We start from the raw sequence: 57,538 nt of genomic DNA, 5'->3' as shown, positions 1-57,538 counted from the left end.
GGCACCGCGGCAGCGCGTTCCTGTCCTGCCGGTTCGACCGCGCCCGGCTGATCGACGCCGTCTGGGAGGGCTGCAAGCTCACCGGCTCGCAGTTCCCCGGCGCCGTCCTGCGGCCGCTGACCAGCACCGACTCCGACTGGAGTTGGACGTCACTGCGCGGCGTCGACCTGTCCGGCAGCGACCTGTCCGGTCAGCGGTTCCGCGAGGCCGACCTCACCGACGCCGACCTGCGCGAGTGCGACCTCACCGGCGCCGACCTCGACCGCGCCCGCCTGCAGGGCGCGAAGCTGCGCGGCACCGACCTGCGCGGCGCGGCCACCGAGGCCTGGCCCTGGCGGGGCCTGGAGCTCACCGGCGTCCGGATCGACCTCGTGCAGGCGGTGCAGGTCGCCCGCGCCCACGGCGCCCTCGTCGAGGGCTGAGCCGGGCACTCCGCGGGCGGCGGGAGGAGCGGGGGCCGGAGGCTCCCACGACCGAGCGCCGGGAGCGGCCCGACACGGACCGGGGACGGCTCCTGGCCGCGGTGCCGTCCGGTGGGACGGCAGTGTCACGGGACCGTCAGCGGTAGCGGGGGCCGGTGAGCATGGCCTTGAGCGCGCCGAGCAGGCCGAGGACGCCGACGGCGCAGGCGGACCAGAAGCCGACGCCGAACGCCGCCGGGTCCCAGTCCTCCACGGCGAACGGCACGAGCACCGCGGCGATCGCCAGCGCGCTGACGAACAGCGCGAGGACGCCGAGGAGGCGGTGCGTCCGGGCGGGCAGCCACAGCAGGACGCCGAGCAGGAACAGCACGCCCCCGCCCAGCACGACGGCGAGCGGCTGCCAGAAGCCGGAGTCCACCAGGGCGCCGAAGCCGGCGTCCGCCTCGTCGAAGCCGCGGCCGACGAGACCCCAACCGGTGTCGCCGGCCCGCGCCAGCCAGCGCAGCGGCAGGCTCACGGCGGCGGCGATGCCGGCGAGGATGAGCAGCAGCCCGCCGAGCGAGTCCGGCCCGCGCACCGGCACCGGCCGGTCGGAGTAGCTGGGCGTCGTGTACGGGTTCGGGCCCGCCTGGCCGTACGCGCCGGGGCCCCCCGCGGACGCGCCGGCCACGGGCGCCAGACCCGGCGTGGTCTGCTCCCGCCAGTCGGCCCCGAGCTGCCGGGTGGACGGGTCGCGCTCGGTCATCAGCTCTCCTCGAGGGATCCGGCCGTGCGGGGGCTCACCTCGAAGCGTAGGGCCGCGGCGGTCGGCGGGGAGGCGCCTCCGGCACACTGTCGGGGTGCCCGCGACGATCCTCGACGGCAAGGCGACCGCAGCCACCATCCGGCAGGAGCTCACCGCGCGGGTCGCGGCCCTGACGGCGGCCGGGCACCGGCCCGGCCTGGGCACGCTGCTGGTCGGCGACGACCCGGGCAGCCGCTGGTACGTCAACGCCAAGCACTCCGACTGCGCGCAGGTCGGCATCGCCAGCATCCAGCGCGAGCTGCCGGCCACCGCCACGCTCGCCGACGTCCTCGCCGTCGTCGAGGAGCTCAACGCCGATCCCGCGTGCACCGGCTACATCGTCCAGCTGCCGCTGCCCCGCCAGGTCGACGAGTACGCCGTCCTCGAGGCGATGGACCCGGCCAAGGACGCCGACGGCCTGCACCCGGTCAACCTCGGCCGGCTGGTGCTCGGCGTCGACGGGCCGCTGCCGTGCACGCCGGTCGGCATCGTCGAGCTGCTGCGCCGGTACGACGTCCCGGTGGCCGGCGCGGAGGTGGTCGTCGTCGGGCGCGGCATCACCGTCGGCCGCCCGCTCGGGCTGCTGCTCACCCGGCGCACCGAGAACGCCACGGTGACCCTCTGCCACACCGGCACCCGGGACCTGGCCGAGCACCTGCGCACCGCCGACGTCGTGGTCGCCGCCGCGGGCGTGCCGGGCCTGGTCACGGCCGACGTCGTCAAGCCCGGCGCCGCGGTCCTCGACGTCGGCGTCAGCCGGGTCGACGGGAAGATCGCCGGTGACGTCGCGAAGGACGTCGCCGAGGTGGCCGGGCACGTGGCGCCCAACCCCGGCGGGGTCGGGCCGATGACCCGGGCGATGCTCCTGCAGAACGTGGTGCTGGCCGCCGAGCGCGCCGCCGCGGACGAGGTGCTCAGCGCCTGATGACGCGCCCGCCGCTGTACCTGCGCCGGCCGTTCCTGGCCGGGCTGCTGCGCCAGCTGCCGCTGTTCGCGGTGCTGGTCGTGGTCGCGGTGGGGCTCGGGATGGTGGCGCTGGAGCACTGGCGGCGCGGCCTGCTGGTGGTCGGGCTGGCGCTCGTCGGCGCGGGCGTGCTGCGGCTGGTGCTCCCCGTCCGCCGGGTCGGTTTCCTCGCCGTCCGCAGCCGGCCGGTCGACGTCGTCCTGATGGCCGGGACGGGGGTCGCGCTGTCGGCGCTGGCCCTCGCGGTCCCGGGCAGTTGAGCGTCGGCCCGCGGGCGCGGCGACCGGGGTCCCGGGTCTAGGTTGACGCCCATGGCAGAGCAGCCCAGGAACGGCAAGGTCACCGTCGTCGGTGCCGGCTTCTACGGCTCCACCACCGCCCTCCGGCTCGCGGAGTACGACGTCTTCGAGACCGTCGTCCTCACCGACATCGTCGAGGGCAAGCCCGAGGGCCTGGCCCTCGACATCAACCAGTCACGGCCGATCGAGGGCTTCGAGACGAGGGTCGTCGGCGTCGGCGGCGGCTCGTACGAGGGCACCGAGGGGTCCGACGTCGTCGTCGTCACCGCCGGCCTGCCGCGCAAGCCCGGCATGAGTCGGATGGACCTCATCGAGACCAACGCGAAGATCGTCCGGGACGTCTCCGAGAACGTCGCGCGGACCTCGCCGGACGCCGTCGTCATCGTCGTGTCCAACCCGCTGGACGAGATGACCGCCCTGGCGCAGCTGGCCACCGGCTTCCCGAAGGAGCGGGTGATGGGCCAGGCCGGGATGCTCGACACCGCCCGGTTCACCAACAACGTCGCCGAGGAGCTCGGCGTCCCGGTGTCCTCGGTGCGCACCCTGACCCTCGGCTCGCACGGCGACACGATGGTGCCCGTGCCCTCGCGCTGCACCGTCGACGGCAAGCCGCTGGCCGACGTCCTGGCCCCCGACCGCGTCGAGCACCTCGTGCAGCGCACCCGCAACGGCGGCGCGGAGGTCGTCGCGCTGCTCAAGACCGGGTCGGCGTACTACGCGCCGTCCGCGGCCGCGGCCCGGATGGCCCGCGCCGTCATGGAGGACTCCGGCGCCGTCATGCCCGTGTGCGCCTGGGTCGACGGCGAGTACGGCATCTCCGGTGTCTACCTCGGCGTCGAGGCCGAGATCGGGCGCGCGGGTGTGCGCCGGGTGGTCGAGGGGGACCTCACCGAGAGCGAGCTGGCCGGACTGCGCGAGGCGGCCGAGGCCGTGCGCGCCAAGCAGGCCGACGTCGCGGAGCTGTAGAGCGACTGCACCGCGACCTGACCGACTCCCGGCCCGACGGGCCGGGGCTGCAGAGAGGGAATGTCTGACGTGAGCAAGATCAAGGTCGAGGGCACCGTCGTCGAACTCGACGGCGACGAGATGACCCGGATCATCTGGCAGTTCATCAAGGACCAGCTGATCCTGCCGTACCTCGACGTCAACCTGGAGTACTACGACCTGGGCATCGAGCACCGCGACGCCACCGACGACCAGGTCACCGTCGACTCCGCCAACGCGATCAAGAAGCACGGCGTGGGCGTCAAGTGCGCCACCATCACCCCGGACGAGGCGCGGGTCGAGGAGTTCGGCCTCAAGAAGATGTGGCGCTCCCCGAACGGGACGATCCGCAACATCCTCGGCGGCGTCATCTTCCGCGAGCCGATCATCATGCAGAACGTGCCGCGGCTGGTGCCGGGCTGGACCAAGCCGATCATCGTCGGCCGTCACGCCTTCGGTGACCAGTACCGCGCCACCGACTTCCGCTTCCCCGGCGAGGGCACCCTGACGGTGACCTTCACGCCGAAGGACGGCTCCGCGCCGATCGAGCACGAGGTCTTCCAGGCGCCCGGGGCCGGCGTCGCGCTGGCGATGTACAACCTCGACGAGTCCATCCGCGACTTCGCCCGGGCCTCGATGAACTACGGCCTGCAGCGCGGTTACCCGGTGTACCTGTCGACGAAGAACACGATCCTCAAGGCCTACGACGGCCGGTTCAAGGACATCTTCGCCGAGGTCTTCGAGACCGAGTTCAAGGACCAGTTCGAGCAGGCCGGCATCACCTACGAGCACCGGCTCATCGACGACATGGTCGCCGCGTCCCTCAAGTGGGAGGGCGGCTACGTCTGGGCGTGCAAGAACTACGACGGCGACGTCCAGTCCGACACCGTCGCGCAGGGCTTCGGCTCGCTGGGCCTGATGACCTCGGTGCTCATGACGCCCGACGGCCGCACCGTCGAGGCCGAGGCCGCCCACGGCACGGTGACCCGGCACTACCGCCAGCACCAGCAGGGCAAGGAGACCTCGACCAACCCGATCGCGTCGATCTTCGCGTGGACGCGGGGCCTGGCCCACCGCGGCAAGCTGGACGGCACCCCCGAGGTCACCCGGTTCGCCGAGACCCTCGAGAAGGTCTGCATCGACACCGTCGAGGGCGGTCAGATGACCAAGGACCTGGCGCTGCTGATCAGCAAGGAGCAGCCGTGGCTGACCACCCAGGACTTCCTGGCGGCCATCGACAGCAACCTGCAGAAGGCCATGGCCTGACGTAGTCGCTGACGCCGGCGGCCCCCTCACCCTGCGGTGAGGGGGCCGCTCGCGTTCGGGGCCGCGTGATCACCTCGGGTCCGGCGGGCACTCGCGGGCGTCGAGCGCCCTCCCGACCCGAGGTGGTCGAGGCTGTGGACAGCGGGCACGCCGAACGACCGGCGCCGGGCAGGCTCCACCGGTGCCCGTCGCGCCCCGCCGCCCACCACTGCTCCACGGACGGGTGTTCCGGGGTACGTGGGCGGTGGCGGCCGGTGTGCTGACGAAGGACGAGCTGCGGAGCGGGGCCTGGCGCCGGTTGCGCCAGGACGTCTACGCCGATGCCGGGCTGCCCGTCGACCACCGGCTGATGGCCCGCGGGGTCAGCCTGGTGATGCCCCGGTCCGCCGCGCTGGGTGGGCGGACCGCGGCGGTGCTCTGGGGCGCCGCTGACCTCGCGCGAGCCGAGGACCCGGTGGAGGTCGTCGTGCCGCCAGGGCGACGCTGGAGCCCGGGACCCGGAGTCGCGGTGCGGAGCGCTCCGCTGCGCGGGGACGTCGTCCACGACGGATCCTGGCTGCGCTGGACCGCGCGTGTGCGGACGGCGGTGGACCTCGTCCGGCGGGACGGGACGGACGAGGCCGTCGTCCTGCTCGACGGACTGGTCCGCGCCCGCGTCGCGGACCTCGCTGCCGTGCGGGCCGCGGTCGCGGCGCTGCCCCGGTGCCGTGGCAGCGCGTACGCCCGCCGGGCGGTGGCACTCGCCGACGGGCTCGCCGAGTCGCCCCAGGAGACGCGCCTGCGACTCCTCCTGCACCGGTCCGGCCTGCCCCTCCCCGTGGCGCAGTACGAGGTCCGGTGCGGAGGGCGCTTCGTCGCCCGCGTCGACTTCGCCTGGCCCGAGCACCGGCTCGCGCTCGAGTACGACGGCGCCTGGCACGGGGCGCCCGACCAGCTGCCGCGGGACCGGCGCCGTCTCAACGGGCTGACGTCCGCCGGCTGGCGCGTCCACTTCGTGACGAAGGGCGACCTCCGGGGGCCCGACGACCTGCTCCGCGACCTGGCGCGCGCCCTCGACCGGTGATCACCCCGGACCCAGCAGTGCCAGCGGAACGCTGACAGCCCTCCTGACCCGGCGTGATCACCCGGCGCCGGCGCTCAGGCGCCGAAGAGCTGGGTCCACCAGGGGCCGCCGGAGCCCTCGGCCACGCCCACGCCGAGCTCGGTCAGCGAGCAGTTCAGGATGTTCGCCCGGTGGCCGGGGCTGTTCATCCACGCCGCCATCACCGCGGCCGGGTCGGGCTGGCCCTGGGCGATGTTCTCCGCCCGCGCGTTGCCGACGCCCGCGGCCCGGGCCCGGTCGAACGGGTCGAGCCCCTCGGGGGTGTCGTGCGAGAAGTAGCCGCGGTCGCGCATGTCCGCGCTGTGCGCCCGGGCGACGGCGGCCAGCGCCGCGTCCGCGACCACCGGCGCACACCCGGCGGCGGCGCGCTCCTGGTTGACCAGGGTCAGCACCGCGGCCTCAGCGGAGGGGTCGGCCGGGGCGGCGGCGGTCCGGGCCACCGGCGCCGGTGCGGGCTCCGACGAGGGGGGCGGCGTCTGCGTCCCCGACCCCGCCGCCGACGCGGAGGACCCGGCCGACGACGAGGACCCGGCCGACGACGAGGACCCGGCCGACGAGGAGGACCCGCCCTGCTCCGGGGCCGGGGACCCGGGCAGCACGGACGACGAGGACGAGGACGACGAGGACGAGGACGCGGACGACGAGGACGCGGACGACGAGGACGCGGACGACGAGGTCCCGGCCGAGGACGACGAGGGCGCCGACGACGACCCGCCTGACGCGGTGGAGCGGCCCGCCGACGAGGAGGTCCCCGGCGCGGGGGTGTCCGGCGCGGACGAGCCCGGCGCGGGGGAGTCCGCCGCCGACGAGCCCGGCGCGCCGGGTGCCGTCCCCGGAGCGGTGGTCGGGGCGCCGTCCACGCCCATCGTCACCACGCCGGTGCGCTCGGCGCCGTCCTCCACGCCGTCCTCCACCGCGTCCGCCGCGGAGGTCGCCGCGGACTCCGCCGTCGACAGCCCGCCCCGGCCGGCGGCCATGAGCGGCACGAGCAGCGCGATGCCGCCCACGACGAGGACGACCAGCAGGACCGGCAGCAGGCGGCGGGCGCGGCCCCGGCGCCGCGGCGGGCGCTGGGGTGCCACCCGAGCGGCGTGGCGGGCGGACGGCGGGGAAGACCGGTGGCGCACGGAGCGATTACCTCACGAAGTCGACAAGTCGCTTTCTGTGACTTCGTGCAGAGTAGCCGTAGCCGGAGGTCACCCGGGAGGGTGACGTGACCGAGGTCACACGGAGGTCGCGCCGGGGGTCGTGGGGGACGTCTCCCGGGGCGCGCGGTGGGTTTCGGGTCCCCGTCCGGGCAGCATGGACGGACCACCACCCCGAGACACGAGGAGCGCGCCGCCGGTGAGCGACGTCTGGCTCGACATCGTCATGGTCGTCGTCTTCGTGCTGATCGGCGGCGTGTTCGCCGGTGCGGAGATCGCGCTCGTGTCCCTGCGCGAGGCCCAGGTCCGGGTGTTGTCGGAGCGGGGCCGCCGCGGCCGCGCGCTGGCCCGGCTGCTCGGCGACCCCAACCGCTTCCTCGCCGCGGTCCAGGTCGGCGTCACCCTCGCCGGCTTCCTGTCCGCCGCCTTCGGTGCCAGCACCCTGGCCGAGCCGTTCAGCGACTGGCTGGTGCGCCGCGGCCTCCGCGAGGGCGTCGCCGACCCGCTGGCCCTGGTGCTGGTCACCGTCGCGATCAGCTACGTGTCCCTGGTCGTGGGGGAACTGACCCCCAAGCGGCTCGCACTGCAGCGCGCCGAGGGCTTCTCGCTGCTCGTCGCCCGGCCGCTGAACACCATCGCCCGGCTGTCCCGCCCGGTCATCTGGCTGCTGTCGGCGTCGACGAACGTGCTGGTCCGGTTGCTCGGCGGGGACCCGAAGGCCAGCGGTGAGGCGATCAGCCAGGAGGAGCTGCGCGACCTCGTCGCCGCGCACGAGTCGCTGTCCAGCGACGAGCGGAGGCTCATCGACGAGGTCTTCCGCGCCGGCGACCGCGAGGTGCGCGAGGTCATGACCCCGCGCACCGAGGTCGAGTTCCTCGACGCCTCGACGACGGTCAGCCGCGCCGCGCGGCAGGTCGCGGAGTCCGGCTGGTCGCGCTACCCGGTCGCCGGCCGCGACCAGGACGACGTCGTCGGGTTCGTGCACGTGCGCGACCTGCTGTTCCCCACGCACCCGGCCGGGCGCGCGGCGACCGTGGGCGACCTCGCCCGCGAGGTGAAGCGGCTGCCCGGCACCGCGGGCGTGCTGACGGCGCTGTCGGAGATGCGCCGGGAGAACCAGCACCTGGCGATCGTCGTCGACGAGTACGGCGGCACCGACGGGATCGTCACGCTCGAGGACCTCATCGAGGAGGTCATCGGGGAGATCTACGACGAGTACGACGAGGAGGTCGCCCCCGAGGACGGCGAGGAGCCCGGCGGTCCGCACGACGTCGACGGGCTGCTCAACCTGGACGACTTCGCGCAGGTCACCGGCCTGCGGCTGCCCGAGGGCCCGTACGAGACGGTCGCCGGCTACGTCCTCGCCGAGCTCGGCCGGCTGCCGGACGTCGGCGACGCCGTCGAGGTCGAGGGCCGCACGCTCACCGTCCTCGAGCTCGACGGACGGCGGATCGCCCGCCTGTCGGTCACCCGGGCGCCCGACGTCGAGCCGGCCGGGGAGGACACCCCGGCCGGCTGAGGCCGGTCAGCCCCGCTTCTGCGCGACCTCCCACGCGTCGCGCACGATGCCGGCCAGGTCGGGGTGCCGCGGCGTCCAGCCCAGGTCCGCCCGGATGCGGTCGCTGGAGGCCACCAGCTGCGCCGGGTCACCGGCCCGCCGGTCACCCACCTCCACCGGCACCGGGTGCCCGGTGACCTCGCGGACGGCGTCCACCACCTGCTGCACGGAGAACCCGGTGCCGTTGCCCAGGTTGTAGATCCGGTGCTCGCCCGGCTCCGGGGCGGTCAGCGCGAGCAGGTGCGCGTCGGCGAGGTCGGAGACGTGGATGTAGTCGCGGATGCAGGTGCCGTCCGGCGTCGGGTAGTCCTCGCCGTAGATCGTCATCGCCTCGCGCTTCCCGGCCGCCACCTGCAGCGCGATCGGGATGAGGTGGGTCTCGGTGGTGTGCCGCTCGCCCAGGCCGTACGCGGCGCCGGCCACGTTGAAGTACCGCAGGCTCACCGCGGCGAAGTCGTAGGCGGTCGCGTACGAGGTCAGCATCGCGTCGACGGCGAGCTTCGTGGCGCCGTAGGTGTTGGTCGGCCGCGTCTGCGCGTCCTCGCGGATCGGCACCTGCTCGGGCTCGCCGTAGGTGGCGGCGGTGGAGGAGAAGACGATCCGCCGGCAGTCGACCGCCCGCATCGCCTCGAGCAGCGCCAGCGACCCGCCGACGTTGTGCTCCCAGTAGATCTCCGGCCTGACCTGCGACTCGCCGACCAGGCTCTTCGCCGCGAAGTGCAGCACCGCCTCCGGCCGCACCTCGGCCAGCACCGGCGCCGAGTCCTGCAGCGTGGCCCGCACGAACCGGGCGCCCTCGGGCACCGCGTCGGCGTGCCCGGTCGACAGGTCGTCGAGCACGGTGACCTCGTGGCCGCCCTCGAGGAGGGCGGCGGTGACTACGCTGCCGATGTAGCCGGCCCCACCGGCGACGAGAACGCGCATGGGGCCACCCTAGGAGCCGTCGCCCGGGAGGACCTGTCCGTGGTGAGCGCACGTCCGGCGGTGCAGGCGCTGCCGGCCTACAAGCCCGGCCGCAACCCGGCCGACCTGGCGCGCGAGCTCGGCGTCGACCGCGCCGTGAAGCTGGCCAGCAACGAGGTGCCCTTCCCGCCGCTGCCGGCGGTCGTGCGGGCACTGGCGGAGACGGCGGGGGAGACCCACCGGTACCCCGACAACGGGGCCGCCGTCCTCACCGCCGCGCTGGCGGAGCACTACGGCGTCGACCCGGCGCAGGTGGTCCCCGGCTGCGGTGCGGTCATGCTCTGCCAGCAGCTCGCCCAGGCCTTCAACGACCCCGGGACGGCGATCGCCTTCGCCTGGCGCTCGTTCGAGATGTACCCGCTGCTGGCACAGGTCGCCGGCGCGCGCGGCGTCCAGGTGCCGCTGGTGCCCTCGGTCCCCGGCGGTGCCCCCGACACCCACGACCTCGACGCGCTGGCCGCCGCGGTGGACGACGACACCCGACTGCTGTTCGTGTGCAACCCCAACAACCCGACCGGCACCGCGGTCCGGCGGGCGGAGCTCGAGCGGTTCCTCGACCGGGTGCCCGGCACGGTGCTGGTCGTGCTCGACGAGGCCTACCGCGAGTTCGTCACCGACCCCGACGTGCCCGACGGCCTGGAGCTGATGCGCGGGCGCCCGAACGTCGCGGTGCTGCGCACGTTCTCCAAGGCCTGGGGCCTGGCCGGCCTGCGGGTCGGCTACCTGGTCGCGGAGGACCCCGCCGTCGCCGACGCCGTCCGCCGCACGCACGTGCCGTTCAGCGTCTCGGTGCTCGCCCAGGCCGCCGCCGTCGCCGCGCTCGGCAGCCAGGACGAGGTCCGCCGCCGCGTGGCCGCCGTCGTCGCCGAGCGCGACCGGCTCACCGCGGCCCTGCGCGGGCGCGGCCTGGCGGTGCCCGACAGCCAGGCCAACTTCGTGTGGCTGCCGCTGGGAGAGCCGTCCGCCGCGACCGCCGCGGCGCTGGAGGCCCGCGGCGTCATCACCCGGCCGTTCGCCGGCGAGGGGATCCGGGTGACCGTCGGCACGCCCGAGGAGGACGCCCTGTTCCTCGCCGCGCTCGACGACGTGCTCGCCGTCACGACCCCCGACACGGTGCGCCCCGGCGCGCCGGTCGCCTAGCGCCCGGCTGGTTTGATGGCCGTCGTGCCTCTTCCCCGTGTCCTGTCCGGCATCCAGCCGACGGCGGGCTCCTTCCACCTCGGCAACCACCTCGGTGCGCTCCGCCAGTGGGTCGCGCTGCAGGAGACGACCGAGGCCTTCTACTGCGTCGTCGACCTGCACGCGATCACGCTGCCGCAGGACCCCGAGGAGCTGCGCCGGAACACCCTGGTCTCGGCCGCCCAGCTGCTGGCCCTCGGCGTCGACCCGCAGCGCAGCACGCTGTTCGTGCAGAGCCACGTGCCCCAGCACCTGCAGCTGTCGTGGGTGCTCGAGTGCCTCACCGGCTTCGGCGAGGCCGGCCGGATGACGCAGTTCAAGGACAAGAGCCAGCGCGAGGGCACCGCCTCGGCCTCGGTCGGGCTGTTCACCTACCCGGTCCTCCAGGCCGCCGACATCCTCGTCTACCAGGCCGACCAGGTGCCGGTGGGTGAGGACCAGCGCCAGCACCTGGAGCTGACCCGGGACCTCGCCACCCGCTTCAACAGCCGCTTCGGCGAGACCTTCACCCTGCCGGAGACCCTCGTCCCGGCCGGCGGCGCGCGGATCATGGACCTGCAGTCGCCGGACAAGAAGATGAGCAAGAGCCTGCCGCCGGCCGGCTGCGTGTTCCTGCTCGACGACCCGAAGGTGACGGCGAAGAAGATCCGCTCGGCGGTCACCGACACCGGCCGGGAGATCGTGGCCGACCCGGTCAACAAGCCCGGGGTCACCAACCTGCTGGCCATCCACAGCGCGCTGTCGGGCACGCCGGTCGCGGAGCTCGAGGAGCGCTTCGCCGGGCGCGGCTACGGCGACCTGAAGAAGGAGCTCGCCGAGGTCGTCGCCGAGTTCGTGACGCCGGTCCGCGAGCGCACCAACGAGCTGCTCGACGACCGCGCCGAGCTCGAGCGGCTGCTGGCCGCCGGTGCCGCCCGGGCGCGCGAGGTGGCCGCGGGGACCGTCCGCGCGGTCTACGAGCGGGTCGGCTTCCTGGCACCGGTGGTGGAGTCGTGAACGACGACACCTTCGTCCCGCGCAGCCGTGTGGCGCCGCCGGAGACCGCCGTCGTCGGGGTCCTGGTGCCGATCCCCGAGCCGTGGGCGCAGCTGCTGACCGACTGGCGCGCCAAGGTGGGCGACCCGCAGGCGGGCTTCGTGCCGCCGCACGTCACGCTGCTGCCGCCCACCGAGGTGCCCTGCGTCGAGCGGGCGGCCATCACCGAGCACCTGGGGCGCGTCGCCGCGGCGCACCCGCCCTTCGACATGCACCTGTCGGGCACCGGCACGTTCACGCCGGTCTCGGACGTCGTGTTCGTCGCCGTCGCGCGCGGCATCGGCAACTGCGAGCTGCTGGCCACCGACGTCCGGTCCGGCCCGCTGGCCCGCTCGCTGACCTACCCGTACCACCCGCACGTGACCGTGGCCCACGACGTGCCGGGCGACATGCTCGAGCTGGCCTACACCGGCCTCGGCGACCTCTCCGCGGAGTTCCGCGTCACCTCGTTCACCGAGTTCGAGCAGACCCCGGAGGGCACCTGGGCGGTCGCCCGCGAGTACCCGCTCACCGGCCCGCCGCACTAGGCCCCCGCGCGGCACCCCCTGCCAGGGACCAGACTCGGACCGGTGGGTGGACCCCGGGACGGACGGCCGCGCGCCGCCGACGTCGTCCGCGCGCCCTGGTCCCGCATCGCCGGCCTCGGCTCCCGGATCACCGCCGTCGTCGACGCCCAGCGCCGCCGCCGGCCCTGGTTCGACCACCTGGCCCGCGCCGGCGGGCGCTACACCCGGACCCAGGGCGACCTCATGGCCGCCGGCGTCACCTACTTCGTGTTCCTCGGGCTGTTCCCGGTGCTGCTGCTGGTCGCGTCGGTCATCGCGCTGGTGCTCTCCGGGGACGCGCTGCTGCAGAAGGAGCTCTACGGCGCCATCCGCGACGCGTTCCCCGACGAGACCGGGGAGCAGATCGTCCGGGAGCTGCGCTCGGCCGTCAGCGCGGCCGGCCTCACCGGCCTGATCGGCGTCGCGGGCTTCCTCTACGCCGGGCTGCGTGCGATGGACAAGCTGCGGATCGGCATGGAGCGCATCTGGAAGGGGACGGTCGACGAGCCGGAGTTCTGGCGGGACAACCTCGCCGACCTCGTCGCGCTGGTCGCCCTCGGCGCGGCCGGGCTGGCCAGCATCGGCCTGACCGGGTTCGCCACCCAGGCCGCCGACGGCGTCCTGACGGTCTTCGGCGTCGAGGACGCGCCCGGCTGGGGCGCCGTCAGCAGCGTGCTCGGCATCGTGCTCGCCTTCACCGGCGACGTCCTGGTGTTCCTGTGGCTGCTGCGGGTGGTGCCCTCGACGTCGCACCCGCTGCGGCTGCTGCTGCCCGGTGCGCTCTTCGGCGCGGCCGGCTTCGAGCTGATGAAGCTGGCCGGCAGCCTCTACCTGTCCCTGATCTCCGGCAGCGTCACCTCGTCGGCGTTCGGCGGCGCGGTCGGCATCCTCGTCTGGATCAACCTCGTGGCCCGCTTCGCGTTCTTCACCGCAGCGTGGACGGCGACCCTCCCGGCCCTGGAGCGGACGGTCCCGACCGCCCCGGAGGTCCCCGCCGGTCCCGAGCGCCCCGCCGGGCCTGTGGACCCGCCGGTCCCCGCGGAGCCCGGCGCACCGCCCGCCGCCGGCCGATGAGCGTCGCGGCCACCACCGCGACCGCCGCCGCGCCGAGCGCCACCGCGCCCAGGGCCGGCGGGCCGTCGTCGGCCGGGGGAGCCGGGTCCGCCGGGCCGGCGGCGACCTCCGCCGGCCCGGCGGGGGAGGGGGCGGCGGTCGTCGTCGGCTCGGGAGGGACGACGTCGGCGGCGGAGTCGACCAGGGTGCCGACGCTGCCCAGCGACGGCGGCACCGTGAAGCCCCAGTCGAGCAGCAGCGCGGCCTGGTCGGAGGCCCGGCGCGGCACGTTCTCGGTGCCCATGACGCTGACCACCAGCCGCCGCCCGTCGCGCTCGGCGGCGGTGACGAAGGTGTGCCGGGCGGCGTCGGTGAAGCCGGTCTTGCCGCCCAGGGTCCCCGGGTAGCCGGCCAGCGGGTTCTCGTTCTGGATCTGGAAGCCGGGCGAGCGGCCCTCGACGCCGGGCATCTGCGCCGTCGGCGTCAGCAGGATCCCGGCGGTGAACGGGTCGGCGACCAGCGCCCGGAAGAACAGCGCGAGGTCGTAGGGCGAGGAGGACTGGCCGGCGACGTCGAGGCCCGACGGCGAGCCCGCGACCGTGTCGAAGGCGCCCATCTCCAGGGCGGTGGCGTTCATCGCGTCCACGGTGGCCGCCGTCCCGCCGAACGCCCGGGCCAGCGCGTTGGCCGCGTCGTTGCCCGACTGCATCACCAGCGCCTGGAACAGCAGCCCGACCGGGTAGTGGCCGCCGACGACGATCCCGACCTTGCTGCCCTCCATCGCCTCGTCCTCGACGGTGCCGGCGACCACCGCCGCCGGGTCCAGCCGGTGGGCCAGGGTGAGCAGCGTCAGCGTCTTGAGCGTGCTCGCCGGGTAGTAGCGGCCGTGCGGGTCGCGGGCGGCCAGGACGTCGCCGGTGCCGGCGTCGGCCACGAGCCACCCGGCCGCGACGACGTCGGCCGGCAGCGGTGGCGCGCCGTCGACGACGACCGTGCCGCGGGTGTCCAGGCCCTCCCCGCCCACGGTGACCCCACCGGGGCCCTCGCCCTGCGGCGGGCCGCCGGGCAGCGGCGCGGTCGGGGTCGGGGCGGCGGGGTCGGCGGTGGGCCGCGCGGGGTCCGGGGCGGCCACCGCCGGGCCGCCCCCGAGGAGGACGGCCAGCACGGCCAGGACGGCCGCGAGCGCACCCCGTCGTCGCCGCACGAGGGGACGCTAGCCCCGGCGGGGGCACCTGCGGGGACCGGGCGCAGTGGCGGGGGCCACGGATCCGGGCCGCTTCACAACGATCCCGTCTCGGTCCGCCGCAGGCATGGCGGCCTGCCCGGAGACCGCGGTTAGCGTGCCGGGGTCGTCCACGTCCGGGCGGCCGCCCGCGGGCGGCCGCGACCAGGACCCACGGGAGCGCCCTCCGCGTCCTGCGCGGGCAGCTCCCTCCAGAGAGGAGATCGTCTTGCGCCGAGCGCGGAAGATGAAGGCCGCAGCGCTGCTGCTGGCCGGCAGCATGGCCCTGGCGGCCTGTGCCAGCGACGAGCCCGCCGCCGGTGGCGGCGGCGAGGGTGGCGGCACCGCCACCGAGGAGCTGCGCGTCGGCCTCGCCTACGACACCGGCGGCCGCGGTGACCGGTCGTTCAACGACTCCGCCTACGCCGGTGCGTCGGCGGCCGTCGAGGCCCTCGGCGGCGAGCTGCAGGAGCTCAGCCCCAACGACGACGCCTCCAACCGCGCCGAGCTGCTCACCCAGCTGGCCGAGCAGGGCTTCAACCCGGTCATCGCCGTCGGCTTCAACTACGACGACGTCATCGCCGAGGTCGCGCCGCAGTTCCCCGACACCACGTTCGCGCAGGTCGACGGGTCCAACGAGGACGGCGCCAAGGGCGACAACGTCACCGGGCTGGTCTTCGCCGAGGAGCAGGGGTCGTTCCTGGCCGGCGTCGCCGCCGCGCTGAAGAGCGAGAGCGCCCACATCGGCTTCGTCGGCGGCGTGGAGAGCCCGCTGATCGAGAAGTTCGAGGCCGGCTACGTGGCCGGTGCCCAGGCGGTCAACCCGCAGATCGTCATCGACCGGCAGTACATCTCGCCGGCCGGTGACTTCAGCGGCTTCAACGACCCGGCCCGCGGCCAGATCGTCGCCCAGGGCATGTACGACGCCGGGGCCGACATCGTCTACCACGCGGCCGGTGGCTCGGGTGTCGGCGTCTTCCAGGCCGCCGCGAGCGCCGGCAAGCGCGCCATCGGCGTCGACTCCGACCAGTACCAGACGGTCGACGACCCGGCGCTGCAGGCCGTGATCATGACCTCGATGCTCAAGCGGGTCGACAACGCGGTGGAGGCGTTCATCAACGAGTTCTCCGAGGGCACCGTGGAGGGCGCTGCCGACGTCCGCTACGACCTGGAGGGCGAGGGCGTGGGCCTGTCCACGTCGGGCGGCTACATCGACGACATCCAGCAGGACATCGACGGGTACGCGCAGCAGATCATCGACGGCACCATCACGGTCCCGACGACGATCGAGTGACCCTCGTGCGGGTCTGCCCGCACGACTGATCCACCCTGCGACGCGGGCCCGGGCGGGAACGCCCGGGCCCGCGGTGCGCCGGGGCCGCCCCGGGCTCGGACGGAGCCCGGTGGGTAGGGCACCATACGCACGGCCCCAGGGCCCCGAAGCCCGGCGCAGCGGCTGATCCCGCGCGCCGGAGCCGTCCGAAGTGACCTCCCGCCCACCGGCGGGCCACAGCGAGGAGATGCCGGCATGGCACCAGCGGACTCGCCAGCAGACAGTCCGGCGGCGGGTGACGTCCCCCTCGCCGTCGAGCTGCGCGGGATCACCAAGCGCTTCCCCGGCGTGGTGGCGAACCGGGACATCGAGCTGCGGGTCCGTCGCGGCGAGGTGCACGCCATCGTGGGCGAGAACGGCGCCGGCAAGTCGACGCTGATGAAGACCCTCTACGGCGAGCACCGCCCCGACGAGGGGCAGGTCCTCGTCGACGGCCGCGAGGTGACCTTCCGCAGCCCGGCCGACGCCATCGCGGCGGGCATCGGCATGGTCCACCAGCACTTCATGCTGGCCGACAACTTCACCGTCCTGGAGAACGTCGTCCTCGGCAGCGAGCCCACCCGGCGCGGCCGGCTGGACCTCGCCGAGGCGCGCCGCCGGATCACCGACATCTCCGACCGCTACTCCCTCGGACTGCGGCCCGACGCGCTGGTCGAGGACCTCGGCGTCGGCGACCGGCAGCGGGTCGAGATCGCCAAGGTCCTCTACCGCAACGCGCGGACCCTGATCCTCGACGAGCCGACCGCCGTGCTCGTGCCGCAGGAGGTCGACGAGCTGTTCGCCAACCTCGCCGAGCTCAAGCGCGAGGGCCTGACGGTCATCTTCATCTCGCACAAGCTCGACGAGGTGCGCCGCGTCGCCGACTCGATCACGGTCATCCGGCGCGGCACCACGGTCGGCACGGCCGACCCGAGGACGACGACGGCCAGGCAGCTGGCCGAGCTGATGGTCGGCGCCGAGCTGCCCACCCCGGAGACCCGCGAGTCCACCGTCCGCGAGACCCCCGTGCTGCAGCTGACCGGCGTCACCGTCACCGACGTGGGGCACCGCCCCGTGGTGGACGACGTCACGCTCACCGTGCGGGAGGGCGAGGTCGTCGGCATCGCCGGGGTCGAGGGCAACGGCCAGGCCGAGCTCGTCGACGCGATCATGGGGCTGCGCCCGCTGGCTGCCGGGTCGGTCGTCCTCGGGACGGAGGACGTCACCGGCTGGAGCACCCGCGCCCGCCGGGAGGCCGGCGTCGGCTTCATCCCCGAGGACCGGCACCGCCAGGGCATGCTGCTGGACGCGCCGCTCTGGGAGAACCGCATCCTCGGCCACCAGACCCGCCCGCCGGCCGTGAAGGGGCCCTTCATCGACCGGCGCGGCGCCCGCGCCGACACCGCGCGGATCATGCGGGAGTACGACGTGCGCGCGCCCGGTCCGGACACGCTGGCCGTCGCCCTCTCCGGCGGCAACCAGCAGAAGCTGATCGTCGGGCGCGAGATGAGCGCCGCGCCGCGGCTGCTGATCGCCGCCCACCCGACCCGCGGCGTCGACGTCGGCGCCCAGTCGGTGATCTGGGAGCTGCTCAAGGACGCCCGCGCGGAGGGACTCGGGATCGTGCTCGTCTCCGCCGACCTCGACGAGCTCATCGGCCTGTCGGACACGCTGCACGTGATGCTCCGCGGCCGGCTGGTGGCCACCCTCGACCCGCGGCGGGTGACCCCCGAGGAGCTCGGCGGGCACATGACCGGCGCGCGGACGACGGCGGGTGCGGCGTGAACGGCGTCCTCCGCCGGGTGGGGCTCTCCCTGCTGGGCCCGGTGCTCGCGGTCCTGGTCGCCCTGGTCATCTCCGCGGTGGTCATCGCCCTCATCGGCCAGAACCCGTTCGAGGCGTTCGGGGTGATGGTCGACCTCGGCACCACCCCCTCGCAGCAGGTGCAGTCGATCGTCGTGATCCTCAACCGGGCGGTGCCGCTGTTCCTCGCCGGGCTGGCCGTCGCGGTCGCGTTCCGGATGGGCCTGTTCAACATCGGCGTCGAGGGTCAGTACCGGCTGGCCACCATCCTGGCCGCCGCGGTCGGCGCGGCCGTCGTGCTGCCGGGCCCGCTGCACGTGCTGCTCGTCGTGGTCGTCGCGATGGTGGTCGGGGCGCTGTGGGCCGGCATCGTCGGCGTGCTCAAGGTGACCCGCGGCGTCAGCGAGGTCATCAGCTCGATCATGCTCAACTTCATCGCGCTGGGCCTGGCGTCGTTCCTGCTGACCGGCCCGCTGCGGGGCAGCCCGCCGGGCGCCTCGATCATCACGACCGCGGAGATCCCCGAGTCCGGCCGCTTCCCGAGCCTCAACGGGCTGCTCACCGGGCTGGGCCTGGCCGCGCCGCGCAGCGGTCTCTACGGCTTCCTGCTGGTCGCGATCGTGGTGGGGGTCGTCGTCGCGGTGCTGATCAAGCGCACCCGCTTCGGGTTCGACCTGCGCGCCACCGGCCTGTCGCCCTCCGCGGCCACCGCCAGCGGCGTCGACGCCCGGCGCATGGTCGTGAAGACCATGCTCATCTCCGGCGCGATCGCCGGCCTGATCGGCCTGCCCGACCTGCTCGGCTCGCAGTACGACTACGGCACCGAGTTCACCGCCGGCCTCGGCTTCCTCGGCATCGCCGTCGCCCTGCTGGGCCGCAGCACCCCGGTGGGCATCGCGCTGGCCGCGCTGCTGTTCGCCTTCCTCGACCGGGCGGCACTGCCCCTGCAGTTCGCCGACATCCCGTCCTCGGTCGTCACGATCATCCAGGGCACGATCGTGCTCGCCGTCGTGATCGCCAACGAGATCGCCCGGCGGCTGGCGCTGCGCTCGGCCGAGCGGGCCGGCGCGTCGGCCGGTCCGGGACCGGACGGCGGCGGGGACGGAGCGGTGCCGCCGCCTCCCGCCCCGGACGGCGGGCAGCAGGTCCGCGCCGGTGCGCCCGGGGACCAGCAGGGAGCACGAGCATGAGCACGACGGCGACGACCCGTACCGGTCAGCCCAGCCGCGGCCCGCTGACCGACCTGCTGACCGGCGGCGGCCCGGCGCGGCGGGTGCTGTGGGTGCTCGTCGGCCTGTGGCTGCTGTTCTCGCTGGTCCGCGTCGTCTCGGGCGAGCAGGAGCTCACCTCGTCCTCGACGCTTCGGGCCGCGCTGCTGCTCGCCGTCCCCATCGGCCTGGCGGCGCTCGGCGGGCTGTGGTCCGAGCGCGCGGGCGTGGTGAACATCGGCCTCGAGGGGATGATGGTCCTCGGCACCTGGGGCGCGGGCTGGGCCGGCTACCAGTGGGGCTGGGCCGGCGCGGTCATCGGCGGCGTGGTCTTCGGCGCGGCCGGCGGTCTGCTGCACGCGGTCGCCACGGTGACGTTCGGCGTCGACCACGTGGTCTCCGGCGTCGCGATCAACATCCTCGCCGAGGGCGTCGTCCGCTTCCTGTCCGAGCTGCTGTTCAACGAGGAGACCGGTGGCGGCCCGACGCAGTCGCCGTCCCTGGCCAGCGACCCGCCGTCGTTCTCGCTGCCGGTGCTGTCCTCGGGACCGGACCTGCTCGGCGACCTGGAACGGCAGCACTGGTTCCTGGTCAGCGACCTGGCCGGCCTGCTGCGCGGGCTGACCAGCGGCGTGGGGCTGCTGACCCTGCTCGCCGTGCTCCTGGTCCCGGTGTCCTACCTGCTGCTGTGGCGGACGGCCTTCGGCCTGCGGCTGCGCTCGTGCGGCGAGAACCCGGCCGCCGCGGACTCCCTGGGCGTGCCGGTCTACCGGCTGAAGTACCTCGCCGTGGTCGTCTCCGGCGCGCTGGCCGGCCTCGGCGGCGTCTTCCTCGTGTTCGTCGCGGGCATCTACCGCGAGGGTCAGACCGGTGGCCGAGGCTTCATCGGCCTGGCCGCCCTGATCTTCGGCAACTGGCGTCCCGGCGGGCTGGCGGCCGGGGCGGGCCTGTTCGGGTTCGCCGACGCGCTGCAACTGCGCAGCCAGACCGCGGTGGTGGCCCTGCTGCTGCTCATCGCCGTCCTCCTCGCCGTCCTGGCGGTCGTGCAGGCGCGGCGCGGCAGGTGGCTGGTCGCCGGGATCGCCGGGGTCTTCGCCGCCGCCTCGCTGGTCGGGTTCCTCACCATCGACCGGCTGCCCGAGGGGATCGTCTTCTTCACCCCGCACCTGACCACGCTGCTGGTGCTGTCGCTGGCGTCCCAACGGCTGCGGATGCCCAAGGCCGACGGGCTGGTCTACCGAAGAGGAGAGCACTAGATGGCGGACGTCGACTGGGACGCGCTGCGCGGCGCGGCCCGGGAGGCCATGACGCACGCCTACGCGCCGTACTCGCGGTTCCCCGTGGGCGTGGCCGGGCTGGTCGACGACGGCCGGGTGGTCACCGGCTGCAACGTCGAGAACGCCAGCTACGGCCTGGGCCTGTGCGCCGAGTGCGGGATGGTCAGCGACCTCGCCCGCACCGGCGGCGGCCGGCTGGTCGCGGTGGCCTGCGTCGGCGGGGACGGGCAGCCGCTCATGCCGTGCGGCCGGTGCCGGCAGCTGCTGTGGGAGCACGGCGGCGCCGACATGCTCATCGAGACGGTGTCGCTGGGCATCGTGCCGATGCGCGAGGTGCTGCCCGACGCCTTCGGCCCCGACGACCTGGTCGCCGCGGCGGAGCGGGGGCAGGGCTGATGGCCGCGTTCGACGCCATCGACGTGCTGCGCGCCAAGCGCGACGGCGACCGGCTCACCGACGAGCAGATCCGCTGGGTGATCGGCGCCTACACCGACGGCACGATCCCCGACGAGCAGATGAGCGCCCTGCTCATGGCGGTGTTCTTCCGGGGCATGTCCGCCGGCGAGCTCTCGGTGTGGACGCAGGCGATGATCGACTCCGGCGAGCGGAAGGACCTGTCCCCGCTGGGCCGGCCGACCGCCGACAAGCACTCCACCGGCGGCGTCGGCGACAAGACCACCCTGCCGCTCGCGCCGCTGGTCGCCGCCTGCGGCGTCGCGGTGCCGCAGCTGTCGGGCCGGGGCCTGGGCCACACCGGCGGCACGCTGGACAAGCTCGAGTCGATCCCCGGCTGGCGGGCCGACGTGCACGAGGATGCCTACCTGCGGCAGCTCGCCGAGGTGGGCGCGGTGATCTGCGCCGCCGGGCACGACCTCGCGCCGGCGGACAAGAAGCTCTACGCGCTGCGCGACGTGACCGCGACGGTCGAGTCGATCCCGCTGATCGCCAGCTCGATCATGAGCAAGAAGATCGCCGAGGGCGCGGACGCGCTGGTGCTCGACGTCAAGACCGGCTCGGGGGCGTTCATGAAGGACCCCGAGTCCTCCCGCGAGCTGGCCCGCACCATGGTCGGCCTCGGCGAGGCGGCCGGGGTGAGCACCGTGGCGCTGGTGACCGCGATGGACCGGCCGCTGGGCCGCGCCGCCGGCAACGCCGTCGAGGTCGCCGAGTCGGTGGAGGTCCTCGCCGGCGGCGGCCCCGCCGACGTCGTCGAGCTGACCCTGGCCCTGGCGCGGGAGATGCTCACCGGCGCCGGGCGCCCCGACGTCGACCCCGCCGACGCGCTGCGCGACGGCCGGGCGATGGACGTGTGGCGGCGGATGGTCGCCGCGCAGGGCGGCGACCCCGACGCGCCGCTGCCGCAGCCGGCGGAGACGCACGTGGTGACCGCCCCGGCCACCGGCACGCTCACCCGCCTGGACGCCTACGCCCTGGGCGTCGCCGCCTGGCGGCTGGGCGCCGGCCGCGCACGCAAGGAGGACCCGGTCTCCGCAGCCGCCGGCGTCACCTGGACGGCGACGGTGGGGGAGCGGGTGACCGAGGGCCAGCCGCTGCTCGAGCTTCACACCGACGACGCCGCGCGCATCCCGCGGGCGCTGGAGGCGCTGGAGGGTGCGCTCGGCGTCGACACCGGCGACGAGCCGCTGCCCCTGCTGATCGACCGCATCTCCGCCTGAGGGGCCCTCCTGCCCCACCCCGGAAGGACCCCGTCCTCCTCACCCCTCGCAGGCTCGGGGTGAGCCTCGGGACGGGGCCGGCGGCGGGCCCCCGCAGGAGGGCCGGACCAGGGCGGTCGGCGCGGGGCCGCGATCGGAGAGGACACTGGGTCCTCGTGACCAGCACGTCCGCGGTACCGACCTCCACCGCCGCCCCGCGCGCCGGGGAGCCCCTCGATCCGGACGCGGCGATCTCCGTCCGCGGGCTGGTGAAGCGCTACGGCACCGCGACCGCCGTCGACGGCCTGGACCTCGACATCCGGCGCGGCGAGATCTTCGCGCTGCTCGGCCCCAACGGCGCCGGCAAGACGACGACGGTCGAGATCTGCGAGGGCTTCCGCGACCGCGACGGCGGCGAGGTGCGGGTGCTCGGCACCGACCCGGCCTCGGGCGGGCGCCGGTGGAAGGCGCAGCTGGGCATCGTGCTGCAGTCCGGCGCCGGGGACAGCCAGCTGACCTGCCGCGAGCTGCTGCGCGCGCAGGCGTCCTACTACCCCGACCCGCGCGACCCCGACGAGGTGCTCGAGCTGGTCGGGCTGACCGGGAAGGCCCGCGCCCGCGGCCGCTCGCTGTCGGGCGGCCAGCGCCGCCGGCTCGACGTCGCGCTCGGCATCGTCGGCCGCCCCTCGCTGCTGTTCCTCGACGAGCCGACCACCGGCTTCGACCCCGAGGCGCGGCGGCAGTTCTGGTCGCTGATCCGCTCGCTGCGCGACCTCGGCACCACGATGCTGCTCACCACCCACTACCTGGACGAGGCCGAGGCGCTGGCCGACCGGGTCGGCGTCATCGCGCACGGGCGGCTGGCCGAGGTCGCCGTCCCCTCGGAGCTGGGCGGCCGCGGGCGTGCGCCGGCGGTGGTCAGCTGGACCGAGGACGGCGTCCGGCACAGCGAGGCCACCGCGACCCCGACGGCGTTCGTCTCCGCGCTGTCCGCCCGCTTCCCCGGCGAGGTGCCCGACCTGGCGGTGGCCCGCCCGACCCTCGAGGACGTGTACCTGCAGATGATCGGGGAGGCCCGCGCGTGAGCGCCGGAACCGTCACCCGGGGGCGGACGGCGCTGCCGTCGCTGCCCGCCGTCTACCGCTCCCGCGCCGGGGTGGAGCTCAAGGAGTTCTTCCGGCAGCGCGAGTCGGTGGTGTTCACCCTCGTCTTCCCCGTGCTGCTGCTCGTGGTGTTCGGCGCGGTGCTCGACTACGACCTCGGCAGCGGGGTCAGCTTCGTCCAGTACTTCCTGGCCGGTGTGATCGCCGCCGGCATCCTCGGGGCCAGCCTGCAGAACATGGCGATCTCGATCGCCACCGAACGCGCCGACGGCACGCTCAAGGGCCTCTACGGCACCCCGATGCCGCGCAGCGCCTACTTCGTCGGCAAGGTCGTGCAGGTCCTCGCCGTCACGGTGCTGATCATCGTGGTCCTGCTGGCGGTCGGGGCGGTCTTCTACGACGTCGACCTGCCCTCGGGCCGCGACTGGCTGACCTTCGCCTGGGTGACCGCGCTCGGCGCCGCGGCGTGCACGCTGCTCGGCATCGCCGTGTCCAGCCTCGCGCGCAACGGCCGGTCGGCGTCGGCCACGGTCACGCCGATCGCCCTGGTGCTGCAGTTCATCTCCGGCGTCTTCTTCCAGTTCAGCCAGGTGCCGGGCTGGATGCAGACGGTCGCGTCGCTGTTCCCGCTCAAGTGGATGGCGCAGGGCCTGCGCTCGGTCTTCCTCCCCGACGCGCTCGCCGCGCAGGAGCCGGCCGGGTCCTGGGAGCTCGGGCGGGTGGCGCTGGTGCTGGCCGTGTGGTGCGCCGCCGGTCTGGTGCTCTGCGTCCTGACCTTCCGCTGGCAGGAGCGCGGCACGAGATAGCGTCGGGTGGTGCCCGCACCACTCGACGCCGACTCGGTCCGCCGCGCGCCCAAGGTCCTCCTGCACGACCACCTCGACGGCGGGCTGCGTCCGCAGACGGTGCTCGAGCTCGCCGACGAGGCGGGCTACCGCGCCCTCCCCGCCCACGACGCGGAGGCGCTGGGGACCTGGTTCCGCGAGGCCGCCGACTCCGGCTCGCTGGTGCGGTACCTGGAGACGTTCGCGCACACCGTCGGGGTGATGCAGCGGCCCGAGGCGGTGCGGCGGGTGGCCCGCGAGTGCGCCCTCGACCTCGCCGCCGACGGCGTCGTGTACGCCGAGGTCCGCATGGCGCCGGAGCTGGTGACGGCGGGCGGCACCCCGATCGAGGAGGCCGTGGAGGCGATCCTCGACGGGTTCGCCGCGGGCAGCACCGAGGCGGCCGCGGCGGGGACGCCGATCACGGTCGGCACGCTGCTGTGCGCGATGCGGCAGGAGGACCGCTGGGAGGAGGTCGCCGGCCTCGTCGTCCGGTACCGGGACGCCGGCGTCGTCGGCTTCGACCTGGCCGGGCCGGAGATCGGCTTCCCGCCGGACCGGATCCCCGGGGCGATCGCGCTGCTCGACCGCGCCGGCGCGCACCGCACCGTCCACGCCGGCGAGGCGGCCGGCGTCGACAGCATCCGGGCCGCGCTGGACGGCGCCCGCGCCGAGCGGCTCGGCCACGGCGTGCGGATCGCCGACGAGGTGCCGATGGAGGGCCCGCTCGGCCCGCTGGCGCGGCGGGTCCTCGACGAGCAGGTGCCGCTGGAGGTCGCGCCGTCGTCGAACGTGCAGACCGGCGCCTACCCCTCGATCGCGCGGCACCCGGTGGGCCGGCTGCACCGGCTGGGCTTCGCCGTCACGGTGAACACCGACAACCGGCTCATGAGCGGCGTCTCGGTGACCAGCGAGCTGACCGACGTCGCCGCCGCCCACGGCTGGGGCTGGGACGACCTCCAGACGGTCACCGAGCGGGCGCTGGCCGCGGCGTTCACCGACGACGCCGAGCGGGCCCGGCTGCTCGACGACGTCGTCCGCCCGGGGTACGCCGCCCTCCGCGGGTGATCACGGCCACCGCCCGCTGCGGAAGGGCGGACCGGCCGCCGCTGTTACCGTGGGTGTGCCGGCACTCGCCGGACATCCTCCCGGACGGTCCGTCCGGGCATGAGCGCATCCGTGCAGATCCGCCGCGTCCCACGACGCCCGCGATCGCCAGTGAGGACGCCGACTGACGGCGCCCGCGCACCACCACGGGACGCGCCCGAGCTGTATCGGAGTCCCCACCCCCGCATGACCACGTCCGACACCGTCGACGTCCAGAGCACCCTCGACACCCCCGCCCCGGCGGGCCCCACGTTCGCCCAGCTGGGCCTGCCCCAGCAGCTGGTGACCGCCCTCGAGCGGCGCGGCATCCGCGCGCCCTTCGCCATCCAGGCCTCCGTCCTGCCCGACGCCCTCACCGGGCGCGACGTGCTGGGCAAGGCGGCGACCGGGTCCGGCAAGACCCTGGCCTTCGGCCTGCCGATGCTCGCCCGCATGGGCCTCACCGCCCGCCGCGGCCCCCGCGCCCCGCGCGCGCTGGTGCTCGTGCCCACGCGCGAGCTCGCCCAGCAGGTCTCCGACAACCTGGCCCCGCTCGGCCAGGCCGTCGGTGCCCAGTTCGCCACCGTCTACGGCGGCGCCTCGATGGGGCGCCAGATCTCCCAGCTGCGCCGCGGCGTCGACGTCGTCGTCGCCACCCCCGGCCGGCTGCAGGACCTGATCGGCCAGCGCGAGGTCACCCTCGCCGACGTCGAGGTCAGCGTCGTCGACGAGGCCGACTTCATGTCCGACCTCGGCTTCCTGCCCGTCGTGCAGGAGCTGCTCGACCAGACCCGTCCCGACGCCCAGCGGCTGCTGTTCTCGGCCACGCTGGACGGCGAGGTGGACACGCTGGTCCGCCGCTACCTGACCGACCCCGCGCGGCACGAGGTCAAGCGCGCCGGCGACGACGCCCCGCCGGCCGAGCACCTGGCCTACAGCGTCGCCTTCCGCGACAAGGTGCCGGTGACCCAGGAGCTGGCCGCGCGGCCGGGCCGCACGATCGTGTTCGCCCGCACCCAGCTCGGCGTCGACCGGCTCACCGAGAACCTGCAGGCCGTCGGCATCAAGGCCGAGGCGATTCACGGCGGGCTGCCGCAGTCGGCCCGCCGGCGGGCGCTCGAGGCGTTCACCGACGCCCGCAGCCCCGTGCTGGTGGCCACCGACGTCGCCGCCCGCGGCATCCACGTCGACGACGTCTCGCTGGTCCTGCACTACGACCCGCCGGCCGACCACAAGACCTACCTGCACCGCTCGGGCCGCACCGCCCGCGCCGGCGCCGGCGGCGTCGTGGTCTCGCTGCTGCTGCCCGACCAGGTCGGTCAGGCCAAGCGGCGGTTCCGGCAGGCGAAGGTGGACCCGCAGGTCGACCGCATCCGGCCGGGCGACGCCCCGATCGCCGAGCTCGTCGCCAGCGGCGTGCCGGTGGAGCCGGTCGAGCGGCCGGCCCGCGAGTCGCGCCGCCCGCACGGCGGCCCCGGCGGCCGGCGTCCGCGCCGCGACGGCGACCGGCGCCGCCGCTCCTACGGCGAAGGCGACCGCGGCCGCCGTGACGACCGGCCGCGCCGGCCCTCCGGCGACCGCGACCGCTACCGCGGCCCCGGCGAGGGCCACCGCGGCGGGCGGTCCGACCGCCCCGCGCCCGCGCGCGACTGACGGAGGACCCCGCGTCCCCCCACCGCTGGCACGCCCGCGGCGGGTCCCTGACGCGGGGCGTTCCAGCACCTCACCACGGCCGGTCCCGGGACTCCCGGGGCCGGCCGCTGTGCTGTTCCGTGGTCGCTCGTGCTCTGCCCCCACCCGTGGGCAGAGCACGAAGGGGAGAGGCGGAGTGCTCCGCTGGACGCTCGTGCTCTGCCCCCACCCGTGGGCAGAGCACGAGCTCACGGCAGGGAGGTCCCGGCGCCCGGCCGTGCCCGGGTGCGGAGCCCGGGGCACGTCCGTCAGTGGCGGAAGACCAGCGCCCCGCCGACCTGGGCGACGACCTCGTCCCAGGCCTCCCGCAGCAGAGCGGCGTCCTCGGCGCGCAGGGTGGCGCCGGGCTCCCGCTCGCCGCGCGCCACCGCCCGGCCCAGCGGCGCGGTGGGGGCGAGCAGCTCGTCGACCCGGGTGAGGCCCGCGTACTCGGCGACGTCGCGCACGCCCTCGACCGGCTGGGCGAACACCCGGTGGTCGACCAGGCCCGCCGCGCCCCCGGCCACCTCGGCGAGCACCTCGGACAGCTCGGTGAGGTCATAGCGGTCCTGCTCGGCCGGCAGCGGCATGACGTCGGTGTCGGCCACCTCGGGCCAGGACGCGATCTCGGTGAGGTCGTGCTGCTCGTCGCCGGCGCAGAACCGGGCGAGGTCGGCCGGGGTGTCGAACAGGTAGACCTCGCCGTCGCGGCCGAGGAACCGGGCGACGTCCTCCACGTAGCAGCGCAGCGTCACGCCGGCGCCCTCGGGGACGACGAGCTCGACCGGGAGGATGCCGACGGCCTCCCAGAACTCCGCCGCCGCGGCGACCGCAGCGGGGGTGGCGGTGATCCGGCTGCCGCCGCGGATGGTGCTCACCCCGGCGGTGGCCGCCTCCGCCGGTGCGGCGGCCACCGCGCCCGCGGCCGGGCGGTCGCCCGAGCCGTCCGGGCCCCGCGCGACGGTGGCCCCCGCGCCGCGGCCGGCGCGCGCGGCCTCGGACGGGTCCTCGTCGGTCAGGTCCTCGTCGGTCAGCTCCTCGTCGGTCAGGTCCTCGTCGTCGGTCAGGTCCTCGTCGGCGGCCGAGGGGTAGGCCTCCAGGGTGGTGGTGCCGGCGCCGGTCCAGTCGAGGTGCGCCGAGAGCTCCTCGAGGACGTCCTCCCACAGCTCGTCGAGCGCGCCGCCGACGCCGATCCAGGCGTCCTCGCCCGAGCGGCCGACGAACGCGTCGACCCCGAGGCCGAGCGACCCGATCTCCGGCCGGGCCACCAGCTCGGCGAGGGAGGGGAACTCGGTCTCCTCGTCGGTGTCCTCGTCGGTGTCCTCGTCGGTGTCCTCGTCGTCGTCCGCGCCGGCCCGCGAGGAGGCCGCGCCGTCCTCGTCGTCGTCCCCGGCGGTGTCCAGGCACTCGGCCAGCCGGCTGACGATGTCGATGGTGGCCGCGAGCTCCTCGACCGCCCACCGGTCCGGGTTCTCGGCGGCGATGTCGTAGACGCCGTCGAGGTCGTAGCGGTGGTCGTCGTCGGGCGTCAGGTCCGCCGCGCCCAGCCCGACCACGACCGGCCAGACCGGGTGGTCGGCGAGGTCGTGGTCGGTGGCGGTGCGGCAGAACGCGGCGAGTGCGGCCGGGGTGGGGAAGAGGTGGACCGTGGCGGTCTCCCCCTCGGAGGTGCCGAGGAAGGCCTGCCACTCCTCGCCGTCCTCCTCCCACGGCGGCGCCCACAGGGTGTAGCCCGTGCGGTCGTCGACGGTGAGGGCGATGGGGACGATGCTGGGCCTGGCCACGGAGCCCATCCTGCCCGGTGCGCCCGGGAGCGCACCCGGGGGTTTCAGACCCCCTTCGGGTGCCACACCGTCTTGGTCTCCAGGAACCGCGTCATCCGGCCGGTGCCGGGGTCGGCGGTCCAGTCCGGCTCCTCCGCCGGCGGGCGCAGCACCCGCTTGATGCTGCCGGCCGCCAGCCGCTCGAGCTCCATGGCCCGGCCGGCGGGCGCGCCGGTCAGGTCGACGGCGTCGACGTCGTCGTGCTCGGCCAGCCAGGGGCCGATCTCGCCGGCGTCGCCGGTGAGCAGGTTGACCACGCCGCCGGGGACGTCGCTGGTGGCCAGCACCTCGCCGAGGGTGACCGCCGGCAGCGGGCGCTCGTGCGAGCTGACGACGACGGCGGTGTTGCCGCCCGCGAGCACCGGCGCCAGCACGCTGACCAGGCCGAGCAGCGACGAGCGCTGCGGGGCGAGGACCGCGACGACGCCGGTCGGCTCCGGCAGGGAGAAGTCGAAGAACGGCCCCGCGACCGGGTTGGCGCTGCCCAGGACGGCGGCCAGCTTGTCGGTCCACCCGGCGTACCAGACCCAGCGGTCGACGGCGGCGTCCACGACGGCGCGGGCGCGGCCGGCCGACAGCCCCTCGCCGGCGGCGACCTCCTCGCAGAACTGCGCGTGCCGGCCCTCCATCACCTCCGCGACCCGGTACAGGACCTGGCCGCGGTTGTAGGCGGTCGCGCGCGACCACTTCCCGAACGCGGCCCGCGCGGCGACCACGGCGTCGCGGGCGTCCTTGCGGGAGGCCAGCGCCGCGTTGGCGAGGAACGCGCCCCTGGCGTCGGTGACCTCGTAGGTGCGGCCGGACTCCGAGCGCGGGAAGGCCCCGTTCACGTACAGCTTGTAGGTCTTGCGGACCGCGAGACGGTCGCTCACCGGGAGCTCTCCTTCAGGTACGCGGCCAGCCCGTGCCGGCCGCCCTCGCGGCCGTAGCCGGACTGCTTGTAGCCGCCGAAGGGCGACGTCGGGTCGAACTGGTTGAACGTGTTGGCCCAGACCACGCCGGCGCGCAGCCGGTCGGCGATCGCGAGGATCCGCGAGCCCTTCTCGGTCCAGATGCCGGCCGACAGCCCGTAGGTGCTGTTGTTGGCCTTGGCCACCGCCTCGTCGGGCGTGCGGAAGGTCAGCACCGACAGCACCGGGCCGAACACCTCGTCGCGGGCGATCCGGTGGGCGGGGGAGACGTCGGTGAACACCGTCGGCGGGAACCAGAAGCCGCGGTCGGGCAGGTCGCAGGCCGGCTGCCAGCGCTGCGCGCCCTCCGCCTCGCCGATCTCCGACAGCTCCCGGATGCGGGCGAGCTGCTCGGCCGAGTTGATCGCGCCGATGTCGGTGTTCTTGTCCAGCGGGTCGCCCACCCGCAGCGTGCCGATCCGCCGCTGCAGCGAGGCGATGACCTCGTCGTGGACCGACTCCTGCACCAGCAGCCGGGAGCCCGCGCAGCAGACGTGGCCCTGGTTGAAGAAGATGCCGCGCACGATGCCCTCGACGGCCTGGTCGATCGGGGCGTCGTCGAAGACGATGTTGGCCGCCTTGCCGCCGAGCTCCAGGGTCAGCGCCTTGCGGGTGCCGGCGACGGCGCGGGCGATCGAGCGGCCGACCTCGGTCGAGCCGGTGAACGCGACCTTGTCGACGTCCTCGTGCTCGACGACGGCCCGGCCGGTGTCGCCGGCGCCGGTGACGACGTTGACCACGCCCGGCGGCAGGTCGGCCTGCCGGCACACCTCGGCGAACAGCAGCGCGGTCAGCGGGGTGGTCTCGGCCGGCTTGAGGACGACGGTGTTGCCGGTGGCCAGCGCCGGGGCGACCTTCCACGCCAGCATCAGCAGCGGGAAGTTCCACGGGATGACCTGGCCGGCCACGCCGTGCGGCCGCGGGTCGGTCCCGAGGCCCGCGTAGGCGAGCTTGTCGGCCCAGCCCGCGTGGTAGAAGAAGTGCGCCGCGGCCAGGGGGACGTCGACGTCGCGGGACTCCCGGATCGGCTTGCCGTTGTCCAGGGACTCCAGGACGGCGAACTCGCGGGCCCGCTCCTGCAGGATCCGCGCGATCCGGAACAGGTACTTGCCGCGGTCGGCCGGGCGCATCGGGCCCCACACGCGGGTGTACGCGCGGCGGGCGGCCCTCACGGCACGGTCGACGTCGGCCTCGGTGCCCACCGCGACCTCGCTGAGCACCTCCTCGGTGGCCGGGTTGACCGTCTTCATGGTCTCGCCGGAGCCGTCGACGAACTCGCCGTCGACGAACAGGCCGTAGGACGGCGCGACGTCGACGATCGACCGGGACTCGGGGGCGGGGGCGTACTCGAACAGGGGGCTGGTGGTCATCAGTCGACGCTCACGTGGTCGGGGCCGGAGTAGTGGCCGGTGCGCAGCTTCTGCCGCTGCAGGAGCAGGTCGTTGAGGAGGCTGGAGGCGCCGAGGCGGAACCAGTCGGGGGACAGCCAGTCGGCGCCGACGGTCTCGTTGACGAGCACCAGGTGCTTGATCGCGTCCTTGGTGGTGCGGATGCCGCCGGCGGGCTTGACGCCGACCTGCCGGCCGGTGGCGGCGCGGAAGTCGCGGACCGCCTCGAGCATCACCAGGCACACCGGCAGGGTGGCCGCGGGGGAGATCTTGCCGGTGGAGGTCTTGATGAAGTCGGCCCCGGCGAGCATCGCCAGCCACGAGGCGCGGCGGGCGTTGTCGTAGGTGACCAGCTCGCCGGTCTCGAGGATGACCTTGAGGTGCGCGTCCCCGCACGCCTCCTTGACCGCGACGACCTCGTCGAACACCTCCAGGTAGCGGCCGGACAGGAACGCGCCCCGGTCGATGACCATGTCGATCTCGTCAGCGCCGTTGCCCACGGCGTCGCGGACGTCGGCGAGCTTGACCTCCCGGCTGGCGCGGCCGCTGGGGAAGGCGGTGGCGACGGCGGCGACGTGGATGCCGGTGCCCGCCAGGGCCTCCCGCGCGACGCCCGCCAGGTCGCCGTAGACGCAGACGGCGGCGACCGACGGGGCGGTCGGGTCCTCGGGGTCGGGGCGGCGGGCCTTGGCGGCCAGCGAGCGGACCTTGCCGGGGGTGTCGGCGCCCTCGAGGGTGGTCAGGTCGACCATCGAGATCGCGGTGTCGATCGCCCAGGCCTTGGCCGTGGTCTTGATCGAGCGGGTGCCGAGGGTGGCGGCGCGCTGCTCGGCCCCCACCTGGTCGACGCCGGGCAGGCCGTGCAGGAAGGCGCGGAGGGCGGCGTCCGAGCGGGTCACGTCGTCGAACGGCGCCCCGGGCCCCGGGCCGGGCCGGGTCCCGGCCGCCAGCGTCCCGGGATCGAGCACGTGGGTCATGCGCCCATCCTCCCAGTGCGATCGGCCACTCCGGGACCGCGGTCACCCGGGGGAGCCGGCCGGGCATGGCAGCGTGGGGACATGGCCACGACGACGACGAGACCGGCCCTGCTGTCCTGGACCACCGTCGCGCCCGTGGCCGCGGTGGTCCTCCTGGCGCTCACCTGGGGAGGGGACCCCGGGGCGCTCGTGGTGGTGGTCGACGCGGTCGCCCTCGTCGGCGCGGTGCTGGCCGCCGTCCACCACGCCGAGGTGGTCGCCCACCGGGTGGGGGAGCCGTTCGGGTCGCTGGTGCTCGCCGTCGCGGTCACCGTGATCGAGGTCGGGCTGATCGTCACGCTGATGGCGTCCGGCGGGCCCGAGGCGGCGTCCCTGCCGCGGGACACGGTGTTCGCCGCGGTGATGATCACCTGCAACGGCATCCTCGGGCTGTCGGTGCTGCTGGGGGCGCTGCGGCACGACGTCGTCGTCTTCAACCGCGAGGGGGCCGGGGCGGCGCTGGCGACCGTGCTCACCCTCGCGGTGATGTGCCTGGTCCTGCCCACCTACACCACGAGCGTCAGCGGGCCGGAGTTCTCGACGGCGCAGCTGACCTTCGCCGCGCTCGCCTCGCTCGTGCTCTACGGCGCGTTCGTGGTCACCCAGACCGTCCGGCACCGCGACTTCTTCCTCCCCGTCCCCGTCGACGGCAGCCGCGACGACGAGGACGAGCACGCCGAGCCGCCGTCGAACCGGACCGCGCTGACCAGCCTCGGGCTGCTGCTGGTGGCGCTGGTCGCCGTCGTCGGGCTGGCGAAGGTGGAGTCGCCCGCCATCGAGGCCGGGGTGGCCGCGATCGGCTTCCCGCAGTCGTTCGTCGGCGTGGTGATCGCGCTGCTCGTGCTGGCCCCCGAGACGCTCGCGGCCGCCAACGCCGCCCGCCGCAACCGGCTGCAGACCAGCCTGAACCTGGCGTTCGGGTCGGCGATGGCGAGCATCGGGCTGACCATCCCGGCGATCGCGGTGGCCTCGATCTGGCTGGACGGGCCGCTGCTGCTCGGGCTCGGCGCCACGCAGATGGTGCTGCTCGCGGTGACCGTCGTCGTCGCGGTGCTCACCGTGGTGCCCGGCCGGGCGACCCGGCTGCAGGGCGTGGTCCACCTGGTCCTGCTGGCCGGCTTCCTGTTCCTGGCCGTCGCGCCCTGACCGTTACGGTGGCGCCCGTGCAGCTGACCGTCGTCGACCACCCGCTCGCCCGTGCCCGTCTGTCGCGGATGCGCGACGAGCGGACCGACAACGCCGCCTTCCGGGCGGCGCTGCGGGAGCTGACCCAGATGCTGGTGTACGAGGCCACGCGCGACCTCGCCGTCGCCGAGGAGCCGATCACCACCCCGGTGACGACGACGACCGGTTACCGGCTGGCCGCGCCGCCGCTGATCGTCCCGGTGCTGCGGGCCGGGCTGGGCATGGCCGACACCGCGCACGGGATGCTGCCGGAGTCGCAGATGGGCTTCGTCGGCCTGGCGCGCAACGAGGTGACCTTCCAGCCCGAGGCGTACATGGCCTCGCTGCCGGAGAGCCTGGTCGGCCGGCACGTGTTCGTGCTGGACCCGATGCTGGCCACCGGCGGCTCCCTGGTGCACTGCTGCACGCTGCTCACCGACCGCGGCGCCACCGAGATCACCGTGCTGTGCGCGCTGGCCGCGCCGGTCGGCCTGGAGCGGCTGGAGCAGAGCGGCCTGCCGCTGCGGGTGTTCACCGCCAGCGTCGACGAGGGCCTCAACGAGAAGGCGTACATCGTCCCGGGCCTCGGCGACGCCGGGGACCGCCAGTTCGGCGCGGTCTGACCGTGCGGTTCGCCGTCCTGGGCACCGGTCACTGGGCCCGCACCGTGCACGCGGCGGCGATCGCCGCGCACCCCACCGCGGAGCTCGCCGGGATCTGGGGCCGGGACGCGGGCAAGGCCGCCGAGGTGGGCGCGGAGTTCGACGTCCCCGGTACGGACGACCTCGCGGCGCTGCTGGAGCGGGTCGACGCGGTGTCGGTCGCCGTCCCGCCGGACGTGCAGGTGCCCCTGGCCGAGCAGGCGGCCGCCGCCGGCCGGCACCTGCTGCTGGAGAAGCCGATCGGGCTGACCGTCGACGAGGCCGACCGGGTGGTGACGGCGGTGCGGTCCGCGGGGGTCGCCTCGGTCGTGTTCTTCACCTTCCGGTTCCAGGCGCAGACGACGTCGTGGCTGGCCCAGGCGGGCCGCACCCGGCTGGCCGGCGGCGCCGCCTCGTGGCTGTCGGCGCTGGCCGGGAGCCCGTTCGACTCGGCCTGGCGCCGCCGGTACGGGGCGCTGTGGGACATCGGCCCGCACGCGCTGTCGCTGCTGGTGCCGGCGCTGGGCCCGGTGGTGTCGGTGCAGGCGGGCGCGGGCGCCGGCGACACCGTGCACCTGGTCCTCCAGCACGCCACCCCCGGGGTGGCCTCGACCGTCACGCTGTCGCACACGGTGGCGCCGCTGGCCACCGGCATCGAGTTCTCCGTCCACGGCGACGCCGGGCGGCTGGTGCTCCTGCCCGACACCGAGAGCCCGGTCGCGTCGCTGACGGCGGCGGTCGACGAGCTCACCGCGGCGGCGGTCACCGGCGGCACGCACCCCTGCGACGTCGGCTTCGGCCGCGAGGTCGTCGTCGTGCTGGCCGCCGCCGAGCGGGCGCTGGCCTCGGGCTGCCGGGAGGACGTCCCCGCCTGAGCCCGACTTGCGGCGCGGCCTCCAGTCGCGCGCAAGGGCCGGACAAGCACCGGCCGACACCGTCTCCCCCGACGACAGGGAGCCCCGGCACCCGGGGCCGGACAGGGAGACGACATGAGCGAGTACCCGTACCTCGGCCACGACCGCGCGAACCCGCAGGCTTCCTCGCACGGCAGCTGGTACGTGCGGCGCGGCCGGATCGACCGGCGCACCTACTGGCTGCACTACGCGCTGCCGCTGTGGGCGGCGAGCGTCGCGGCGGTCTGGGCCGACATCGCCCTGGGGACCGCCTGGTACACGGCCGGCTACGAGTCCTACGGCTACTACTCCTACAGCGCCGACGTCAGCTTCTCGGGCGGGCCGATCACCCTGCTGGTCTCGCTGGCGCTGTTCGCGCCCTCGATCAGCGCGGCGGTGACCCGGCTGCACGACACCGGCCGCTCGGGCTGGTTCCTGCTGTGGGGCCTGGTCCCGGTCGCCGGCGCGATCGTCCTGCTCGTGGTGCTCGGCTTCTCGGCGGGCGAGCCCGGCCGCAACCAGTACGACGGGACCCCGTACCCGGTCCGGCGGGAGCCGCGGCTCGCGACCCGGTGACACCGGTTGACCGGACGGGCCGGCCCGGAGGGGTGCGGATGACCTCCTCCCGGCCGGCTGCCGCCGCGGCCGCCCTGGCCGACCCCGCGCGGCGCCGGCGGGCGCTGCCGGTGGGGGAGAGCTGGACCCTCGAGTGGTCCCCGCCGCAGGCCCGCCCGGGGCGACGCCGCAGGTGAGGGACCCGTCCGGCACACTCCGGGCGTGATCATCGTGCTGGTCGGGGCGGTCGTGCTGGCGCCGGTCGTCGTCATGGCCGACCTCCGCCGCTGGCGCCCCCTGCCGGTGCTGCTGTGGCTGCTCGGCACCGCCGCCGTGGTGCTGTGGGTCGAGACCCGCGACGCCGCCGGGGAGCAGCGGGGCCTGCTCACCGGGATCGGCTGGCTGGTCCTCGGAGTGCTCTGCGGAGGGGGTTCCGTGGCCGCGGGGCGGCGCGGTGCCGGCACCCGGCCCCGGCACGGGGACTGACGGGCTTCAGCAGCCGAGCGCGCCGGCCAGCTCCTCGAGCGAGGACACCGACAGGTCGGCGCCGGGGTCGCGCTCCGGCGGCACGCGCGTCCCGCCGAACTCGTCGGGCCGGTGCACGTACGCCGTCCGGAGGCCGCGGGCGCGCGCCGCGGCCAGGTCGTCGACGTGCGCGGCCACCACGAGCACCGCCGACGGCGGCAGCGCGAGCAGCCGCGCCGCCGCGTCGTAGACCTCCGGGTCGGGCTTGTAGCGGCCGACGACCTCGGCGCCGAGCACGAGGTCCCAGGGCAGCCCGGCCCGCCGCGCCAGGTCCACCTGCAGCCGCACCCCGCCGTTGGACAGCGGCGCCAGCACGAACCGCCGCCGCAGCCGGGTCAGGCCCGGCACCGCGTCCGGCCACGGGTCGAGCCGGTGCCAGGCCAGCACCAGCTCGGCGGCGACGTCGTCGGGGACGGGGCCCGCGCCCACCTCGGCCAGCGCCTCCGGCAGCGACTCGCGGTGCAGCACGTCGAGCGGGACGAACGGCCGCCCGCCGGAGCGCACCTCCTCCATGGACGGCCGGTACCGCGCCCGCCAGGCGTCGGCGAACGCGTGCGCGTCGACGTCCGGGCCGAGGAGCCGGGCCGCCTCCCGGGCCACGCCGGCGCGCCAGTCCACGACCGTGCCGAACACGTCGAAGGCCAGCGCGCCGACGTCCACGGCTACAGCCCCAGCGCGTGCGCCATCTCGCCGCGCAGCTGGTCGAGCTCGTCCGCGCCGCGGCCGCGGGCGGCGATGACCCCGGCGTCGTCGTGCACCGGGACCACCGTCTCCAGGTACGCCTTGAGCTTGGGCTCGGTGCCGCTGGGCCGGACCACCACGCGGACGCCGTCGCCGAGCAGCCGCACGGCGTCGACCGGCGGGTCCTCGGCCAGCAGGTCGGTGGCGGTGACCTCGCGGCCGAGCAGCCGGGCCGGCGGGTCGGCGCGCAGCCGCTCCATGGCGTCGGAGATCAGCGACAGGTCCTCCACCCGCACCGACAGCTGGCCGGTGGCGAACAGCCCGTGCTCGCGGGCCAGCTCGTCGAGCCGGTCGACCAGGGTGCGGCCGGTCTGCCCCAGCTCGGCGGCCAGCAGCGCGACGGCGAGGGCGGCGGAGATGCCGTCCTTGTCGCGGGCCACCTCCGGGGTGACCGCGTAGCCCAGGGCCTCCTCGTAGCCGAACACCAGCGGCTCGGCGTCGGTGCCGGCGCGGATGATCCACTTGAAGCCGGTCGGCGTCTCGGCGAACCGCACGCCGTGCGCCTCCGCGAGCGCGGCCAGCAGCGAGCCGCTGACCAGCGAGGCCGCGTAGGTGCCGCGCACGCCGCGGCGCAGCAGCCAGTCGGCGAGCAGCGCGCCCACCTCGTCGCCGGTGAGCTGCCGGCCGTCGCACACCACCGAGCAGCGGTCGGCGTCGGGGTCCTCGGCGATGGCGACGTCGGCGCCGCAGCGGTCGGCCAGCGCGAGCAGCAGGTCGACCGCGCCGGGCTCCTCCGGGTTGGGGAAGGCGACCGTCGGGAACGCCGGGTCGGGGGCGTCCTGCTCGGGGACGCTGACCGGCGGGGCGAACCCGGCGGCGGCGAACACCGCCCGCGTGGTGGCCGCGCCGACGCCGTGCATCGCGGTGTAGGCCACGGTGAGGCCGGCCCGCGCGGCGGCGTCCACCCGCTCGGGCTGCAGCGCCCGCACGACGGCGGCCACGTACCCGGCCTCGACGTCGTCGCCGAGGGTCGTCCACGCGTCGGAGGTGGGCACCTCGCCCGCCGGGCCGACGGCGGCGATCGCGGCCTCGATCTCCCGGTCGGCCGGCGGCACGAGCTGGGCGCCGTCGGCGAGGTAGACCTTGTAGCCGTTGTCCTGCGGCGGGTTGTGGCTGGCGGTGACCATCACGCCGGCGACGCAGCCCAGCGACCGGACCGCCGACGAGAGCACCGGCGTGGGCAGCGGCCGCGGCAGCACCGAGACGGCGAACCCGGCGGCCGACAGCACCGCGGCGGTGACCCGGGCGAACTCGTCGGAGCGGCGCCGGGCGTCGAACCCGACGACGACGGCCCCGCCGCCGTGCCCGTGCGCGGTCAGCCAGGCGCCCAGCCCGGCGGCCGCCCGGGTGACGACGGCGGCGTTCATGCCGGCCGGCCCGGCGCGCAGCGGCCCGCGCAGCCCGGCGGTGCCGAAGGTCAGCGGCCCGGCGAAGCGGCGCTCGAGCTCGGCGGTGTCCCCGGCGGCGACCAGGGCCTCGATCTCGGCGCGGTCGCCGGGGTGCGGGTCGGCCGCGGCCCAGGCCCGGGCGGCGTCCACGACCGAGCCGGTCACGGCAGGCGCCCGATGAACTCGACCAGGAACTCGCCGAGCCGCCCGGCCGCCGCCCTGCCCGCGGCGAGCACCTCCTCGTGGTCCAGCTTCTCGCCGGTGATGCCGGCCGCGGCGTTGGTGACCATCGACAGCCCCAGCACCTCCATCCCGGCGGCGCGGGCGGCGATCGCCTCGAGCGCCGTGGACATGCCCACCAGGTCGGCGCCGAGGCCGCGCAGCATGCGGATCTCGGCCGGCGTCTCGTAGTGCGGGCCGGGCAGCGCGGCGTAGACGCCCTCGGTGAGGTCCGGGTCGAGGGAGCGGGCCAGCTCGCGCAGCCGCGCGGAGTACAGGTCGGTGAGGTCGACGAACGTGGCGCCGACCAGCGGCGAGCGGGCGGTGAGGTTGAGGTGGTCGCTGATGAGGACCGCCTGGCCGACCCGGTGGTCGGGCGCCAGCCCGCCGGCGGCGTTGGTGAGGACGACGGTGCGCACGCCGGCCGCGGCGGCGGTGCGGATCCCGTGCACCACCGGCTCGACGCCGCGGCCCTCGTAGAGGTGCGTGCGGCCGAGGAAGAGCAGCACCCGCCGGTCGCCGACGCGCACCGACCGCACCTGCCCGCCGTGCCCGACGGCCGTGGGGGCGGCGAAGCCGGGCAGCTCGCCGATGGCGACGGAGGCCGCGGGCTCGCCGAAGGCGTCGGCCGCGGGGGCCCAGCCCGAGCCCATGACGACGGCGACGTCGTGGCCGTTCCCCAGGGCTGCGGTCAGGTCGGCGGCGGCGGTGGCGGCCAGGGCCGCGGGATCGGGTGCGCTCACCGGGCGACGCTAACCCAGCGCCGTCGCGGCGACCCCGGTCGACGTCCCCGCCGGCCGAGGCGGTCACCGGGGACGCGGCCGCCGTCGAACCACTCGTCCCAGTCGTCCCCGGCCGCGTGTCGGCCGGGGACGACGGGCCGGCTCCCGGACCATGGCTCGGTGCAGCGAACGGTCATCGACGGCGTCCCGGTGTTCACCGCCGGCGGGCGGGAGCGGACGACGGCGGCCCTGGTGTTCGGCGTCGGCCTGCGCGACGAGACGTTCTCGACCATCGAGGTCACCCACCTCGTCGAGCACCTGGCCATGGCCGCGCTCCCGCGCACGCACCTGCGCTGCAACGCCGTCACCGACGTCGACAGCACCGCCTTCTTCGCCACCGGCCGCCCGGACGCCGTCGCCGCCTTCCTCGAGGGCGTCTGCCGCGCCCTGGCCGACCTGCCCACCGAGCGCCTGGCCGCCGAGGCCGGCGTGCTGCAGGCCGAGGGCTGCGGCACCGGCTCCTCCACGGTCAGCGCGCTGTGGGCCGCGCGCTACGGCCTGACCGGCCCGGGCCTGACCGTGTCGGCGGGGCCGGGCCCGGAGTACCTGACCGAGGAGACCGTCCGGGCGCACGCCGCCCGCTGGTTCGTCCGCTCCAACGCCGCGGTGTGGTGCCACGGCCCGCTGCCCGAGGGCCTGCGGCTGCCGCTGCCCGACGGGCCGCGCCCGGTACGCCGGGTGCCGGCGCCGCGCCCGCAGGACGGGCCGGTCTGGACGCACACCGACGCCCCCGGCGTCGGGCTGCTGCTGGCCACCGACACCCCCGGCGACCCCGCGCTGGCGGTTGGCGTCGACGTGCTCGAGGACCGGCTGCGCGAGCGGGCGCGGCACGGCCGCGGGCTGTCCTACGGCGTCGACTCCCTCACCCTCGACCTCGCGCCCGGCCGGCGCGAGGTGGCGGTCGTGGTCGACGCCCGGACCGGCCGCGGCGCCGAGGTCGCCGGGCTGCTGTGGGAGACGTTCGCCGGGCTGTGCGCCGACGGGCCGGACGCCGCGGAGGTCGCGCACGCCGTCGCGGGACTGGAGGCCGAGCTCGACGACGAGGACGCCGTCGGCACGGAGCTGGCCGACGCCGCCTACTGCGCGGCCACCGGCCTGCCGTTCCGCCCGGCCGCGGACACCCTCGCCGCCTGGCGCGCGGTGACGCCGGCGCGGGTGACCGCGGCGCTGCGCCGCGCCGCGGCCACCGCCGTCCTCGGCGTCCCCGACACCGCGGCCTGGGACGGCCCGGCCGGCGTCGCCCGCCGCCCGCTGTGCGGCACCCTCCCGGAGCTGCCGGCCGGCACGGTGTTCCGCCCGCCGCTGCTGCGCCGGCTGCTCGACCCGGCCGCGCGGGTGGCCCTGGTCGTCTCCGACGACGGCCTCGCCCACACCGACGCCGACGGCGACGTGCACGGCATCCCGTGGTCGCGGGTCGAGGCCGTGGTGCCCACCGACGACGGCCGCGGCGTCTCCGTCGTCGGCCGCGACCTGTGCGGTGTGCGCGTCCACCCCGACCTGTACGGGCGCCGCGCCGTCGCGGCGGTCACCGGCCGGGTGCCGCCCGCCGCGCTGCTGCCGCGGCCGCGGACCCCGGAGCCGGACACCGTCCCCGTCGGCTGACCCCTCGTCACCCTCCGCCGCCACGCGCCGACGTGGCGCCCGGGGCCGCGCCGGCCGGACGGCGGCGGGGACGGCCCGGGACCGGTCGTCCCTACCGTGACCCGGTGCGGATCGCGGTTCTCGGACCGTTGGAGGTCCGGGGGGACGACGGGACGCCGGTGGCGGTACCCGGGGCCAAGGAACGCCTGCTGCTCGCCGTCCTCGCCGCCGGAGCGCCCGCCGTCGTCCCCACCGACCGCATCGTCGAGGAGCTCTGGGACGGCGACCCGCCCGCCTCCGCCCGCAAGTCGCTGCAGGCGCACCTCGTGCGGCTGCGCAGCGCCCTGGAGCCGGACCGTCCCCGCGGCTCCACGGGCCGGCACGTCGTCCGCCGCGGACCCGGCTACGCGCTGGCAGTCGAGCGGGACGACCTCGACGCCCTGGCCCTGGGCGACCTCGCGACCCGCGGCCGGGCCGCCCTCGCCGCGGGGGACCCGGCCGCGGCGGCGGAGCTGCTCGGCGCGGCCCTGCACCTGTGGCGCGGCGACCCGTACGCCGACTGGCCGGACGCGCCCTTCGCCGAGGCCGAGCGCCGCCGGCTGACCGAGCTCCGCGACGGTGCCCTGACCGCGTGCACCGAGGCCCGGCTGGCGCTGGGGGAGGCCGCCGCGCTCGTCCCGGACCTGGAGCGGCTGGTCACCGAGCAGCCGCTGCGCGAGGAGTGGTGGCGGCTGCTGGTGCTGGCCCTGTACCGCGCGGGGCGGCAGGCGGACGCCCTCGGTGCCGCGCGCCGGGCGCGGTCGGTGCTCGCCGAGGAGCTCGGGGCGGATCCGGGGCCGGCGCTGCGCGCGGCGGAGGCCGCCGTCCTCGCCCAGGACCCCGCGCTCGACCCGGTCCCGGTCCCGGTGCCCGCGCCGGCGTCCGGGGCCTGCCCGTACATGGGGCTGCGGGCCTACCGGGCGGAGGACGCCCCGCTGTTCGCGGGGCGTGAGCGGGTGGTCGCCACGCTGGCGGCCCGGCTGGTGGACGCGCCGCTGCTGGCCGTGTCGGGGCCCAGCGGGGCGGGGAAGTCGTCCGTGGTCCGCGCGGGACTGGTGCCCGCCCTCGCTGCCGGGGCGCTGCCCGGCAGCGCCGGCTGGCAGCCCGTCGTCCTGCTGCCCGGCCGTCGTCCGGTGGACGCGCTCGCGGACCTGACGGGTGAGGACCCGCCGTCGCGCCCGGTGCTGCTGGTCTGCGACCAGTTCGAGGAGCTGTGGGCGGCCGGGGTCGACCCGGCGGAGCGGACGGCGTTCCTCGACGCCGTCCTCGCGCTGCTGGACGACGGGTTCGTGGCCCGCTGCGTGGTCGTCGTCCGCGGGGACGCCGTCGGCCGGCTGGCCGAGCACCCCGGGCTCGTCGACCGGCTCGGGCCGGCTCTGGTCCTGGTGCCGCCCATGACCGACCCCGAGCTGCGGGCCGTCGTCCGCGATCCGGCGGCGGCGGTGGGGCTGCGGGTGGAGGACGACCTGGTGGACGCCGTGGTGGCCGACGGGCTGGGCCGGCCCGGGGCGCTGCCGCTGCTGTCGACGGCGCTGGTCGGCACCTGGGAGCGACGCCGCGGGGACCTGCTGACCCTGGCCGGCTACGTGGCCGCCGGCGGGGTCGCCGGCGCGCTGGCGCGCTCCGCCGAGGCCGCGTACGCCGCGCTCGACGAGCCGGCCCGCGAGCTCGCCCGCCGGCTGTTCGTCCGGCTGGCCGACGTCGACGACGCCGGCGCGCTGGTCCGGCGGCCGCTGCCCACCGCGGACCTGGGGCCGGATGGGCCGCGCCGCGCCGTCGCGGAGGAGTTCCTGGCCCGGCGCCTGCTGTCGGTCGACGCCGACCGGCTGGAGGTCACCCACGAGGCGCTGCTGACGGCGTGGCCGCGGCTGGTGCGCTGGCTGGAGGAGGACGCCGCCGGGCGAGCCGTCCGCCGGCACCTCACCCCGGCCGCGCGGGAGTGGGACGCCGCCGGGCGCCCGGACGACGAGCTCTACCGCGGCGCCCGGCTGACCGCGGCGCTGGACTGGGCGACCGGCGCCGGGGACGAGCCCACCCCGGTCGAGCAGGCGTTCCTCGCGGCGTCCCGCGCGCACGCCGAGCGCGACCTGGCCGACGCCCGGGAGCAGGCCCGGCTCGAGGTCCGCCGACGCCGGCGCACCCGCCGGCTGGCGGTCGGCCTCGCCGCGGCACTGGCCGCCGCCCTCGTCGTGGCGGTGGTCGCGGTGCGCGCCGAGCAGGACGCCGAGGCCCGGGAGACCGAGGCGCGGCAGGCCGCGCTCGTGGCCGACGCGAACCGGCTGGCCACGCTCTCGACCCGGGCCGGGCCGCTGGACCTCTCCCTCCTCCTGGCCGCGCAGGCCGTCCGGCTCGCCGAGACCCCCGACACCCAGGACCGCCTCCTCACCACCCTCGTCGAGCACCGCCGCGTCGCACGTGTGCTCCCCGTCCCCGGCGGGCTCACCGACGCGGTGGTGACGGGCGGGGCGACGCTGCTGCTCCAGGGGTCCGACTGGACGGCGTGGTCGCCGGGTGACCCCGGTCCCCGGGTGGTCCGCGAGGGCGGCGCCTGGTGGGGCACGACCGCGGTGGCCGGTTCGCCGACCGAGGAGGTGGTCGCCGGAGCGGGATGGGACTTCGACCGCCGGGAGGCATGGCTGCGGCTGCTGGACACCGCGGGTGAGGACCGGCTGCTGGCGGGCGCGGCGCTGGGCGGGTTCCCCGCCGCGGTCGCCTTCACCCCCGACGGCGGGCGCATCCGGGTGGTCGTGGCGCGGCTGGACCCCGAGGTGCCGGCCGGTGCCCGCTGGTGGGTGGTCGAGGTCGACCGGGTGAGCGGCCGGATCACCGACCTGGGGATCGGCGGGGCGACGGTCCCGGACACCGACCTGCGCGGTGACCTCGGCCGCGACGGCGCCACGTTGGTCACCTGGGCGGACGGTCCGGGCGGTCCCGCCACCCTCAGCGACCTCACCACCGGGCGCCAGGCGGTGCTGCAGGTCCCGTCCCGGCCGGCGGACGGCGTCGGCTTCCGCGCGCTGCCTTCGGGGGCCGCGCAGCTCTGGTCCGACGGCGCGGTCACGCTCCACGGCCCGGACGGCGCGGTCCGCCAGGTGCTCGACGCCCACCGGGGTGGCGTATTCGACGTCGAGCAGTCCCCGGACGGCTCCTGGGCGGTGACCGTGGGCGGTGACCCGGGGGTCCTGCTGTGGGACGTCGACCCCGTCACTGGTCTGTGGACCCAGCGGGAGGTGCTCAGCGGCCACGCGGAGGTCGTCGAGCAGGCGGAGATCGCCCCGGCCGGGGACCGGCTGTTCACCGCGGCGCCGGAGGACACGGTGGTCGCCTGGGACGTCCGCCCGAGCGGCGGGTTCGGGCAGCCGTACCCCGACGTCCCGGGATGGTGGGTGGCGGGCCGCCCGGAGGTCGTGGAACCCGGCCGCCTCGCCGTCGTGCCGGTGCGGCGGGCGTCGGCCGGCGGAGGCGGGACGGTGCTGGATCCGCCCGCCGACACCCGGGAGGTCGGTGCGGCGTTCCTCGACCCCGTCACCGGCCGCGTGCTCGACGTGGTCCCCGTGGGCGAGCTGCCGTCACTGCCCGGCTTCTCCTACTCGTGGCCGTCCGTGGCCTCCGCACCGCCGGTCTCCGTCGCGGTGGGCCCCGACCGTCGCCGGGTCGCCGTCACCAGCGGGCTGGCGACCACGGTGGTCGACGCGCGGACCCGGCGCGTCCTGAGGACCATCCGGCTCCCGGCGACCGGCGAGCTCGACGCCCACGGGGGCCCCCTGCCCGCCGCGGTGGTGTCCTGCGTCGAGTGGGTGCCCGACGGCGCGGACCTCCTCCTGTGCTCGCGGGCGGGCGGGACGTTCGAGGACGTGCCGGGCCTCGCGGTCGTCGACGCCACCACCGGCCGCGTGCGGAGCCGCTCGGACTCGGGCAGCGACGCGCGGGTGTCGGCCGTCGGTCCCGGGCACCGCCTGCTGGCCCTGTCGAGCGAGTCCCGGCCCGTCGTGCGGATCCTGGACCGCCGGACCCTCGTGCCGCTCGGCGTGGTGCTGCTGCGCGCCACGGACCGGGTCGAGGACATGGCCTTCAGCCCGGACGGCCGCCGCCTGGTGGTGGTGGGCGCCGAGGGGGTGGTGCAGGTGGTCGACACCGCACGCCGGGTCCCGGTCGGGCAGCCGGCCCGCGTCGGGGTCCCCCTGCTGCAGGCGGACTGGCTCCCCGACGGCCGGACCGTGGCGGTGTCGGCCATCGACGGGACGGTCTCCCTCGTGGACGCCGAGCGGGGGCTGCTGCGCGGTCCGCCACTGCCCGTGTCCACCGGGCCGGCCGAGAGCCCCCTGCACCTGGTGACGGACGGGGACGAGCTGATCGCCCTGAGCGGGGAGAGCCCGGGCCGGCGTTACCTGCTCGACCCGGAGGAGTGGCTGACCGCGGTGTGCGCGATGGCCGGACGGGACCTGACCCCGGCCGAGTGGGAGCAGTACCTGCCTGGCCGGGGCTGGCAGCGGACGTGCACCGACCTCCTCTGACCGGGGGCAGGGAGGTCGGCGGCGGGGTCAGCACTCGGCGCGCGGGACCAGGACGGCGACGAGGGGGAGTCCCGTCCACGGTCGGTGCGGGGGAGCCGCCATCGGTTCCCCCGTGAGCTCGGACCGGGACACCAGACGCAGGCAGTGCGTCGTGCCGGGGTGGCCCTCGAGGAGGACCGCACTGGCGGGGCCCCGACGGCGAGCAGGCCGGCGGTGAGGAGCGGGGTGGGGACGCCGAGCACGGTGGCCCGGCGGCAGGGTGTCGTGGACACCGGACGTCTCCTTCAGCCTTCGGCGCCGGCGCACGCGGGCAGTGCAAGGAGGTGGCGCTCGTAGGCGTCGGAGAACAGGGTCTGGTCGCCGGGGCCCTGGCCCGGCCAGTCCTGGACGCCCTCCAGCAGCGCGCTGCAGGACGGGGTCCGGTCGTCGCCGGCGGGCGGGTCGGCGAGGGCCGCGGACGGCACGAGGGCGACGACTCCTGCCGCGAGGACGGTGTACGCGGAGCGGGTGCGGACGGACATCGCGGGGACCTCCCGGTGCGGTGCCGGGCGTCTCCCGGCGAGGGCACCAGCGGACCGGGAGGCGGTTGCGGTCGGACCTCCGCCGGCTGTGGTCCGGTTGCGGTGCACGCCGACGAGGGATCCGCGCTGTTCAGGGGGTGCGGGAGCGCCGTCCTCCCTATCCTCGGCAGCGTGCAGATCCCGTTCTCCTCCTCGGAACGCTCCAGCCTGGGTGTGGAGTGGGAGCTGCAGCTCGTGGACCGGGAGAGCCGGGAGCTCACCGCCGGGGCGACGGAGATCCTCGAGGAGATCCGCCCCGACGGCGCCGAGGAGCACCCCAAGGCCAAGCACGAGCTGCTGCAGTCGACCGTCGAGGTCATCACCGGCGTGTGCACCACCGTCGAGGAGGCCACCGCCGACCTCGCCGGCACGGTCGCCGAGGTGGCCGCCGCCGCCGACCGCCGCGGCCTGGGCCTGCTGTGCGCCGGCACCCACCCGTTCACCGACTGGCAGACCCAGCTGATCTCGCCCAAGGAGCGGTACCTGCACCTGGTCGAGCGGATGCAGTGGCTGGCCCGGCGGCTGCAGATCTTCGGGGTCCACGTGCACGTCGGCGTCCGCTCGCCGGACAAGGCGATGCCGATCGTCAACGCGCTCACCCAGTACGTGCCGCACTTCCTCGCGCTGTCGGCGTCCTCGCCGTTCTGGGTCGGCTGCGACACCGGGCTGGCCTCGGCGCGCAGCAAGGTCTTCGAGGCCATGCCGACGGCGGGGCTGCCCACCCAGCTGCCCGACTGGGCCGGCTTCGAGACCTACATGGAGACGCTGATCTCCACCGGGGCCATCGAGAGCGTGCGCGAGGTGTGGTGGGACATCCGCCCGCACCCGGGCTTCGGCACCGTGGAGCTGCGCATCTGCGACGGCCTGCCCACGCTCGAGGAGGTCGGCGTCGTCGCGGCGCTGTCGCAGTGCCTGGTCGAGCAGTTCGACACCCAGCTCGACCGCGGCTACACGCTGCCCACCCCGCCGAGCTGGGTGGTGAAGGAGAACAAGTGGCGCGCGGCCCGCTGGGGCCTGGACGCCGACGTGGTGGTGGACGAGAAGGGAACGGTGCGCCCGGTGCGGCAGGCGCTGCTCGACCTCGCCGAGGAGCTGGGCCCGACGGCGAAGCGGCTGGGCTGCGAGGCGGAGCTCGCGGGCGTCGAGCGGGTGCTCGCCGTCGGCGCCTCCTACCAGCGGCAGCGGGCCGCGGCGCTGGCGTCCGGCGGTGACCTGCGCGCCGTCGTCGACGGGCTGCTCGCCGAGCTCCGGGACGGCCTGCCCACCTCCGGGCCGGCCGCCGGCCCCGACGGTCCCGTCCCCGGCCCGGCGGCGTGCGCCGGCGGCCACGCCGCATGACCCGGACCCCCGAGGAACTGGCCGCCGGGCTCGACGCGTGGGTGGCCGACCGCAACGACTCCCTGGTCGGCGTGCGCCGGCACCTGCACATGCACCCCGAGCTGGCCTTCGCCGAGGTGGAGACGACGGCGTTCCTCGAGCAGCGGCTCGCCGGCGCCGGGCTCGCGCCGCGCCGGCTGCCCAGCGGGACCGGGCTGGTGGTGGAGGTCGGGTCCGGCGACCCGACGGTGGTGCTGCGCGCCGACATCGACGCGCTGCCGCTGGCCGACCTCAAGGACGTCCCCTACGCCTCCACCCGCGAGGGCATGTGCCACGCCTGCGGCCACGACGTGCACACCACCGTGCTGCTCGGCGCCACGCTGGCGCTGGCCGCGCTGGACGACCTGCCGGGCACGGTGCGCTGCGTGTTCCAGCCGGCCGAGGAGACCGTCCCCGGCGGCGCGACGCACGTGGTGGCGGCCGGCGTCCTCGACGGCGCGTCCCGGGCGTTCGCGCTGCACTGCGACCCGGCGATCCCGGCGGGCACCGTCGGCCTGCGCACCGGCTCGATCACCGCCGCCTGCGACCGCATCGACGTCACGCTCACCGGCCCCGGCGGGCACACCGCCCGCCCGCAGCTGACCGTGGACCTGGTCGACGCCCTCGGCCGCCTGGTCACCGGGCTGCCCGGGCTGCTGTCGCGCAAGGTCGACCCGCGGGCCGGGTTCTCGCTGGTGTGGGGCGCGGTCAACGCCGGGGTCGCGGCCAACGCCATCCCGCAGCGGGGCACCCTGCGCGGCACCGTGCGGGTGCTCGACCGCGACGAGTGGCAGCGCGCCGAGGGGCTGCTGCGCGGGCTGGTCGAGCAGGTGGTGGCGCCCACCGGCGCCGGCGTCGAGGTGGAGTACGTGCCCGGCGTGCCGCCGGTGGTCAACGACCCGCGCGCGGTGGCGCTGCTGCGCACCGCGGCGCTGCAGACCGTCGGCAGCGAGAACCTGCGCCAGTCGCCGCAGAGCATGGGTGGGGAGGACTTCGGCTGGTTCGCCGACGTGCTGCCGATCGCGCTGGCCCGCCTGGGCACCCACGGCGGCGGCGCGCCTCTGGACCTGCACCGCGGCACCTTCGACGTCGACGAGCGGGCCATCGGGGTCGGCATCCGGCTGATGGTGCGCACCGCGCTGCAGGCGCTGACCGCCGCCGCCGGGACGTCGGGGTCGGCCGCCGGGGCGCCCGGTCCGGGCCACCCCGCGCGTCCACGGTCGGGGGAGCGCCGGTAGAACCTTCCCCGACCGAGCATCCGATGCGGGGAGTTCACCGATGAGCGCCACCGACACCGCGACGCCCGGCGAGGACGAGGTCCCCGCCGAGCACGAGGTGCCCGACGAGCTGTCCCTCGCCGGCGACTTCCCGCCGGTCGGCCGCGAGCAGTGGCGCGAGCTGGTGGCCGGGGTCCTGCGCAAGGCGGGCCGCGAGGAGCTGCCCGACCCGGTCGAGGACGCGCTGCGCCGCACGGTGGCCACCGGCGTCAGCGTCGCGCCGCTCTACACCGCCGACGACGCCGGCGACCTCCCGACGGCGGTCGGTGTGCCCGGCCTGCCGCCGTTCGTCCGCGGCGCCCGCGCCGGCTCCTCGCCCGACAGCGGCGTGCCCGCGGGCTGGGACGTCCGGCAGCGGCACGCCCACCCCGACGTCGCGGTCACGCGGGAGGCGGTCGCCGCCGACCTGGAGAACGGCGTCACCTCGCTGTGGCTGCACCTCGGCGAGGGCGCGGTGCCCGTGGACGCCCTCGGCGACGTGCTCGCCGACGTCTACCTCGACCTCGCGCCGGTCGCCGTCTCCGGCGGGCTCCCGGCCGCCGAGGCGCTGCTGGCGCTGGCCGGCGACCGCATCGACCTGGCGCCCGGCGGCTCGCTGGGTCTCGACCCGCTCGGCGACCAGGCCGCCTCGGGGGAGGAGCAGGACCTCGCCGTCCTGGCCGACGTCGCCCGGCGGACCCCCGCGGGCTGGCGCACCGTCGTCGTCGACGCGACCGTGTACGCCGACGCCGGCGCGACCGCCGTCGAGGAGCTCGGCTGCTCGCTGGCCGCCGGGGTGGCCTACCTGCGGGCGCTCACCGACGGCGGGCTGGCCGTGGACGAGGCGTTCGAGCGCATCGAGTTCCGCTACTCCGCCCCGGCCGACCAGTTCACGACGATCGCCGCGCTGCGCGCCGCCCGCCGGCTGTGGGACCGGGTCGGCGAGGTCAGCGGCGCGTCGGAGGCGGCCCGGGCGCAGCGCCAGCACGCGGTGACGTCGTCGGTGATGACGACGAGGCGCGACCCCTGGGTGAACATGCTGCGCACCACCGTCGCCTGCTTCGCCGCGGGCGTGGGCGGGGCCGACGTCGTCACCGTGCAGCCCTTCGACGCCGCGCTCGGCCTGCCAGACGCCTTCTCCCGGCGGATCGCGCGCAACACCCAGAGCCTGCTGGTCGAGGAGGGGCACCTGGCCCGCGTGCTCGACCCGGCCGGCGGCTCCTGGTACGTCGAGGCGCTCACCGAGGACCTCGCGCAGGCCGCGTGGGCCTGGTTCACCGAGGTCGAGCGGGCCGGCGGGTTGGCCGCGGCGCTGGCCTCGGGGCTGGTCCGCGACCGGCTGGCCGCCGCCTGGGACGTCCGCGCGAAGCGGCTGGCGACGCGCAGCGACGCGATCACCGGCGTCAGCGAGTTCCCCGACCTGACCGAGAAGCTGCCCGAGCGGCAGCCGGCGGCCGACCTGCACCCCACCGGCGGGCTGCCCCGGGTGCGGGCCGCGCAGGAGTACGAGGAGCTGCGCGACCGCGCCGACGCCGCCGGCCGGCGGCCGCAGGTGTACCTCGCCACCATCGGACCGATCGCGCGGCACACCGCGCGGGCCTCCTTCGCCGGCAACCTGTTCCAGGCCGGCGGCGTGGCCACCCCGGCCGCCGACGGCGCGTCCGGGTTCGCCGACGCCGGGACGACGGTCGCCTGCATCTGCGGCACCGACGCCGACTACGCGGAGGCCGCCGCCGCGCTGGCCGCCGAGCTGCGGGCCGCCGGCGCGGAGCACGTGTGGCTGGCCGGGAAGCCCTCGCTCGGGGTGGACGGCGTGGACGGGTACGTGTACGCCGGGTGTGACGCACTCGAGGTGCTCAGGACCGTGCACGGGCAACTCGGCTTGACGGCAGAGACGGCCGTCTCTGCCGCTTCCTCGGAGGAGGAGCGGGCATGAGCGGGATCCCCGACTTCGGCGGCGTCGAGCTGGGCCGCCCGGCGGCGCACGCCGGTGCCGACGACTGGGCCAAGGCGTTCGAGGAGGCGACCGGGCGCGGCGTGGAGGAGGCGACCTGGGAGACCCCCGAGGGCATCGCCGTCCCGCCGCTGGCCACCCCGGCCGACCTGGCCGGGCTGGACTTCCTGCAGACCTACCCCGGCCTGCCGCCCTACCTGCGCGGGCCCTACCCGACCATGTACACGACCCAGCCGTGGACGGTCCGCCAGTACGCGGGCTTCTCCACCGCGGCGGAGTCCAACGCCTTCTACCGGCGCAACCTCGCCGCCGGGCAGAAGGGCCTGTCGGTCGCCTTCGACCTGCCCACCCACCGCGGCTACGACTCCGACCACCCGCGGGTGGTCGGCGACGTCGGGATGGCCGGGGTGGCGATCGACTCGATCCTGGACATGCGGCAGCTGTTCGACGGCATCCCGCTGGACCGGATGAGCGTCTCGATGACCATGAACGGCGCCGTGCTGCCGGTGCTGGCGCTCTACGTCCTCGCCGCCGAGGAGCAGGGGGTGAGGCCGGACCAGCTCACGGGGACCATCCAGAACGACATCCTCAAGGAGTTCATGGTCCGCAACACCTACATCTACCCGCCGAAGCCGTCGATGCAGATCATCAGCGACATCTTCGCCTTCACCTCGGCGGAGATGCCGCGCTTCAACTCGATCTCCATCTCCGGCTACCACATCCAGGAGGCCGGGGCGACGGCCGACCTGGAGCTGGCCTACACCCTCGCCGACGGCGTCGAGTACCTGGGCGCGGGCAAGGCCGCGGGCCTGGACATCGACGCGTTCGCGCCGCGGCTGTCGTTCTTCTGGGCCATCGGCATGAACTTCTTCATGGAGGTCGCCAAGCTCCGCGCCGGGCGGCTGCTGTGGGCGCGGCTGGTGAAGGAGGCCGGCGCGCAGAAGGACAAGTCGCTGTCGTTGCGCACCCACTCGCAGACCTCGGGCTGGTCGCTGACCGCGCAGGACGTCTACAACAACGTCGTCCGCACCTGCCTGGAGGCGATGGCCGCCACCCAGGGGCACACCCAGTCGCTGCACACCAACGCCCTCGACGAGGCGCTGGCGCTGCCCACCGACTTCTCCGCGCGGATCGCCCGCAACACCCAGCTGCTGCTGCAGCAGGAGTCGGGGACGACGCGGGTGATCGACCCGTGGGGCGGCTCGGCGTACGTGGAGAAGCTGACCTACGACCTGGCCCGCCGCGCCTGGGCGCACATCCAGGAGGTCGCCGAGCACGGCGGCATGGCGCAGGCCATCGACGACGGCATCCCGAAGCTGCGCATCGAGGAGGCCGCCGCCCGCACGCAGGCGCGCATCGACTCCGGCCGCCAGCCGGTGATCGGCGTCAACAAGTACCGGGTCGAGGCCGACGAGGCGATCGAGGTGCTGCGCGTCGACAACGCCGACGTGCTCGCCCAGCAGAAGGCGAAGCTCGCCGAGCTCCGGGCGTCCCGGGACGACTCCGCCGTGCGCGACGCGCTGCGCCGGCTCACCGACGCCGCCCGCGCCGCGGCGGAGGGACGGCGCGGGCGCGACCTCGACTCCAACCTGCTCAAGCTCGCCGTCGACGCGGCGCGGGCCAAGGCGACCGTCGGGGAGATCTCCGACGCGCTCGAGGAGGTCTACGGGCGGCACTCCGGTCAGGTGCGCACCATCTCCGGTGTGTACCGCGACGAGGCCGGCCGCTCGGGGCCGCTCGAGGAGACCCGCCGGATGACCGAGGCGTTCGAGGAGGCGGAGGGACGGCGCCCCCGCATCCTGGTCGCCAAGATGGGCCAGGACGGCCACGACCGCGGCCAGAAGGTGATCGCCACCGCGTTCGCCGACCTCGGCTTCGACGTCGACGTCGGTCCGCTGTTCCAGACGCCGGAGGAGGTCGCGCGGCAGGCGGTCGAGGCCGACGTGCACGTCGTCGGCGTCTCGTCGCTGGCCGCCGGGCACCTGACGCTGGTGCCGGCGCTGCGCGACGCGCTGGCCGAGCTCGGGGCCGACGACGTCCTGGTCGTGGTCGGCGGGGTCATCCCGCCCGACGACGTGCCGCGGCTCGAGGAGATGGGCGCGGCCGCGGTGTTCCCGCCGGGCACGGTCATCGCCGAGGCGGCGCAGGAGCTGCTGCGGACGCTGTCCCAGCGCCTCGGTCACTAGGGAATGGGCCACTGATGCCCGCACCGGACGTCCCCGCGCTCGTCGAGGGGGTGCTGGGCGGCGACCGCCGGTCGCTGGCGCGGGCGATCACGCTGGTCGAGTCCCGCCGCGCCGACCACCGCGAGCGGGCGCAGGAGCTGCTGGTCGAGCTCCTGCCGCACGCGGGGGACGCCCGGCGGGTCGGCATCTCCGGCGTGCCCGGGGTGGGGAAGTCGACGTTCATCGACCAGCTCGGCGTCGACCTCACCGCTGCCGGGCACCGGGTGGCGGTGCTGGCGGTCGACCCGTCGTCGGCGCGCTCGGGCGGGTCGATCCTGGGCGACAAGACCCGGATGGCGCGGCTGGCCGTCGACCGGAACGCCTTCATCCGTCCCGCGCCGACCGCGGGGACGCTCGGCGGGGTCGCGCAGGCGACGCGGGAGTCGATGGTGGTCGTCGAGGCGGCCGGCTACGACGTCGTGCTGGTGGAGACCGTCGGCGTCGGGCAGTCGGAGGTCACCGTCGCGGAGATGGTCGACTCGTTCCTGTTCCTGACGCTGGCCCGCACCGGCGACCAGCTGCAGGGGATCAAGCGCGGCATCCTCGAGCTCGCCGACGTCATCGCCGTCAACAAGGCCGACGGGCCGGCCGCCGCCGACGCGCGCAAGGCCGCCCGGGAGCTGGCCGGGGCGATCCGGATGCTGCGCGGGCACTCCGAGTGGGACGTGCCGGTGCTGACCTGCGCGGGGCTCACCGGCGAGGGGCTGGCCGAGGTGTGGGCCAAGCTGGTCGAGCACCAGGACCGGGCGCGGGCCTCGGGGGCGTTCGACGAGCGTCGCCGGGCGCAGCAGGTGCGCTGGACCTGGCAGCTCGTGCGCGACGGGCTCGAGCACCGGCTGCGCGCACACCCCGCCGTCCGGTCGTCGGCGCCGGAGCTGGAGAAGGCCGTGCTGGCCGGTGAGCTCACCCCGGCCCTGGCCGCCCGGCAGATCCTGGAGACCTTCCTCGGCACCCCGGACGCCTGAGAGTCCCCGCCCCCGCGATCATGGAGCGCCGGTGGCGACACGTCGCCGATGCCTGGTGTGTCGCCACCGCAGCTCCATGATCGCGGGCGGTCCACAGTCGGGCGGGCGGTCCACAGCCGGGCGGGCGTCCACAGCCGGTCCGCGGCGGCGCCCGGCGGCGCCGTCCGCCCGAGGGTCGCGGCGTGGACTTCGCGCTGTACCGGACGATCGCGCCAGGGTGGCGTCTCCACAGTCACGCAGGCCCGCGAGGGGCTGACCGAGTGGGAGGTCCGGCGACTGGTCGACTCCGGGCGCTGGCGGCGCACCCGCTGGCGCGGCGTGCTGGCCGACGCCGAGCTGCCGGACTCCCTCGGGTCGCAGGTGCGCGCGGCCGCGCTGGTGGTGGGCGCCGACCTGGTCGCGTGCCACTCGACAGCCGCGGCGCTGTGGGGCTTCGACGTCCTCGGCGACGACACGCTGCACTTCCTCGGCCCGCCGTCCGTGGCGAACCGGAGCCGCCCGGGCATCCGGGTGCACCCGTCGGTCCTCGGAACCGACGACGCGGTGCTCCTCGACGGCGTCTGGTGCACGCCGCCGGCGCGGACCGCCTGCGACGTGGTTCGCGCGACCGCGCCGATCGACGGGCTGGCGACGCTCGACGCGGCGCTGGGCACGAGGGAGTGCACCCGGGCGGAGCTGGCCGCGGAGGTCGAGCGGCAGCGCGGACTGCGCGAGGTCGTCCGGCTGCGGCGTCTCGTCCCCCACGCGAACGGGCTGGCCGAGTCGCCGAGTACGACGGGCACGCGGCGCACACGACGCCGGAGCAGCTGCGCGACGACCGGCGCCGGCACAACGGCATCACCGAGCGCGGCTGGACCCTGCTGCACGTCACGGCTGCGGACGTCCACCGCGAGCACCGGCGGATGGTCGCCGAGGTGGCGCGGGCCCTCCGGCTGCCCGTCCGGCGGTGATCACGGAGTTCCGGTGGCGACACACCGGACGGCGACGGCGTGTCGCCACGCGGACTCCGTGATCGCGGGGGAACCGGCCGCGAGGGTGCGGCAGAAGTGGTCAGAAGGTGGAGCGGCAGTCGCGGGCGCGGAGCTCGGCGAGGTAGTCGTCGGGTGCACCGGCGGCCTCGGCGGCGTCGGCGATCGCGCCCAGGTGCCGCGCCGAGGGCAGCCCGCCCTCGAAGGCGTCCAGCGCGTAGACGTAGGCGACGACGTCGCCGCCGAGGGTGTGCACCCGCAGGTTGAGCTTGCGGTAGAGCCCGCGGTCGGCGCCCTCCCAGGCGTCGAGCTCGCGCTCGTCGGCGGGCGTGAGGTCGTAGAGGGCGACGAACACGCCGGGCGCCTCGCGGTCCTCGGCGGGCACGAGGGTGGCCAGCGCGCCCTCCCAGCCGTACTCCTCGCCGCCGAAGGCGAGCCGCCAGCCGCGGATCCAGCCGGTGCCGACGTGCGGTGAGGACGGGCAGCGGCGCAGCATCTGCTCGGGGTCCATGTTGGACCCGTACGCGGCGTAGAGACCCATCGCCGACCGAGCCTACGGCCGCTGTGGCCCGCGCGACCCCGTGAGCCTGCCGACACCGCCCGCCCGGGCTGGGAGGATGGACGGCGAACCCCCGGTCCACGACGCAGGAGACCCGCATGACCCGCATCGTCATCATCGGCGGCGGCCCGGCCGGCTACGAGGCCGCGCTGGTGGCCGCCTCTCTCGGTGCGCAGGTCACCGTCGTGGAACGCGACGGCCTGGGGGGCGCCAGCGTCCTCACCGACTGCGTGCCCTCGAAGACCTTCATCGCCGCCGCGGGCACCATGACGTCGGTCCGGGACTCCAGCGTCCTCGGCCTGCGCGGCGCCGACCTGGCCACCGTCGGCCTCGACCTCGCCACCGTCAACGCCCGCGTCAAGGGCCTGGCCGTCGCGCAGTCGGCCGACATCCACGCCCGGCTCGAGGCCGAGGGCGTGCGCCTCGTCTCCGGGCAGGGCCGGCTCGCCGACGACGTCCGGGGGCTGGTCGAGCACCGCGTCGAGGTCCTCGACCGCGACGGCGGGGTGCGGGAGACGCTGGAGTGCGACGTCGTCCTCATCGCCACCGGCGCCGACCCACGCGTGCTGCCCGGCAGCGAGCCCGACGGTGAGCGGATCCTCGACTGGCGCCAGCTCTACGACCTCGACGAGATGCCGGAGCACCTCGTCGTCGTCGGCTCCGGTGTCACCGGCGCGGAGTTCGCCTCCGGCTACCTGGAGGCCGGCGTGCCGGTCACCCTCGTCTCCTCCCGCGACCAGGTGCTGCCCGGCGAGGACGCCGACGCCGCCGACGTCATCGCCGAGGTCTTCCAGGCCCGCGGCGGGCGGATCGCCGAGCGCGGCCGCGCCGCGTCCGTGACGCGCACCGAGAAGGGCGTGCTGGTCGAGCTCACCGACGGGCGCACCGTCGAGGGCTCGCACGCGCTGATGACCGTCGGGACCGTGCCGAACACCGCCGGCCTGAACCTCGAGGCGTGCGGCGTGGAGCTGCGCGAGTCCGGCCACGTCGTCGTCGACCGGGTGTCGCGCACCAACGTGCCCGGCATCTACGCCGCCGGTGACGTCACGGGCGTCTTCCAGCTCGCCAGCGTCGCGGCCATGCAGGGCCGGATCGCCATGTGGCACGCGCTCGGCGAGGCGGTGCAGCCGATCCGGCTCAAGACGGTGGCCGCCAACGTGTTCACCCACCCGGAGATCGCCACGGTCGGCGTGCAGGAGAAGACGCTGCCCGAGGGCCACGACCTCGACGTCGTCCGGCTGCCGCTGGCCACCAACGCTCGGGCGAAGATGAGCGACCTGCACGCCGGGTTCGTGAAGCTGTTCGCCCGCAAGGCCACCGGCGTCGTCGTCGGCGGGGTGGTCGTGTCGCCCGGCGCCAGCGAGCTGATCCTGCCGATCGCGCTCGCGGTCACCAAGGGCCTGACCGTGAGCGACCTCGCGCACACCTTCGCCATCTACCCGTCGCTGTCGGGCTCGATCACCGAGGCCGGCCGGAGGCTGATGGGGGCCGACGCGCTGGCGTGACGCCCGTGACGGCCGGGGCGCGCGGGACGGGGCCGTCGCGGCGCCTGTGACGGGTGGGGTCCCGGGTGGTGCACCTGGGACGCCGGCCCGCCGATGCCGGGAGGGATGCACGCCTCCCGAGTCCTGTCGCGGTCCCTCCCGCGCGCCATCGCCCTCGCCGGCGCCGTCGTCGCGCTGTGCACCGGGCCGGTGGCCGTGGCGCAGGCCGACGCCGGTGCCACCACCGTGGTCGGGGAGCTCGTGCAGGCCTGGCCGGAGACCTCGCTCGAGGGCCAGCACGCGGGGGAGTCGCACGAGCAGCCGCTGACCTTCGTCGAGGGCGCCGATGGCACCTCGGTGCGCGTGCCGACCGACGCGGTCGCCGGCATCGACGTCGGCAGCACCGTCGAGGTGACCGTCGGCGGCACCGCCGACGACGAGGCCGCCGAGGACGGCTACGAGCCGGCGCTCGAGGTGCTCGACACGCAGGTCGTGCGCACCGCGCGGGCGGCGACCACGGTCCCGGCCGGCTCGGTCACCAACCAGGTGACCGTCGCGATGGTCGCGCCCGCCGGCGGTACCCCGGACGGCACCGCGCTCGCGGACGTCGTCGACACGGTCAACGGCGACGTCGCGGCCTTCTGGGCGCAGCAGACCGGCGGCGCGGTGACCGTCGGGGTCACCGCCGCCCACGACTGGATGACCACCGCCGCCGGCTGCGCCGACCCCACCGCGCTGTGGGACGAGGTCGCCGCGCGTGTCGGCTTCCAGGCCGGCCCCGGCCGGCACCTGCTGCTCTACGTCAGCAGCCGGCCGCAGGACCTGCCCGGTTGCTCCTACGCCCTGGGGCAGGTCGGTACGGGTCCCGCCTCGGGCGGGCGGCTCTACGTCCGCGACGACCTGGCCTCGGTCGTCGCCCACGAGCTCGGCCACAACTTCGGCCTGGGCCACTCGAGCGCCCTGCAGTGCGACGGCACCGTCGAGACCGGCGCCTGCCGCACCGCCGCCTACCGCGACTTCTACGACGTCATGGGCGTCTCCTGGGACCGGATCGGCGCGCTCACCGCCGCCCAGGCCGACCGGCTCGGCGTGCTCCCGGCCGCGGCCGTGCAGACCGCAGGCGACGGGACGACGACGGCCACCCTCGCGCCCCTCGGCGGCGGTACCGGCACCCGGGCGCTGCGCCTGACCGACGCCGCCGGCACCGACTACTGGCTGGAGTACCGCACCGCCGTCGGCCGCGACGCGTGGCTGACCTCGGACAACCGCTACCGGCTCGACAGCGGCGTGCTGCTGCACCGCGCCGGCGGGATGCCGGACACCTCGCTGCTGCTCGACGGCAGCCCGTCGGCCGCGGCCGGCTGGGAGACGGACCTGCAGACGGCGCTGGTGCCGGGCGTGCCGGTCGCCGTCGCCGGCGGCGCGCTGACCGTCACCCTGGACGCGGTCACCCCGGCCGGCGCCACGGTGACCGTCGTCCGCACCCCCGCAGCGGCCGCCGTCCCGGCCCCCGCCCCGGCCGCCCCGGCGCC

At 75.8% G+C, this 57,538-nt stretch carries 48 protein-coding genes and 1 pseudogene (1 of these 49 cut by a window edge); 36 read left to right on the top strand and 13 right to left on the bottom strand.

Annotated elements, in window-relative coordinates; genetic code table 11:
* Positions 1-422, top strand: partial view of a pentapeptide repeat-containing protein gene (locus tag ACFO3M_RS06205; protein WP_387987606.1) — the 3' portion only. The gene continues 223 nt to the left of window position 1, outside the view; the window shows 422 of its 645 coding nt (coding positions 224-645); its start codon lies beyond the left edge, outside the window; the stop codon is at positions 420-422.
* 136 nt (positions 423-558) lie between these two features.
* Here ACFO3M_RS06205 and ACFO3M_RS06200 read toward each other — a convergent pair whose 3' ends face one another.
* A complete protein-coding gene (locus ACFO3M_RS06200; protein WP_387987604.1) occupies positions 559-1,167 on the bottom strand; it encodes a hypothetical protein in 609 nt (202 codons plus the stop codon).
* 94 nt (positions 1,168-1,261) lie between these two features.
* Between ACFO3M_RS06200 and ACFO3M_RS06195 the strand changes: the two genes are divergently transcribed.
* The 5 genes from ACFO3M_RS06195 (at position 1,262) to ACFO3M_RS06175 (ending at position 5,782) form a co-directional block, all read left to right on the top strand.
* A complete protein-coding gene (locus ACFO3M_RS06195) occupies positions 1,262-2,131 on the top strand; it encodes a bifunctional methylenetetrahydrofolate dehydrogenase/methenyltetrahydrofolate cyclohydrolase (RefSeq protein WP_387987602.1) in 870 nt (289 codons plus the stop codon).
* Positions 2,131-2,430 carry a DUF3017 domain-containing protein gene (locus ACFO3M_RS06190; RefSeq protein WP_387987600.1) on the top strand — a complete coding sequence of 100 codons (300 nt, stop codon included), beginning with the start codon at positions 2,131-2,133 and terminating at the stop codon, positions 2,428-2,430. The genes ACFO3M_RS06195 and ACFO3M_RS06190 overlap by 1 nt, the downstream gene beginning before the upstream one ends.
* Positions 2,431-2,481: 51 nt before the next feature.
* Complete coding sequence (gene mdh, locus ACFO3M_RS06185; RefSeq protein WP_387987598.1) at positions 2,482-3,435, top strand: malate dehydrogenase; 954 nt, start codon at positions 2,482-2,484, stop codon at positions 3,433-3,435.
* A 69-nt stretch (positions 3,436-3,504) separates the two neighbouring features.
* Positions 3,505-4,719, top strand: coding sequence for an NADP-dependent isocitrate dehydrogenase (locus tag ACFO3M_RS06180; protein WP_387987596.1), 1,215 nt, complete (start codon positions 3,505-3,507; stop codon positions 4,717-4,719).
* Positions 4,720-4,975: 256 nt separating this feature from the next.
* Entirely contained in the window at positions 4,976-5,782 is an 807-nt protein-coding gene (locus ACFO3M_RS06175) for an endonuclease domain-containing protein (RefSeq protein WP_387987594.1), read from the top strand.
* A gap of 74 nt (positions 5,783-5,856) precedes the next feature.
* Here ACFO3M_RS06175 and ACFO3M_RS06170 read toward each other — a convergent pair whose 3' ends face one another.
* The gene (locus tag ACFO3M_RS06170) at positions 5,857-6,903 is read right to left on the bottom strand and encodes a CAP domain-containing protein (protein ID WP_387987592.1); all 1,047 of its coding nucleotides are present in this window, start codon (positions 6,901-6,903) and stop codon (positions 5,857-5,859) included.
* A 262-nt stretch (positions 6,904-7,165) separates the two neighbouring features.
* On the opposite strand from ACFO3M_RS06170, the gene ACFO3M_RS06165 reads away from it, so the two are divergent.
* On the top strand, positions 7,166-8,485 hold the full coding sequence (locus ACFO3M_RS06165; RefSeq protein ID WP_387987590.1) for a hemolysin family protein: 1,320 nt from the start codon (positions 7,166-7,168) through the stop codon (positions 8,483-8,485).
* A 6-nt stretch (positions 8,486-8,491) separates the two neighbouring features.
* Here ACFO3M_RS06165 and galE read toward each other — a convergent pair whose 3' ends face one another.
* A complete protein-coding gene (gene galE, locus ACFO3M_RS06160; protein ID WP_387987588.1) occupies positions 8,492-9,448 on the bottom strand; it encodes a UDP-glucose 4-epimerase GalE in 957 nt (318 codons plus the stop codon).
* A gap of 42 nt (positions 9,449-9,490) precedes the next feature.
* Between galE and hisC the strand changes: the two genes are divergently transcribed.
* The 4 genes and pseudogenes from hisC to ACFO3M_RS06140 form a co-directional block, all read left to right on the top strand.
* The gene (hisC, locus tag ACFO3M_RS06155; protein ID WP_387987586.1) at positions 9,491-10,627 is read left to right on the top strand and encodes a histidinol-phosphate transaminase; all 1,137 of its coding nucleotides are present in this window, start codon (positions 9,491-9,493) and stop codon (positions 10,625-10,627) included.
* A gap of 15 nt (positions 10,628-10,642) precedes the next feature.
* Positions 10,643-11,662, top strand: coding sequence for a tryptophan--tRNA ligase (trpS, locus tag ACFO3M_RS06150; protein WP_387987584.1), 1,020 nt, complete (start codon positions 10,643-10,645; stop codon positions 11,660-11,662).
* Positions 11,659-12,228: a 2'-5' RNA ligase family protein gene (locus tag ACFO3M_RS06145; RefSeq protein ID WP_387987582.1), complete on the top strand. Its 570-nt coding sequence runs from the start codon at positions 11,659-11,661 to the stop codon at positions 12,226-12,228. Before trpS ends, ACFO3M_RS06145 begins: the two co-directional genes overlap by 4 nt.
* A gap of 222 nt (positions 12,229-12,450) precedes the next feature.
* Positions 12,451-13,137, top strand: a pseudogene (locus ACFO3M_RS06140) (YihY/virulence factor BrkB family protein); the annotation flags it as partial.
* A 34-nt stretch (positions 13,138-13,171) separates the two neighbouring features.
* On the opposite strand, the gene ACFO3M_RS06135 reads toward ACFO3M_RS06140, so the two are convergent.
* A complete protein-coding gene (locus ACFO3M_RS06135; protein ID WP_387987580.1) occupies positions 13,172-14,503 on the bottom strand; it encodes a D-alanyl-D-alanine carboxypeptidase family protein in 1,332 nt (443 codons plus the stop codon).
* A 247-nt stretch (positions 14,504-14,750) separates the two neighbouring features.
* On the opposite strand from ACFO3M_RS06135, the gene ACFO3M_RS06130 reads away from it, so the two are divergent.
* The 10 genes from ACFO3M_RS06130 (at position 14,751) to ACFO3M_RS06085 (ending at position 26,442) form a co-directional block, all read left to right on the top strand.
* Positions 14,751-15,815 (top strand): BMP family lipoprotein, encoded by a 1,065-nt coding sequence (locus ACFO3M_RS06130; protein ID WP_387987578.1) that lies wholly within the window; start codon positions 14,751-14,753, stop codon positions 15,813-15,815.
* Positions 15,816-16,049: 234 nt separating this feature from the next.
* Positions 16,050-17,618, top strand: coding sequence for an ABC transporter ATP-binding protein (locus ACFO3M_RS06125; protein WP_387987576.1), 1,569 nt, complete (start codon positions 16,050-16,052; stop codon positions 17,616-17,618).
* Positions 17,615-18,826, top strand: a complete 1,212-nt coding sequence (locus tag ACFO3M_RS06120) for an ABC transporter permease (RefSeq protein WP_387987574.1) — start codon at positions 17,615-17,617, stop codon at positions 18,824-18,826. Before ACFO3M_RS06125 ends, ACFO3M_RS06120 begins: the two co-directional genes overlap by 4 nt.
* Positions 18,823-20,100 carry an ABC transporter permease gene (locus ACFO3M_RS06115; protein WP_387987572.1) on the top strand — a complete coding sequence of 426 codons (1,278 nt, stop codon included), beginning with the start codon at positions 18,823-18,825 and terminating at the stop codon, positions 20,098-20,100. Before ACFO3M_RS06120 ends, ACFO3M_RS06115 begins: the two co-directional genes overlap by 4 nt.
* The gene (locus ACFO3M_RS06110; RefSeq protein WP_387987570.1) at positions 20,101-20,517 is read left to right on the top strand and encodes a cytidine deaminase; all 417 of its coding nucleotides are present in this window, start codon (positions 20,101-20,103) and stop codon (positions 20,515-20,517) included. It begins immediately after the preceding gene.
* A complete protein-coding gene (locus ACFO3M_RS06105; protein ID WP_387987568.1) occupies positions 20,517-21,797 on the top strand; it encodes a thymidine phosphorylase in 1,281 nt (426 codons plus the stop codon). Before ACFO3M_RS06110 ends, ACFO3M_RS06105 begins: the two co-directional genes overlap by 1 nt.
* A gap of 155 nt (positions 21,798-21,952) precedes the next feature.
* Complete coding sequence (locus ACFO3M_RS06100; RefSeq protein WP_387987566.1) at positions 21,953-22,861, top strand: ABC transporter ATP-binding protein; 909 nt, start codon at positions 21,953-21,955, stop codon at positions 22,859-22,861.
* Positions 22,858-23,685: an ABC transporter permease gene (locus tag ACFO3M_RS06095; protein ID WP_387987564.1), complete on the top strand. Its 828-nt coding sequence runs from the start codon at positions 22,858-22,860 to the stop codon at positions 23,683-23,685. The genes ACFO3M_RS06100 and ACFO3M_RS06095 overlap by 4 nt, the downstream gene beginning before the upstream one ends.
* Before the next feature lie 9 nt (positions 23,686-23,694).
* The gene (locus ACFO3M_RS06090) at positions 23,695-24,771 is read left to right on the top strand and encodes an adenosine deaminase (RefSeq protein WP_387987562.1); all 1,077 of its coding nucleotides are present in this window, start codon (positions 23,695-23,697) and stop codon (positions 24,769-24,771) included.
* Between the two features lie 225 nt (positions 24,772-24,996).
* Complete coding sequence (locus tag ACFO3M_RS06085; RefSeq protein WP_387987560.1) at positions 24,997-26,442, top strand: DEAD/DEAH box helicase; 1,446 nt, start codon at positions 24,997-24,999, stop codon at positions 26,440-26,442.
* Positions 26,443-26,729: 287 nt separating this feature from the next.
* On the opposite strand, the gene ACFO3M_RS06080 is transcribed toward ACFO3M_RS06085, so the two are convergent.
* Genes ACFO3M_RS06080 through deoC form a run of 4 tightly spaced genes read right to left on the bottom strand, consistent with a single transcriptional unit; the run spans position 26,730 to position 31,598 of the window.
* Positions 26,730-28,253 (bottom strand): hypothetical protein, encoded by a 1,524-nt coding sequence (locus ACFO3M_RS06080; protein ID WP_387987558.1) that lies wholly within the window; start codon positions 28,251-28,253, stop codon positions 26,730-26,732.
* Between the two features lie 35 nt (positions 28,254-28,288).
* Entirely contained in the window at positions 28,289-29,155 is an 867-nt protein-coding gene (locus tag ACFO3M_RS06075; protein ID WP_387987557.1) for an aldehyde dehydrogenase family protein, read from the bottom strand.
* Positions 29,152-30,603, bottom strand: a complete 1,452-nt coding sequence (locus ACFO3M_RS06070) for an aldehyde dehydrogenase family protein (protein WP_387987555.1) — start codon at positions 30,601-30,603, stop codon at positions 29,152-29,154. The genes ACFO3M_RS06075 and ACFO3M_RS06070 overlap by 4 nt, the downstream gene beginning before the upstream one ends.
* Entirely contained in the window at positions 30,603-31,598 is a 996-nt protein-coding gene (gene deoC / locus ACFO3M_RS06065; RefSeq protein ID WP_387987553.1) for a deoxyribose-phosphate aldolase, read from the bottom strand. The genes ACFO3M_RS06070 and deoC overlap by 1 nt, the downstream gene beginning before the upstream one ends.
* An 81-nt stretch (positions 31,599-31,679) precedes the next feature.
* Here deoC and ACFO3M_RS06060 point away from each other — a divergent pair, with 81 nt between their 5' ends.
* The 6 genes from ACFO3M_RS06060 to ACFO3M_RS06035 all read left to right on the top strand — a co-directional run bounded on the left by ACFO3M_RS06060 (position 31,680) and on the right by ACFO3M_RS06035 (position 35,376).
* Positions 31,680-32,783: a calcium:cation antiporter gene (locus tag ACFO3M_RS06060; protein ID WP_387987551.1), complete on the top strand. Its 1,104-nt coding sequence runs from the start codon at positions 31,680-31,682 to the stop codon at positions 32,781-32,783.
* Positions 32,784-32,800: 17 nt separating this feature from the next.
* The gene (upp, locus tag ACFO3M_RS06055) at positions 32,801-33,424 is read left to right on the top strand and encodes a uracil phosphoribosyltransferase (RefSeq protein WP_387987549.1); all 624 of its coding nucleotides are present in this window, start codon (positions 32,801-32,803) and stop codon (positions 33,422-33,424) included.
* A gap of 2 nt (positions 33,425-33,426) precedes the next feature.
* On the top strand, positions 33,427-34,317 hold the full coding sequence (locus ACFO3M_RS06050; RefSeq protein WP_387987548.1) for a Gfo/Idh/MocA family protein: 891 nt from the start codon (positions 33,427-33,429) through the stop codon (positions 34,315-34,317).
* Positions 34,318-34,431: 114 nt separating this feature from the next.
* Complete coding sequence (locus ACFO3M_RS06045) at positions 34,432-34,911, top strand: DUF805 domain-containing protein (RefSeq protein WP_387987546.1); 480 nt, start codon at positions 34,432-34,434, stop codon at positions 34,909-34,911.
* Between the two features lie 38 nt (positions 34,912-34,949).
* Positions 34,950-35,087: a hypothetical protein gene (locus ACFO3M_RS06040; protein ID WP_387987544.1), complete on the top strand. Its 138-nt coding sequence runs from the start codon at positions 34,950-34,952 to the stop codon at positions 35,085-35,087.
* Between the two features lie 25 nt (positions 35,088-35,112).
* On the top strand, positions 35,113-35,376 hold the full coding sequence (locus ACFO3M_RS06035) for a hypothetical protein (protein WP_387987542.1): 264 nt from the start codon (positions 35,113-35,115) through the stop codon (positions 35,374-35,376).
* A gap of 6 nt (positions 35,377-35,382) precedes the next feature.
* Here ACFO3M_RS06035 and ACFO3M_RS06030 read toward each other — a convergent pair whose 3' ends face one another.
* From ACFO3M_RS06030 to ACFO3M_RS06020, 3 genes are read right to left on the bottom strand one after another with little or no spacing between them, the layout of a single operon-like run.
* Positions 35,383-36,075 carry a haloacid dehalogenase type II gene (locus ACFO3M_RS06030; protein WP_387987540.1) on the bottom strand — a complete coding sequence of 231 codons (693 nt, stop codon included), beginning with the start codon at positions 36,073-36,075 and terminating at the stop codon, positions 35,383-35,385.
* A 2-nt stretch (positions 36,076-36,077) separates the two neighbouring features.
* A complete protein-coding gene (locus tag ACFO3M_RS06025) occupies positions 36,078-37,709 on the bottom strand; it encodes a phospho-sugar mutase (RefSeq protein ID WP_387987538.1) in 1,632 nt (543 codons plus the stop codon).
* Entirely contained in the window at positions 37,706-38,506 is an 801-nt protein-coding gene (locus ACFO3M_RS06020) for a purine-nucleoside phosphorylase (protein WP_387987536.1), read from the bottom strand. The genes ACFO3M_RS06025 and ACFO3M_RS06020 overlap by 4 nt, the downstream gene beginning before the upstream one ends.
* A 159-nt stretch (positions 38,507-38,665) precedes the next feature.
* On the opposite strand from ACFO3M_RS06020, the gene ACFO3M_RS06015 reads away from it, so the two are divergent.
* Both ACFO3M_RS06015 and ACFO3M_RS06010 read left to right on the top strand, forming a co-directional pair.
* Positions 38,666-40,147: a peptidase M16 family protein gene (locus tag ACFO3M_RS06015; RefSeq protein ID WP_387987534.1), complete on the top strand. Its 1,482-nt coding sequence runs from the start codon at positions 38,666-38,668 to the stop codon at positions 40,145-40,147.
* A gap of 158 nt (positions 40,148-40,305) precedes the next feature.
* The gene (locus tag ACFO3M_RS06010) at positions 40,306-44,679 is read left to right on the top strand and encodes an nSTAND1 domain-containing NTPase (RefSeq protein WP_387987532.1); all 4,374 of its coding nucleotides are present in this window, start codon (positions 40,306-40,308) and stop codon (positions 44,677-44,679) included.
* A 284-nt stretch (positions 44,680-44,963) separates the two neighbouring features.
* Here the strand turns inward: ACFO3M_RS06010 and ACFO3M_RS06005 are convergent, their stop codons facing one another.
* Positions 44,964-45,200, bottom strand: coding sequence for a hypothetical protein (locus tag ACFO3M_RS06005; protein ID WP_387987530.1), 237 nt, complete (start codon positions 45,198-45,200; stop codon positions 44,964-44,966).
* Positions 45,201-45,371: 171 nt separating this feature from the next.
* Between ACFO3M_RS06005 and ACFO3M_RS06000 the strand changes: the two genes are divergently transcribed.
* Genes ACFO3M_RS06000 through meaB form a run of 5 tightly spaced genes read left to right on the top strand, consistent with a single transcriptional unit; the run spans position 45,372 to position 52,995 of the window.
* Positions 45,372-46,577, top strand: a complete 1,206-nt coding sequence (locus ACFO3M_RS06000; protein ID WP_387987528.1) for a glutamate--cysteine ligase — start codon at positions 45,372-45,374, stop codon at positions 46,575-46,577.
* The gene (locus ACFO3M_RS05995; RefSeq protein ID WP_387987526.1) at positions 46,574-47,833 is read left to right on the top strand and encodes an amidohydrolase; all 1,260 of its coding nucleotides are present in this window, start codon (positions 46,574-46,576) and stop codon (positions 47,831-47,833) included. The genes ACFO3M_RS06000 and ACFO3M_RS05995 overlap by 4 nt, the downstream gene beginning before the upstream one ends.
* 40 nt (positions 47,834-47,873) lie before the next feature.
* Entirely contained in the window at positions 47,874-49,787 is a 1,914-nt protein-coding gene (locus tag ACFO3M_RS05990) for a methylmalonyl-CoA mutase subunit beta (RefSeq protein ID WP_387987524.1), read from the top strand.
* On the top strand, positions 49,784-51,991 hold the full coding sequence (gene scpA / locus ACFO3M_RS05985) for a methylmalonyl-CoA mutase (RefSeq protein WP_387987522.1): 2,208 nt from the start codon (positions 49,784-49,786) through the stop codon (positions 51,989-51,991). Before ACFO3M_RS05990 ends, scpA begins: the two co-directional genes overlap by 4 nt.
* A gap of 14 nt (positions 51,992-52,005) precedes the next feature.
* Positions 52,006-52,995, top strand: a complete 990-nt coding sequence (gene meaB / locus ACFO3M_RS05980) for a methylmalonyl Co-A mutase-associated GTPase MeaB (protein ID WP_387987520.1) — start codon at positions 52,006-52,008, stop codon at positions 52,993-52,995.
* A gap of 1,050 nt (positions 52,996-54,045) precedes the next feature.
* On the opposite strand, the gene ACFO3M_RS05975 is transcribed toward meaB, so the two are convergent.
* On the bottom strand, positions 54,046-54,504 hold the full coding sequence (locus tag ACFO3M_RS05975) for a gamma-glutamylcyclotransferase family protein (RefSeq protein ID WP_387987518.1): 459 nt from the start codon (positions 54,502-54,504) through the stop codon (positions 54,046-54,048).
* Positions 54,505-54,572: 68 nt separating this feature from the next.
* Here ACFO3M_RS05975 and ACFO3M_RS05970 point away from each other — a divergent pair, with 68 nt between their 5' ends.
* Both ACFO3M_RS05970 and ACFO3M_RS05965 read left to right on the top strand, forming a co-directional pair.
* A complete protein-coding gene (locus ACFO3M_RS05970) occupies positions 54,573-56,027 on the top strand; it encodes an NAD(P)H-quinone dehydrogenase (RefSeq protein WP_387987843.1) in 1,455 nt (484 codons plus the stop codon).
* A 105-nt stretch (positions 56,028-56,132) separates the two neighbouring features.
* Positions 56,133-57,538, top strand: a 1,406-nt coding sequence (locus ACFO3M_RS05965) for a reprolysin-like metallopeptidase (protein WP_387987516.1), incomplete at its 3' end; no start/stop codon positions are given.

This window comes from Geodermatophilus arenarius (assembly GCF_042654585.1).
GTDB classification, from domain to species: domain Bacteria; phylum Actinomycetota; class Actinomycetes; order Mycobacteriales; family Geodermatophilaceae; genus Geodermatophilus; species Geodermatophilus arenarius.
This window is presented reverse-complemented; position numbering and strand designations above follow the sequence as displayed.

What these genes read in the sequence shown, in the direction of transcription:
- ACFO3M_RS06200 (WP_387987604.1), bottom strand. Translation starts at nt 1,167, where the DNA reads ATGACCGAGCGCGACCCGTCCACCCGGCAGCTCGGGGCCGACTGGCGG.
- ACFO3M_RS06190 (WP_387987600.1), top strand. Translation starts at nt 2,131, where the DNA reads ATGACGCGCCCGCCGCTGTACCTGCGCCGGCCGTTCCTGGCCGGGCTG.
- mdh (WP_387987598.1), top strand. Translation starts at nt 2,482, where the DNA reads ATGGCAGAGCAGCCCAGGAACGGCAAGGTCACCGTCGTCGGTGCCGGC.
- galE (WP_387987588.1), bottom strand. Translation starts at nt 9,448, where the DNA reads ATGCGCGTTCTCGTCGCCGGTGGGGCCGGCTACATCGGCAGCGTAGTC.
- trpS (WP_387987584.1), top strand. Translation starts at nt 10,643, where the DNA reads ATGGCCGTCGTGCCTCTTCCCCGTGTCCTGTCCGGCATCCAGCCGACG.
- ACFO3M_RS06125 (WP_387987576.1), top strand. Translation starts at nt 16,050, where the DNA reads ATGGCACCAGCGGACTCGCCAGCAGACAGTCCGGCGGCGGGTGACGTC.
- ACFO3M_RS06115 (WP_387987572.1), top strand. Translation starts at nt 18,823, where the DNA reads ATGAGCACGACGGCGACGACCCGTACCGGTCAGCCCAGCCGCGGCCCG.
- ACFO3M_RS06110 (WP_387987570.1), top strand. Translation starts at nt 20,101, where the DNA reads ATGGCGGACGTCGACTGGGACGCGCTGCGCGGCGCGGCCCGGGAGGCC.
- ACFO3M_RS06105 (WP_387987568.1), top strand. Translation starts at nt 20,517, where the DNA reads ATGGCCGCGTTCGACGCCATCGACGTGCTGCGCGCCAAGCGCGACGGC.
- ACFO3M_RS06085 (WP_387987560.1), top strand. Translation starts at nt 24,997, where the DNA reads ATGACCACGTCCGACACCGTCGACGTCCAGAGCACCCTCGACACCCCC.
- ACFO3M_RS06080 (WP_387987558.1), bottom strand. Translation starts at nt 28,253, where the DNA reads ATGGGCTCCGTGGCCAGGCCCAGCATCGTCCCCATCGCCCTCACCGTC.
- ACFO3M_RS06070 (WP_387987555.1), bottom strand. Translation starts at nt 30,603, where the DNA reads ATGACCACCAGCCCCCTGTTCGAGTACGCCCCCGCCCCCGAGTCCCGG.
- deoC (WP_387987553.1), bottom strand. Translation starts at nt 31,598, where the DNA reads ATGACCCACGTGCTCGATCCCGGGACGCTGGCGGCCGGGACCCGGCCC.
- ACFO3M_RS06060 (WP_387987551.1), top strand. Translation starts at nt 31,680, where the DNA reads ATGGCCACGACGACGACGAGACCGGCCCTGCTGTCCTGGACCACCGTC.
- ACFO3M_RS06045 (WP_387987546.1), top strand. Translation starts at nt 34,432, where the DNA reads ATGAGCGAGTACCCGTACCTCGGCCACGACCGCGCGAACCCGCAGGCT.
- ACFO3M_RS06040 (WP_387987544.1), top strand. Translation starts at nt 34,950, where the DNA reads ATGACCTCCTCCCGGCCGGCTGCCGCCGCGGCCGCCCTGGCCGACCCC.
- ACFO3M_RS06005 (WP_387987530.1), bottom strand. Translation starts at nt 45,200, where the DNA reads ATGTCCGTCCGCACCCGCTCCGCGTACACCGTCCTCGCGGCAGGAGTC.
- ACFO3M_RS05995 (WP_387987526.1), top strand. Translation starts at nt 46,574, where the DNA reads ATGACCCGGACCCCCGAGGAACTGGCCGCCGGGCTCGACGCGTGGGTG.
- ACFO3M_RS05990 (WP_387987524.1), top strand. Translation starts at nt 47,874, where the DNA reads ATGAGCGCCACCGACACCGCGACGCCCGGCGAGGACGAGGTCCCCGCC.
- scpA (WP_387987522.1), top strand. Translation starts at nt 49,784, where the DNA reads ATGAGCGGGATCCCCGACTTCGGCGGCGTCGAGCTGGGCCGCCCGGCG.
- meaB (WP_387987520.1), top strand. Translation starts at nt 52,006, where the DNA reads ATGCCCGCACCGGACGTCCCCGCGCTCGTCGAGGGGGTGCTGGGCGGC.
- ACFO3M_RS05975 (WP_387987518.1), bottom strand. Translation starts at nt 54,504, where the DNA reads ATGGGTCTCTACGCCGCGTACGGGTCCAACATGGACCCCGAGCAGATG.